Source organism: Streptomyces sp. CoH27 (genome assembly GCF_020181035.1).
Taxonomy (GTDB): Bacteria; Actinomycetota; Actinomycetes; order Streptomycetales; family Streptomycetaceae; genus Streptomyces; species Streptomyces camelliae.
In genome coordinates this window covers 1-57,671 of sequence record NZ_JAIQYY010000029.1, presented here as the reverse complement: position 1 = coordinate 57,671, position 57,671 = coordinate 1, and the positions used below count along the sequence as shown (strand labels likewise).

Here is a 57,671-nt window from a genome sequence, read left to right as displayed (position 1 = left end):
ATACTGCCCGTCGATGATCGCGGTGAGCAGCTGCTCGGCAAGGTCGTCCGAGAGCGACATGGCGGATTCCTCTTCGTTCGGTCACTACATCTGACGTCAGACATCTGATGTCTATGTGCCGGTAACAGTGGCACCCGGCGAAGGGCGCGTCAATACCCCAGGTCGGGACCAGTCGGCTCCGTGAGTGTCTACGCCGTCCTCACCCGAAGCGGCTCGAAGGTCACGACGGTCCGCGGCCCGTCCGCCCAGTGGACGCGCAGCTCCCCGTCCACCCAGGTCAGCTCGGTCACGGCGGCGGCGAGCGGCGGTGCATCGGCATCGGCGCCCAGGCTGGCCAGCGCGACGAGCACCGCGGTCCCCCGGACCCGCGCCGAGAGCCGGGGCATCCGTACCCACGGCTCGTAGGCCGTGCCCTCGGGCGCCCGCACCTGGTCCGCCTCACCCCAGCCGTGCAGTCCCGCCAACTCGGAGCGAAGCATCTGCGTGGCCCACCCGGTGAGGGTGACCCGCGCCCCGTGCGGTGCCCCGACCACCCGGTGGATCCGCAGCTCGTGGCGCCCGCGCGCCACCGTCACGCTCTCGACGCGCAGCCCCGGCACCATCGGCGGCCCGGAAACGAACACCGGCCGGTGCCAGGACGCCGCCCAGCCCCATCCGTCGCCCTGTCCCCCACCCAGCGGATGGATGCGCCGCCGCACGCTCGCGATGCCGCCGACCTCCACGGACAGATGGTTGTCCGCGACATTGGCCCGCGATGTGGGGCCGGTGTGCGTGGAGTACGCCTGGCGGCCGTACAGCGGGTCGTCCTGCGCCGCCGACTCGCCCTCGTGCGGCCGGACATGGTCACTGCCGTGGTTGTGCAGGCGCACGATCCCGTCGGCCCCGGTCGACTGCACGAGCAGCCCGGGTGCAGGCAGCGCGAGAACCCGGTCGGGGCCCTCGCTCGGCGTCGGTTCCTCGGTCGCCGTCCACAGCGGGTCGTTCTCGGGCGCGAGCAGCGCCACGAAGGCCTTCGACGCCCAGTACGGGGACGCGGGGCCGGAGTAGGACTGGAGCGTGGCGATGTGCGGGCCGTGCCACCCCAGGCTGAGAAGGCCGTCGTCCGTCACCGCGCCCCGGTCGAGGAAGTAGCGCAGATTTGCGCTGATCAGGCGGCGTGACGTGCCCGGGGACAAGGGTGTGTGCCCCGTGACGGCCCCCATGCCGACCGCCGCCGACGCCGCGAACCGGTAGGTCAGCGAACGCCCGAAGTGGATCGGCGCCCCGTCGGCGCCGAAGAGGAGCGAGAAGCCCTCCAGATGCTCGCGCAGCCGCGGCCCGAACCGGTCCGACAGCGCCGTGTCGCCCGACAGATGGGCGTGGAGCAGCGGATACAGGTGCAGCGCCCACCCGTTGTAGTGGTCGAAGGCCCGCCCGTCGCCGTCCGCGTACCAGCCGTCGCCCCGGTACCAGGTCTCCATCAGGTCGAGCGCCCGCTCCATGGCCCGCTCCGTCGCCGTGTCGCCGCGGCCGGCCGCCTCCAGGAACGACGCCACCATGAACGGGAAGAGGTACCAGTTGTTCGGCGCGGGGGTGTGCGTGAGGGCGCCGCGCAGCCAGGTCTCGGCCCGGTCCTGTACGTCGCCGTCGAGCCGGTCCCACAGCCACGGCCGGGTCAGGGTGAGGCCGAGCGCCACCGACGCCGACTCGACCATCGGCTGACCCTGCACATGGTGGTCGAGGATCAGCGGCCACGACTCGGCGTCGTCCCGGCCGGGTGTGCGGGTGCCCGCCGCGAGGCCGCTCGCGTAGCGCTCCAGCCAGCCGTGCGGGTCCTTGCCGCCGGCGCCGGCGATACGGAAGCCGGCCGCCAGGAACGTGCGGGCGTAGCCCTCCAGGCCGTCCGAGCGGACGCCGGACCCGGAAGGGCGGCCCGGCAGATCGAGCAGGGCGCCGCCGGGGGTCGCCCAGCGCCAGGCGGCGCCGAGCAGCCCGTCGGCGACGGCCTCCCAGTGGGCACGGGTGTAGCCGGTGTGCGGGCTCGACTCCCGGTTCTCAGCGGGCAGTTCGAAGGGAATGCTCATGCCAGGAACGCCAGCCTCTCGCGTCGTACGGAATGGGCGAAACCGTCGCCCTCGGCCCACCGGGCCACCTCGCCGACGGCCGTGTCGGCGAGCCGCTCCCACTCGTTGCCCTGGGAACCGGCGAGGTGCGGGGTGATCAGAGCGTTCGGGCAGTCCCACAACGGGTGGTCGGCGGGCAGGACTTCGGGGTCCGTCACGTCGAGCACCGCCCGGATGCGGCCCGCGCGCACCACGTCGGTGAGCGCGTCCTGGTCGACGACCGCGCCGCGCGAGGTGTTGATCAGCACGGCTCCCGGCCGCATCGCGTCCAGCAGTTCCCGGCCGACGAGCCCGTGGGTGGCGGGCAGCAGCGGCGTGTGGATGCTCAACAGGTCGCTGCAGCCGAAGAGTTCGGGCAGACCCACCCACTCCACGCCCAGCTCCGCGGCCTCGGCCCCGGTGACGCACGGGTCGTGCAGCAGCACCTCGTGGTCGAAGGAGCGCAGCAGCTCGATGACCCGGCGGCCGATCAGGGAGGCGGAGAGGATGCCCACCGTGCGGCGGTAGTTGCCCACCTCGTGCGGGGTCAGCAGCCAGTCGGCGCGTTCACGGGTCCGCCGGAAGTCGCGGGCCCGCTCCAGCACGTGCTTTCCGTGCAGCAGGATCATGGCGAGCGTGTACTCGGCGACCGGCAGCGCGTTGGCCGCGGCCGCCGACGACACTTCCACACCCCGCTCCCAGCAGGCATCGGTGATGTGCCCGCGCACCGAACCGGCCGCGTGCACCACGGCCCTCAGCCGGGGCGCCGCCGCGAGGACGTCCGCGTCGAGCCGCGGGCACCCCCAGCCGGTGACGAGCAGCTCGACATCGGCGAGTACGGCCTTCGCGCGTACGCTCGTCAGGTCGTCCAGGACCGGCAGCGGCGCCAGGTCGCACACGTCCGCGAGCGCGGCCAGCGACCGCGGGGTGAAGACGGCTGCCGCCGCCGCGGGCGACATGGCCAGCGCCGCGCTGAGCCTGGTCACTTGACCGCCCCCGCCGTCAGGCCGGAGCGCCAGCACCGCTGGAGGAGGGCGAACGCGAGGATGAGCGGGAGGACCGCGAGAAGCGAGCCCATGATCACCACCGGGTAGTACTCGGGTGAGACGGTCGCCTGGCTGTTCCACTGGTACAGACCCAGGCTCACGGGATACAGGTCCTGGTTGGACAGCATCACCATCGGCAGGAAGAAGTTGTTCCAGATCGCCGTCAGCTGGAAGAGGAAGACCGTGACCAGGCCGGGGCCCAGCATGCGCAGCGACACGCGGACGCAGGTCGTCAGCTCGCCGGCGCCGTCGACACGCGCCGCTTCCAGGACCTCGTCGGGCACATAGCCCTGGGCGAAGATGCGGCCCAGGTACACGCCGAACGGGTTGAACAGGACGGGGACGAACACCGACCAGAAAGTGTTCACGACTCCGGTCTGGGAGGCGATGAGGTACAGCGGCAGCGCGAGCACCGTCTGCGGCACCATGACGGCCGCCAGCACGAGGCCGAACAGCTTCTCCTTGTGCCGGAAGCGGTACTTGTCGAAGGCGTACCCGCAGGCGACGCTGATCAGCGCGCCGAGCGCCGCGCCCAGAACGGCATAGCGCAGGCTGTTGGCGTACCAGCGCCCGTACAGTCCGCCGTCCATGGTGAACAGGTTCTTGGTGTTCTGGACGAGGGAGAAGTCCCTGAAGGACAGGATGCTGCTGCTGAACAGGGCGTCGCGGGACTTCGACGCGGCGAGCAGCAGCCACACCACCGGCAGCAGGGTGTACAGGACGGAGATCGCGGCGAGCACGGACCGACGGCTCTGTCGACCAGGCATGGGTGCCTCCCGCGGCTCCTGCGGCTCTCATGGGTGCGAGTCACGGGAATACTGATCGACTGAATGAACCTGGTCAATAGATCACTCAGAAGAAAATAAAACGGTCAAACGCTCATTGCTATACGGAAGTTGAGTCCGAGATCGGCAGCGTGTCCGCCGCCTGTGTCGAACCGCGGATCTTCAGCACCGGCAGCAGCTCCAACCGCCGCACGGGTGCCGTGGCCCCTCCGGGATCCCGCGGGTCGAGCCGGCGCAGCAGCAGTTCCGCGGCCGCACGGCCGACGTCCGCCTTCGGCGGGGACACGGCGGTCAGGGGCGTGCTGCCGAGTGCCGCGACGACGTCGTCGTACGCGATCACGGAGCAGTCCTCCGGAACCCGCACACCGTTGTCGCGCAGCGACTGCACCAGCATCAGAGCGTCCACGTCGCCGTGCAGCACGGCGGCCGTCGCGCCCAGCCCGGCCATCAGCGAGGGCAGCTCGACCGGCGTCTGCGCAGTCGCCGCCCGGTCGGGCACCGCGCCGGGCGAACTGAGCGCCACGGCCCACTTGTCGACGTCCGGGTGGTCCGCCGCGATCTCGGTGAACGCGGCACGGACGGCACGCGCCGTCGGGCTGTCGTCGCGTGCGGCGAGCACGATGCGCCGGTGACCCAGCGCCGTGAGGTGCTCGACGGCGAGATGGACGCCGTACCAGTGGTCCGTACAGACGGTGTCCACGGCGTGCAGCGCGCTGCCGCGCCGCGGCCTGCGCTCCATCACCACCGCGGGCACGTCCAGGCGCGACAGCCAGACGTAGTCCGCCTCCTCCGTGGTGCGGCTGCGCCAGCGGGGAGCGATCAGCAGGCCGCGCGCGCCGTCCGCCAACGCCCGCTCCACAAGCGGCTGTTCGGCGCCCGGGACGGCCGGCGCGATGTGCAGCACGACACGGATCCCGGCCTCTTCGAACACGCTCCGGGCGCCGTGCAGCGCCTCGTACAGGTACGCGTGGCGCTCGGGCACCACGACCGCGACCGGACCGCCGTCGGCCGAGGGCGGCGCGGGTACGGCGGCCCGCTCGGCCTCGGGCAGCACCGGGCGGGCCACGCCGTGGCCGCGGCGCAGCTTGCCCTCGCGGGCCAGTTCCTCCACATCGCGCCGGACGGTCACCACCGACACCGCCAGCTCCGCGGCGAGATCGCTGACCCGGATCGCGCCACGGGACTGCACCGCGGCGAGGATCCGCTGCCGCCTGAGATCGACCGGCTCGCGCATGCTGATGGCCCCCTTGCACCCTGTTGTTCGTTTGAGCGCTTCGCTGAGCACTTCACTGAGCGCTTCGCCGGCAGCATAGCCAGCGGATGCCGGGGCGGAGTCCGTGTCCGTCGGCTTTCCGTTCACATCGCTGGTGAAATCCTTTTCAGGTGCAGGGTACGCTGGTCCCACACACGCTGAAAGGATGCGCACGCTGGTGGTGACGATCCATGACGTGGCGCGAGCCGCCGGGGTTTCCCCCGCGACGGTCTCGCGTGTCTTCAACGGCGGCAAGGTGACGCCGGAGCGCGCCCGGTCCGTCCAGCAGGCCGCCGAGGCCCTCGGCTTCGCTCCCAACAGGGTCGCCCGGTCGCTGCGCAAACAGCGCTCCAGCGTGATCGCGCTGATCATCCCGGACATCGAGAACCCGTTCTTCACGTCGCTCGCCCGCGGGGTGGAGGACGCCGCGCAGCGCACCAGCCTCTCGGTGGTCCTGTGCAATTCCGACGAGGACACCGACAAGGAGCGCCGCTACCTTGAGGTCGCCCTCGGCGAGCAGATGGCCGGCGTGATCGTGGCGGCGGCCTCGCAGGACGAGACGGACCTGAAACCGCTGCTCGCCCGGGGCGTGCCCGTGGTCGCCGTGGACCGCCGGCCGCACGAGGCTGAGGTGGACGCGGTGCAGGTGGACAACCAGCACGGCGGCGAGGCGGCCACCCGTCACCTGCTGGCGGCGGGCTACCGCCGGATCGCCTGCATCACCGGCCCGCAGGGCGCGTCCACCTCCGAGGAACGCCTGGCCGGGTACCGCGCGGCGCTGCGTTCCGCACCCGCTGCCGCTCCGGCCGGCGATGCCTACGTACGGCACGCCGACTTCCGGGTCGAGGGCGGCCGGGCCGCGATGCGTGAACTGCTGGCGCTGCCCGAGCCGCCGGACGCCGTGTTCGTCGCCAACAACCTCATGACCATCGGCGTCCTGGAGGCGCTCCGCGAGGTCGGGCGCACGCCGCCGGCCATCGGTGTGCTGTCCTTCGGAGACGTGCCGTGGGCGTCGCTGGTACGCCCCTCCCTGACCACCGTGGAACTGCCTTCGTACGAGTTGGGCCGTTCGGCGGCCGACCTGCTGCTGCAGCGCATCGAGGGCAAGCCGTCGCCGCTGCAGACGGTGGTGCTGCGCACCAAGCTGCAGGTGCGGGAGAGCACCGCCGGGCCGTGAGCCGGAGCGGCACGCACAGCGCGCGAGGGGGCGCGGTACCGGTCGAGTGGCCGGCACCGCGCCCCTTTTCACGGGCCGGGACTACTTCAGCCCGGATGTCTTGATCGACTCCACGATCTGCCGCTGGAACACGAAGAACAGCGCCAGCATGGGCAGTGCCGCGACCGTGGCCGCCGCCAGGATGTAGTTCCAGTTGGAGGTGTACTGGTTCTGGAAGGAGGCGATGCCGAGCTGGACCACCGTCAGCGACTGGTCGTTGGTGGCGACCAGCGGCCAGACGAAGGCGTTCCAGTTGGCGAGGAAGAAGAAGATCGCCAGGGCGGAGAGGATGGGGCGGGACATCGGCAGGACGATGTTCCAGTACACCCGCCAGTGGCCGCAGCCGTCGACGATCGCCGCCTCCTCCAGTTCCCTGGGCAGTCCCAGGTAGAACTGGCGCAGCAGGAAGATGCCGAAGGCGTTGAAGACGGCCGGGATGATCAGGCCGGCGTAGCTGTTGAGCAGGCCCAGCTCGCGGGCGACCAGGAACAGCGGGATCAGCACGACGGGGGCCGTGACCAGCAGGGTCGCGAAGATCGCGCCGAACAGCTTCCCACGGCCCGGGAAACGCAGCCGCGCGAGCGCGTAGGCGGCCATGGAGTGGAAGAACAGGGCCGCCACGGTGATCACCGCGGAGATGAAGAAGCTGTTCCAGAGGTAGCGGGCGAAGGGGACCTCGGTGAAGACGTAGACGAAGTTGTCGAAGGTGAAGTCCTTCGGGATCAGGTTTCCGTCGGTGACGGTGGCCCGGGTCTTGAAGGACGACGTGACCATCCACAGCACGGGGAAGATGCTGATCAGTGACAGGACGACGGCCAGGGCCGTGAGTCCCCCGCGCTGGGAGAGGGGCCGTCGCCGGCCCGCCCGGGTCGTCAGGGCGTCACTCGCCATCGTCGAACCTCCCGCCTCTCGTGAACTTGAAGATCACGGCGGAGATCACGACCATGATCAGCACCAGGAACGAACCCATGGCCGACGCGTAGCCGAACTCGCCGAATCCGAAGGCCTGCTGGTAGATGTAGAAGATCGCCAGCGACGTGCCGTTGGCGGGGCCGCCGTTGGTCAGGACGAAGATCAGGTCGAGCCCGCCGGTGATGGCGGCGACCGTCGACATCAGCAGGACGAAGAAGCTGGTCGGGCGCAGCAGCGGCCAGGTGATGGTGCGGAAGGTGGTCCACGGGCCCGCGCCGTCCAGCTTCGCGGCCTCGTAGAACTCCTTGGGGATCTCCTGGAGCCCCGCCAGGAAGATGATCATGTAGTAGCCCATCATCACCCAGACCATGATGGCGATGACACAGCCGAGGGCCAGGGAGGGGCTGCCGAGCCAGGACTTGCCGTCGAAACCCGCGGCCCGCATGGCCCGGTTGACCGCCCCTGTCTGGTCGTCGAGCAGGAACTTCCACAGCACGCCGACCACCACGAGGCTGATCACGTACGGCAGGAAGAGCGCGGTGCGGTAGACGCCGATGCCCGGCAGCTTCTGCTTCACCAGCAGGCCGAGGCCGAGGCTCACGCAGAACAGGACGGGCACGAGGATCACCACGTACTCGCCGGTGATCTTCATCGAGTCCCAGAACAGCGGGTCGTGCATCATCCGCCGGTAGTTGCCGAGCCCGATCCACTGGTACGAGCCGAAGCCGCTGACCTGGAAGAAGCTCAGGCCGATGGAGAGCACCATCGGGATGGCGACGAAGACGAGGAGACCGAGCACGTCGGGGGCGAGGAAGAGGCCCGCGGCCAGCCATTCGCGGTGCTTGCGGCTGAGTCTCGGTGTGCTCGCGGAGGCGGGTGTCCCGGCCGGGGCGGCGGTCCGCCGGCTCTGTGGTGCGGCGACGCTGCTCATATCAGGCTCGCCCCCTTGTAGCTCTTGGTGTAGGCAGCGATGGACTGTGCGGCTCGCTCCGCCTCGCCGGCCACGCCGCGGCCGGCGAGCATGGTGCGCTGGATGGCGTCGGAGATCGCCTTGTAGACGACCGGGGGGTAGCGCGGCTCGGCGCGTCCGCCGGGGAAGATCTCGTCCTTGAACTTCTTCATGATCTCGGAGTCGTAGCCGCCCTTGGCCGCGCCCCGCTCCAGGGCGCTGGCGCGCGGCGCCACGTCGGACTTGGCGCCCACGCACCAGTCGACCATCCGGTTGATCGAGTCGTCCTTCATGGACCCGAGCGCCCAGACGCAGAACTCGGCCGCGGCTTCCGGGTTGCGGCCCTGGGCGTTGGCGCAGAAGGACCAGCCGCCGAGGGTGGTGACGTACGTGCCGCCCGCCGGGACGGGCAGCTTGAAGACGCCGTAGCGGTACTCGGGGGCGAACGCCTTGAAGCTGGAGACGTTCCAGACGCCCTGCTGCCACATCGCGACGTTGCCGCCCTTGAAGCCACCGATCACATCGTCAGCGGCGGGCACGGTGCGCGGGGCGATGCCGTGGCGTACGGCGTCCTGCCACAGCCCGAAGGCCTGGCGGGTGGCCTTGGAGTCGAAGACGACCTTGCCCTGGTGGTCCATGACATCGCCGCCGCCCTGCCACATCCACGGGTACCAGGTGAAGTTCTGGTAGTAACCGGGCTGGGTCTCGAAGACCAGGCCCGCCCTGGACTTGGTGCGCAGCTTGTCACCGATGTCGAGCATCTGGTCCCAGGTGGTGGGGATGTCGGCCTCGGACAGGCCGGCCTTCTCCCACACGTCCTGCGCGTAGAACATGGCCAGCGGCTCGATCTCCATGGGGAGGGCGTAGACCTTGCCGTCGACCTTCCGGCTGTCGAGCGCGGAGCCGTAGTCGTCGATGGCGGCCTTGTCCATGTGCGGGGTGAGGTCGGCGAGGACGCCGCCGTTGTAGTACCGCAGGAAGTCGCCGGGCGAGAGCAGGAAGATGTCCGGTCCCTCGCCGGTGGCGAAGGCGGACGGGAGCTTGAAGCCGTTGAGGTACGTGGGCTGCGGCAGGTAGACGAGGTCGATCTGCGCCTTGTGGGTGGCGTTCCACTTCGCGACCATGTCCACGAACCACTTGGACTGCGCGTTGATCGCCGGGTCGGGTGAACGCTGGGGGCCGTAGAAGTTCCAGAACTGGAGGTTGCCGCCCTTGGCCTGGGCCGTGCCGCAGCCGGTGAGCAGAGGCGTGGCGGCGAGGGCCGCGCCGGCGCCGGCCGCCGCGGTGAGAAGACGCCGGCGTGACGTCGTGGCCGGGGGCCCGGCTTCGTTGCCGTGCTGGAGCATGCGTGCGCTCCTGTCCGAGTGGGATGGGTCCGTATGAGGAAAGGGGGGTGGCGGATGAGGTGCGGGCCTGGCGGTCAGTCGACTTCGAGGGTCAGCAGGTCCGGCGTGGCGGGACGGGAGGCGGAGCTGGGGGCGTCCAGGTAGAACAGCGAGGTGCTGGCGATGTCGTCGCTGGTGTGCCGGTAGCGGTGCGGCAGACCGTTGCCCTGGCCGGGGCCGATGCCGAGGCTCTGCACGGTGACGCGCAGGTCCTGGGCGAAGCGGACGGGGTCGAGGATGTGCCAGCGGTACATCCCGAACCGCTGCTGGCTGCGGTAGAGCCCGTCGGGGCGCAGGATCTGGTTCAGGCCCAGGTAGGGCGTGGTGTAGGCGGTGTAACCCTGCCCGGGGACGTCGAAGTTCCAGGCGCCGCCGAAGTAGTCCTCGGTGCCGGTGCCGCAGATCGTCGGGAACTCGTCGTCCCCGTCGAGGGAGAACTTCAGCTCGCCCTCGCCCCACCAGCCCGGGCTGTTGACGCCCCAGGCGAGGTAGGTGCCCACATAGCTGCCGGCGCCGGTGACCCCGTCGAGCAGGGTGTGCACCTTGCCGTAGGGCACCGGGTGGCTGCGCCGCCACTGGGCGTGGAAGTAGGAGGCGTCGTCGGCGACCTCGTCCAGCTCGTAGTCGACCTGGTAGTAGAGGGTGACCTTCTCCGCGGTCAGGTTCTCCAGGGTGATGCAGGCCCGGCGGCGGAACGGCATGGGCCAGTAAGCGTTGAAGCCGCCGTTGGGGTTGGCGGCCACCGGCACGGACGACACCTGGCTGAAGGTGTTCCAGCCGTTGCAGAAGAAGTCGCCGAGCGGGACCTCGACGGCCGGGGCCTCCTCCCCTTCCCAGTACATCCGGAGCAGGGTGCCGCGCCAGGCCGTGTGCGGGTCGGTGGTGCACCACAGGTGGCGCACGGTGCCCGGCCCCTCGATGTCGGCGAGTACCGCGGTCTCCCCCGCGGCGATGTCGATGCTCGGGGAGATCTTCCAGCCCGGTCCCAGCCTGCTCGCGGCGACCGCTCCGGTGCCCTCGGTGGCCCGGCCGCCGCCACCCTTGGCGCCGGTGAAGTTCTCGGCGCTGATGGAACGGCTCACGGCACGCGTCCTGCGGGAGATGCCGTCGAGTCCAAAAGTCGTCATCGTGTCTGTGCCCTCGGAAGGTGGATGCGGGGCGCGCCCGACGCGGGCCACGCACCCTGTGAAATCCATTTCAGCGAAACGCAGGACGGGTCCCTGGGGGTGTCAAGGGGTGAGACTGGAGTGAGCACGCTCAGCCCTGCTGTATCCGGCTTGCACCGTTTGGGCAGGCCTTTCCCGGCCACAACACGCGAGTATGCACAGACCCTTGACGCTGAAATCGATTTCTGCCAGCGTGCTCGTCATGCCTCGCAACGCAGTCATCGGTGTGGACATCGGCACATCGAGCAGCAAAGGCGTTCTCGTCGGTCTCGACGGCGCTCTGATCCGCTCGGCCGTGCGCGAGCACACCACGAACAGGCCGGGCCCCGGCCGCTTCGAAATGGACGCCGCCGTGTGGTGGCGCGAGTTCACCGAACTCACCCGTGAGCTGACCGGCCGGGACGACTCCACCGTGCTCGCCGTCGGGGTCAGCGGCATGGGCCCCTGCGTCCTGCTCACCGACGAGCACGACACGCCGGTGCGCCCGGCCATCCTCTACGGCGTCGACACCCGCTCGGTCCAGCAGATCCGCCGCATCGAGGAACGGCTCGGCGCCGACGAGATCATCCGCAGGGGCGGCTCCGCGCTCACCACGCAGGCCGCCGGGCCGAAGATCGCCTGGGTCGCCGAACAGGAGCCCGAGCTGTACGCCCGCGCCCGCCGCCTCTACATGCCCAGCTCCTGGCTGGTCCGCAAACTCACCGGCGCCTATGTGCTGGACCACCACTCGGCCAGCCAGTGCACCCCGCTGTACGACACCCTCGCGGGCCGGTGGTACGACCCCTGGGCCGCCGAGGTCGCGCCCGGCATCGACCTGCCGCCGCTGCGCTGGCCCGGCGAGGCCGCCGGCACCGTCACCGCCGAGGCCGCCGCCGCGACAGGGCTCACGGCCGGGATCCCCGTCACCACAGGCACCGTCGACGCCTGGGCCGAGGCCCTCAGTGTGGGCGCGCAGCACACCGGTGATCTGATGCTCATGTACGGCACGACCATGTTCCTGATCCACACCGTGCCCGAGCCGCTCACCAGCCCGTCCTTGTGGGGCACGGTCGGCGCCCTGCCCGGCACCCGCAACCTGGCGGGCGGCATGGCCACCACGGGGGCGGTCACCAACTGGCTGCGCGACCTGTTCGCCGGCGGTGACCACGCCGAACTGACCCGTCTGGCCGCCGAGTCGGGGCCCGGCGCCGGAGGGCTGCTGATGCTGCCGTACTTCTCCGGCGAACGTACTCCGATCATGGACCCGGACGCCCGTGGGGTGATCGCCGGGCTCACGCTGTCCCACACCCGCGGCGACCTCTACCGGGCGGCGCTGGAGGCCACCGGGTTCGGGGTCCGCCACAACATCGAGGTCATCGAGGAGGCGGGCGGCGACATCCGCCGCGTGGTCGCCGTCGGCGGGGGCACCCAGGGCGCCCTGTGGACGCAGATCGTCTCCGACATCACCGGCCTCCCCCAGGAGATGCGCACCATCACCATCGGCGCCGGCTACGGCGGCGCGCTGCTCGCGGCACAGCTCGTCGGGGACGCCGACATCGACGACTGGAACCCGGTGCGCGAGACGGTGACGCCCCGGGGAGAGCTCAGACCCCGTTACGACGAGCTGTACGGCCTCTACCGGCGGCTGTACCGGGAGACGTCGGCGACCGTGCATGCGCTGGCGCCGCTTCAGGAGCGCTGAGCTCGGCCTCGACCAGGCCAAGAGGCTCCGCTCCTTGAACCCCGCCAGGGGGCTCCGCCCCCTGGCCCCCGACCTATGCCCACCACCACCCGAAACGGTCGGCTGGAAGGTGGCTGTCATACGCACACCCCAACGGAGATCGCATGACCGCGTACACCCTGCCCGTGCCGAGCCGCCCGGCTGCCGCCGAGCCGCGCACCGTCTACACCGTGGCCAGCGGCGACCTGCGCCCCGCCGCCAACGTCACGTGCTGGCCGACCCAGGAGAAGCTGGAGAACGACCTCACCGCGGCCCTGGCAGACCTCGGCTGGCAGGTCCGCCGCGGCCACACCTTCGACGCGGCCAAGGGACACGGCTTCCTCGACAGCCAGCGCGCCGGCATCGAGGTGTTCAAGGACCTGCCAAGGGAGGCGCCGCTGATCGTCGTCGAAGGTGTCTGGCAGTACAGCCACCATGTGCTGGCCGGACTGCGCGACCACCGGGGCCCGATCCTGGTCGTCGCCAACTGGAGCGGTGAATTCCCCGGCCTGGTCGGCCTGTTGAACCTGGCCGGCAGCCTCACCAAGGCCGGCAGCGACTACTCCGTGCTGTGGAGCGCCGACTTCACCGACGACTGGGCCCGCGACGGCCTGCGCACCTGGCTGGAGACCGGCACCCTCACCCACGACACCAGCCACGTCCGGCCGTTGCCGCCCCTGCCCGACGACCCCGAGACCGAACTCGGCGCGGCCCTGGCCCGGCAGCTGCGCGAGGAGAAGGCGATCATCGGCGTCTTCGACGAGGGCTGCATGGGCATGTACAACGCCATCATCGACGACGAGTTGCTCAATCCCCTCGGCATCTACAAGGAACGCCTGTCGCAGAGCGCCCTGGTCGCCGAGATGAACCGGGTCCCGGACGAGGAGGCGCAGGCGGTCCGGGCCTGGCTCGACCACGCCGGCATGACCTTCCACACCGGTACCGACGAGGCCACCGAACTCACCGACGCCCAGCTGCTCAGCCAGTTCAAGATGTACATAGCCGCGCTGCGCATCGCCGACGACTTCGGGCTCGACGCGGTCGGCATCCAGTACCAGCAAGGCCTGAAGGACACCGTCCCGGCGAGCGACCTCGCCGAGGGACTGCTCAACAACGTCCAGCGTCCGCCGGTGTCCAGCCGCGACGGCGCCCGCGAACTGTACGCGGGCACGCCGCTGCCGCACTTCAACGAGGTGGACGAGGGTGTCGCCGTGGACTCCCTGGTCACCAACCGGATCTGGACCGCGATGGGCCTCGACCCGGCGACCACCCTGCACGACATCCGCTGGGGCGAGGAGTACGACGGCCGGTTCGTCTGGGTCTTCGAGATCTCCGGCTCGGTGCCCGCCTCCCACAACGGCGGCTACCACAAGTCGTACAGCATGCGGCAGCCCCCGATGTACTTCCCGCTCGGCGGCGGCACGCTCAGCGGGGTGTCCAAGCCGGGCGAGATCGTCTGGTCGCGGGTGTTCCTGATGGACAGCCGGCTGCATGTCGACCTCGGCCGGGCCACCGCGATCGAGCTGCCCGAGGAGGAGACCCGGCGCCGGCTGGAAGCCACCACCCCGCAGTGGCCGATCATGCACGCGGTGCTGCACGGTGTCGGCCGCGACCAGTTCATGGCCCGCCACCGGGCCAACCACCTCAACGTGGCCTACGCCCCCGACGCGGAGACGGCCGACAAGGCGCTGCGCGCCAAGGCGGCCCTCTTCGCCGAGCTGGGCGTCGAGGTGCACCTGTGCGGAGACGTGGCGCTGTAACGGTGGTACGGCCCCGTCGGTGGTGCACATGAACAGGCGGAACCAGCAAACGCCCCCACGATTGCGAGGAGTTCAGCATGGACGGTGCACGACGATCCACACCCCCGCCGACGGGGCCGGCGGCCCGAGCCGCCGTCAGGTGCTCGCCGCCGGTGTGGGCATGGCGGCGGCAGCCGGGTCACTCGCCGGCGCACCGCCGGCGGCGGCCGCCACCTCCCAGGCCACCGCCATCACCGGGATGAAGATCAGAAACCTCACGGACCCCGACGAGACGGGTCGGTTCGCCGCGCCGTGGACGGATCTGGGCATCCCCGCCACCTGTCCCGACGGCACCATGCTGTTCGTCTGCGGCGACACCTTCGACGGAGCGGGTGTCGGCGCCTCGGACTGGCGGGCCCCGGTCGGCCTGCGCGCACGGCACCCCGATCCGGACCACCTCGTCATCGACGACAGCGTGGGCGGCTCCCACGCCGTCGGCCTGGTCCCGGAAAGTCACCAGAACAACACGACCGCCATCCCGTCGGACGTCTTCACCATCGGTGACACGATGTACATGCACCTGATGCGCGGCGTCCTCTACCAGACCGACCACTCCGACTTCTGGCGCTCCACGGACAACGGCGAGACGTGGGAGTACCTGTGTCTGTGGCCGGGAAGCCAGTACGGCGGCCAGTTCCAGCAGAAGACGTACGCGGTGGCCGACGACGGCTACTGCTATGTCCTGTCGACCGCGTTCAACCGGGACATCGACTCCGACCTGCTGCTGCACCGCGTCCGGCAGGACCAGGTCGGCAACCCGGCGGCGTACGAGCCATGGGGCTACGCGGACGGCGCCTGGGCGTGGGGCAACTACCCGACCACGATCACCGCCCGCCGCCGCTGGGGCGAGATCTGCTTCCGCGCGATGGGCGGGAAGTACGCTCTGACCTGGCTGAACATGGATCCCCTGGGTATCCGGGCACAGGTCCTCGCGCTTCCGACCAGCAACCTGTTCACCACCCCGGAACAGACGATCATCGTCCCCACCACTCCCGGCAACGAGTCCGGCAACGCGGTGGCCAGCCCCTACGGCGGCTTCATCGTCCCCGGGTCCACGTTCGCCGACTTCGACATCAATGTCAGCCAGTGGTACGACGACCAGGACTACCGGGTGATGCAGTACCGCATCAGCGGTCTGGCCGTCTGATCACCTGCTGCGGTACCGGAACGCCCCGGCGCGGCCCATGAGCCGGTCCGCGCGGGGCGGGAGCGGGGCAGGCCGTGGGGGACACGGTCGGCGAAGTCGGGGGCCTGGAGGCGTATCCCGTGAGCGGCGAGGAGGGTGAACAGGTCGGCGAGGGCGCGCGGTTCGGTGCCGCGCAGCTCGTGGCCCTCAGCGACGGCGACCGCGGCCGCGGTCAACAGGGCGACGCGAAGGTGGCCTTGGGGCGTGGTGCCGGTGACCGGCGCCTCGGCGCGGATGCTGCTCGGTGGTCGCGGCTCGCGGTCTGCTTTGCACGCCCCTTGAGGTGGACCGGCTCCGCAGATCAGCGCGAGCGGTGCCGCCCTCGCCGCCGCCGGGCCGAGTCCGCCCGGAGCGGCATGTCGGGCCCGCCCCGCACGTCAGGGCAGGGCTCCGTGAGGTCGTGCTCACCGGCCGTTCGGCGCCGCTCAGTCGACCGGGTTCAGCACGCCCGCCACGTCAGGGTGACGGTCACCTCATGCGGATGGAGTACAGCCGACGCGGATGCTGATGTGCACCGTTCTCATGGCGATTCGCCCGCCGTCGGGCGGAGACGTACTTCGGCACCGGCGGTCGCGACGGCAGCGGTGATGGCCACGATGCCGAGAACAAGGGGCAGCCGCACGTCCGTTGCGGTCAGGGAGCCGGCCAGCGCGGTCCCCGCTGATCCGGACGTGATCTTCAAAGCCGCGACCCAGATGAAGACCTGGCCACGTGCACCCGCCGGCGCGTACTCGGTGCGAGCTGCCAGGGTGGAGGCGAAGAAGAACGCGTTGAGGATGCCCGTGCACGCGTACGCCGCCACCGACACCGGGAAGCCGGGACTCACGGTGACCGTGACGAGGCCCGCGACAACTCCGAGGGCCAGGCGGCGCATCAGCCGATCCGGACTCCCCGTGAGCGGAAAGACCATGACGGCTATGGAGCCGGTGAGGTTACCCAGGCCGTAGGCGGCGGTCAGCACGGCTGCGGCCGCCGGCGCGACGCCGAGGATCTTCGTCAGGTGCACGGCCGTGATCGGCAGCGCGGCGACGCTGAGTGCGACGATCATCGTCAGGTAGACGGTGCGTCGGAGATGACCGGTACGGGCCATCAGCGCGAGAGTCGGCCCCGGCTTCAGGATTGCGGCCCTGTCACCGCCGTGCGCCGGCGGGGCGAACGGCAGAAGCAGCACGCAGCCCGCCGCCACACCCACCCCGGCGGCGAGCGCGAGCGCCGCCGCCGCGGGCGAGACCCAGCCGGACAGGGCGGCCACGAGGGACGGGCCGACAGTGCCGCCGATGCCGTACGTGGCCACGTCCCAGCCCTGCGCGCGCCGCTGGGTGCGCAGCTCCGTTCCGACGATGGCGGGGAGCCGGCTGCTGATGCCGCCGGTCAGCAGGGGGCCGCAGGTGCCGGCCGCGGCCAGCAGCAGTGCGGTCACCAGCGCGGGTACACGGGTGAACGTCAGTACACCCGCCGACAGCGCGCCGGCGTACAACAGGCATGCGATCGCGATGACCTTGCGCCCGTCGTGCGCGAGGTCCAGCGGGCGGGCGACGACGGGGCCGAGCAGGTGCGGCGCCGTGATGCACGCACCGAGCGCACCCGCGAGCGTGCCGGAACCGCCCGACGAGGTGACCAGCAGGACGACGGCGACGACCGCTCCCCCGTCGGCGGTGCGGGCCAGGGCGGCGGCGACGACGTAGCGCGCCAGACCGCCCTTGCGGGCGCGGGGGCCGGACGGCACGCCGGCCGCACCGGCCTCGTTCGCTCCGGCCGCGATGCGCTGATGGTGCTGATGGTTCCCGGCGCGCGTGCTCACGCGGTGAGTCCGAGGTGGTGCAGCGCGGTGACGACGTCCTGTCGTGCGGCCTCGTCCAGCCCGCGCAGGGGACGCGGCAGGTTGGGCTCGCTCGTCAGGCCGAGGTGGGACGCGGCGGCCGACATCACGCGCAGGCTGCCGTAGCGGCGGAACAGCGCCCACAGCGGTTCGAGGTCGGCGGACAGGTGCGACGCCCGGCCGGCGTCACCGCTCTGCGCGGCGCGGGTGAGGGCGAGGGCGGCCTGCGGGAACGTACCGCCGATGACCGAGTACCAGGCGTCGCACCCGGCGTTCAGCCCGCGGGCCGCCGTCCAGTCGCCGCTCACGCCGATGGTCACGGTGTCCGGGATCAGCGCCCGCAGCGCGTCGACGCGGGCCTCGGCCTGTGCCGGGTCGTCGGGCACGCCCGGGATCTTGATCGAGCCGATGTTCGGCAACTGGGCGATCCGGCCGTGCAGTTCGTCGCTGAAGTGCACATGTGTGGTACCCGGGTTGTCGTACACGCACAGCGGTACGGACAGCTCGCGGGTGACGTCCTCGTACAGGCCGAACACCTCTTCCTCGGTGAGCGCCTGATACGTCATCGGGGCGAGCAGCACTCCGGAGGCTCCGGCCTGCTGCGCGTCCTCGGCCAGCGCCAGGACGTGCGAGGTGCGCAGCGCGCCGATGCCGACGATGACGGGGACGCCCTCGGCCGCCTCGACCGCGATCTTCGCGGCGTGGGCGCGCTGTTCCCGGGTGAGGTAGGCGTAGCCGCCGGTGGAACCGAGCGCGCCGATGGAGTCCACGCCGGCGGCCGCCAGCCGGGCGACGAGCGCGGCGTACGCCGTGTCGTCGATGCCGTCCTCGTCGGTGGGCGTGAGCGGGAAGGCACTGAGGCCACGGAACATGAGGGCTCCTTCAAGGGGGGAACAGGTCGCGGTCATCCGTTCGCGCTGCGCAAGTCCGCCACGACTGCGGCGAGTTCGGCGGCGAATGCCTCGGCCTGCGGCCGGGTGAGGGTGGAACTGGTGATCCGGATGGCGCCCTGGTGCGTGGCCGGATCACGGACGAAGAGGGCGCCGGGGCGTACCGCCCATCCCCGCTGTGCCAGAGCGTCGACCACCGACCGGCCGTCGACGTCGAGCTCGACCCATACGTTCAGCCCGTCGGGCCGGCAGGGGACCTCGATGCCCTGCGCGTGCAGCCGCGCGACGAGCAGGCTGCTGCGGTGTGCGTAGGCTTCGCGGGCCCGTTCGTGCAGTTCGTGCACGGCGGGATCGAGGAGCAGTTCGTGGGCGATGTGCTGGAGCAGGTGGCTGACCCACGTGGTGCCGGCGCTCAGTCGGGCCTCCAGGCGCGCGGTGGTCTCCGTGTCGGCGGCGACGAGGGCGAGGCGCAGGTCCGGGCCGAGGAACTTGGACACCGAGCGCACCAGTGCCCAACGGGCGCTGGTCGCGGGAGTGATCCGGTGGTACGGCCGCGCGGACACCGCCGAGAAGTGGTCGTCCTCGATCACCAGGACCTGAGGGTGGCCGGCCAGGATGTCCCGAAGGTCGGCCGCGCGCTCCGCGGTGAGGCTCGCACCGGTCGGGTTGTGGGCGCGTGGCGTGCAGACGACCGCGCGGGCGCCCTGTTCCAGGGCGGCTCGCAGGGCGTCGGGGCGCATGCCGGCGCCGTCGACCTCGACCGGGGCCGACCGGTAGCCGTTCAGCCGCAGCGTGCCGATGCTCGCCAGGAAGCAGGGGTCCTCGACCGCCACCGTATCGCCGCGGGCGAGGTGGGCGTTCAGGAGACGTTCGGTGGCGTCGACCGCCCCGTGCGTCACCAGTGTCCGGAACGGCTGCTCGATGTCCTCGGCGAAGTCGGCACAGGCCCACTCGGCCAGCCCCGCGTCGACGGCGGGCATGCCGTACAGGGGCTGGCTGTAGCGCCCGCGGCGCGCGGCGCCCAGGAGGTCGGGCAGCAGTTCCGGATCGGGGTTGCCGCTGGCCAGGTCGATCAGGGTGCCGCCGACTCCGACGCCTTCACGGGCGAGCTGCGGTACGGCCGCGATCACCGTGCCACCGCGGCCTCGGGTCTCGGCCACCCCGGCCTCGACGAGCCGCCGGTACGCCAGGGCGACCGTGTTCCGGTTGACGCCCAGCTCGGCGGCGAGGGCCCGCACCGGTGGCAGCACCGCCCGCGGCGCGAGCTCACCCGAAGCGACCAGGTCCCGCACACTGCCTGCGATGTCACCCGCTGTCGTACCACTGATGCGCATGGAATCACCTCCGGGGTCGACCCTAACACTTTGTCCTATGCCAAAGTCGAGAGGTGTGGTTGTGCCTGAAGCGCCGGAGGGGCTTCGGCGGGTCTGTCGCGTGCGGGAGAGTGCCGCCCGGAGCGTGAGCGTTCGGGCCCAGCGGTCCAGAAACAGTTGTCAGCTGGGCCTCAGCAGCTGGTCGGCCGGCGCGAAGCGGTGTTCCTGCGGCTGCAGCACTTCGTAGAGGTGGCCGAAGTACTCCGTCTGCGCCGTCCCCGTGAGCACCGCCAGCAGGAAGGCGAGGCATCCCATGTCGTGATGCTCCCACAGCGGGCCGCGCCCCTCGTTGTAGAGGACCGTCCACTCGTCCGGGTGCTGACCGGGCCGTACCAGCCAGTACAGGAACGCCCCCGTGCCCTCCTCGAACGCCCACGGCAGAACCCGCGCGCCCGGCTCCACCAGCTGGGCGGGCTTCTCCTCGCCCATGTCCCACAACCCCGCCAGGATCTCGGCGCGTTCCGCGGTCTGCGCGTGCAGGTCGCAGGTGTCGTAGGCGGACTCCGGGACGAGCAGCCAGACCGTCTCGTCGAAAAGTCCGTCGCCGTACCTCTCGACAAGCTGCTTGTAGTCGGCCGGGAGGGCCGTGGCGAGGGCGCGCTCGGCCTTCGCCCAGTCCACCGGGGGTGGCGGGCCGGCCGGAGGCGGGCAGAGGTGGACGAGGTCGTCGAGGTCTGTCACGGCACAGACGCTACTCAAAGCAGCCGCCTGCGGTTCGGCGGGGGTGTCGCTGACGAGGGCGATGTCCGCTGACAAGGTCGGGGCGCCGGGCCTGAGATGATGGCGGCAGCCCGCGCCCTGGTGTCTGCTGAACGGTCTGTACGAGGGGCGGGGGTCCGGCTGGAGGCGTGGGTCAAGCGGTCTGACATGTCCCGCGGCGCGCGTCCGGTCGCTCATGGTGCCGTGGAGCGAACGTTCTCCGGCCGCCGTTCCAGATCGGTCAGGCGCACCTTCCCTCTGATGTATCACCGGCGGGTGCAAGAAGTACGCTGCCGGATCGAGGCTCTCCAGCAGTCTTCGGCGAGCCTCACGCTGTTCCCGGAGTACATCCCGCAGAACCCGCACGAGTGTTCGGGCGTCCAGATCGCGGCCCTTCGACGCCCGCTTCGAGAACATCTTGACCGACGGCCGGCGGCTCTTCTTCGTACCTACGACCGCTGTTACGCCGTGACGCATCGAGTGAACTGGCCGGCCGTAGCTCTTTACGGGTAAGCACCCGAAGAACGCCGGGCGTTCGTGGCTTCTGTCGGAAATCCGGCAGGAGAGCTGAGCAACCCCGCACCACCTGGAGGTCATTCGCGCTCGGGTGCCGTATGTCGTCACACGGAAGTCCGGGCCGTGTCGAACGACAGGCACAGCAGGAGCGCCGCTGCGGGACCGTGGGTGAGGGACAGGCGGTAGCTGGGGGGCACATAGAGGACCTCGATCGTGTGCAGCCACAGGGTGGTGTCGGGCGCCGGGGACGGCTGTGGTGGATGGAGGCGGGCGAGGAGGCTGCCGTGCAGGACGATCAGCAGGATGCTGCCGGGGGCGTCGAAGGCCCAGGACGTCGGGGCTTCGGTGGCCGCGGCGGGCAGGCCCAAATAGGCAGCGTTCACCGGGGTGTTCAGGGCCGTCGCGAACACCGACCGCATGTGCTCCGCCTCGGGCCCGGCCGGGACGAACCGGCCGAGGGACGCCGCGGCGCGGGCCGGGCCGCGCAGGGCCCTGAGGAGGGACGGGGGCGGGGGCGGGGGCCACACCAGGGCGGGGCATCGGTCGCGATGGACGGACAACGACAGCAGCACGTGGTGGACGAAGGGACACAGTGAGGGACAGTCCCGGCACACCGGCTGTAATCCGTCTACGTCACTGCCCATAGGACTCCTTCATGGATGCGGTGTCATGCGGTGTCACACGACCGCACGGCCGGGACTCGGGTTCCCGGCGGACGGGGAAACATTCCTCGGCGCAGCAGGCTACGTCTGCGGGGCACGCCACCTCGAAGTCTTTTCCCGTTTGTCGGAGGTATTTGGCACCAGCCCACCGCCCACGACGTGACGAATGTCCGGTGTTGGCATGGTGCGTACCCACCTCGTTTTCCTGCCTGGCAGTTTGGTGAACCACTGCGACGGTCGGCGCGAAAGGGCTTACACGCGACAGTGTTGGTGCACCCGAAAAGAACCCACCCCCCTCGGAGTTGAGCCCCCATGTATGCGCGAATCCATCTGTGCTCGCTTCTCCTCGCCGCCGCGGCGTTCGCCGCCCCGGTCCTCCACCTCACCGGCGGTGAAGGCCCTCGGGTCGCGGCGGTGGCCCGGCTCGCCGTTCCCACGCAGGACAGCGGCTGGGGTGGCTGAATTCCACCGCAGAACTCTCTCTCGATCGGCCGGAAAACACCAGCGGAAGTGGAGCTCAATCATGAGTACGGCACTCGGAGCGAACACGCGTGAGATCGCTCAGCAGATAGCCGGAATCTTTCGGGAAGTGCTGGGCGCGGACCGCGATCCGGACACAGGAAGCGAGTTTTTGGCCATTGGCGGTGATTCCCTCACCGCGGCACGCGCGGTGTCCCTGATCAGCGCGCGGTTCGAGGTGCGGGTCACGGTCCGCGACCTCTTCCGGGCCAAGAGCGCCGACGCGCTGGCGACGGTGGTGCACCACCGCCGCGCCGGCTGACCGAAGCATCCCCAGCACCCCACCCGGCCGGTATCCACCGAACGACCGAAAGGCGGCGACATGGCAGCGCAGATCTACCGAGTGGTCCTGAACGACGAGGAGCAGTACTCCATCTGGCCGGCCGACCGGGATCTCCCGGGCGGCTGGTACGAGGAGGGCACCTCGGGCACGAAGGAGGAGTGCCTCGCGCACATCGAGCGAGTGTGGACGGACATGCGGCCACTGAGCCTGCGCCGGATACGGGAGACCACGCAGGCATGACGACCTCCAGCGAACTGACCGACGCCAAACGGGAACTGCTCGCCCGCCGGTTGCGCGGCCGGGCCGTTCCCGCGCCCGCGGGCGGGCCGGGCTGGTCCGGCATCCCCCGCCGTACGGCGGGCACGCCGGCCCCGCTCGCGCCCGTCCAGCACAACCTCTGGGTCGCCGACCGGCTGCTCTCCGACAACTCGGTCTTCAGCGTCCACCGCGTGCTGCGGCTGACCGGCCCGCTGGACCGGACGGCCGTACGCCACGCCCTGGACCGTCTGGTCGAGCGGCACGAGGCGCTGCGCACGACCTTCCAGGACACCCGGCCGCCGGCCCAGACTCCGCAGCCGCCCGCACCGGCACCGCTGCGGATCGTCGACCTCGGGCATCTGCCGCCCGCCGCCCGCCGCAACGCGGCCGTCCGGCTCGCCGAGGAAGAACTCGCCCAGCCCTTCGACCTGGCCCGGGGGCCGGTGTTCCGGGCCCTGCTCGCCGTCCTGGACGACACCACCCACCTGCTGGTGCTGAACCTGCACCACTGCGTCGCCGACGAGTGGTCCTGCGGTGTGCTCGCCCGCGAGTTCGGCGCGCTGTACGCCGCCTGCCGGGAGGGCGGCACGACCGAGCTGCCCGCCCTGCCGGTGACGTACGCCGACTACTCGGCCTGGCAGTCCGAGCGGCTCTCCGGCGAGCTGCTCGACCGTCAACTCGCTTACTGGCGTACGGCATTGGCGGACACTCCGCCGGTCCTGGAGCTGCCCGCCGACCGGGTGCGGCCGCCCGTCCCCTCCTACCGGGGGCACAGCGCCCGCAGACAGCTGCCGCCCGAGACCAGCTCGGCCCTGCGCGCGTACGCCGCCGGCCACCACGTCACCCTCTTCACCGCGCTGCTCTCCCTGTACGGCGCCTTCCTGCACCGGTGGAGCGGCGGCCAGGAACGGTTCGCCGTGGCCACCCCGGTCTCGGGACGGGTCTCGGCCGACACCGAACCGCTGATCGGGATGCTCGCCAACACCCTGCCCATCCCCCTCGACCACAGCGGGACGCCGGACTTCGCGACCCTCCTGAAGCGGGCCAACACCGCCGTCCTGGGCGCCCTGGAGCACCAGGACGTCACCTTCGAGCAGCTCGTGACGGACTCCGGCCTGCCCCGGGACGGCTCGCGCAACCCGCTGGCCCAGGTGATGTTCCAGTGCATCGAGGCCCGCGAGCACGTCTGGGAGCTGCCGGGCGTCACCGTGGAGCGCGAGCGGCTGCGCGGTGGCTCCGCCAAGGTCGATCTGACCCTGGCCGCGGTCAATCTGGGCGAGACCGTGCAGCTCGACCTCATCGGCGAGAGCACCCTGTTCGAGCCCGGCACCGTGGAGCGCATGCTCGACTGCCTGGTGGAGGTGGTCGCCCAGGCCGTGGCCGCCCCGGGCACCCCCGTGCGGGCCGTACGGCTGCTCACCGCCGGGCAGGAACGCGCCGCCCAGGACTGGAACCGTACGGAGGTCGCACGGCCGCACGGTCGCACGCTGGTGGACCTGTTCGCCGACACCGTCGCCGCCCACCCCGACGCGACCGCCGTCATCAGCGGCACGACCGCGCTCAGCTACCGCGAGCTGAAGGCCGCCGCCGACCGCGTCGCCGGCCGGCTGCGGCAGGCCGGCGCCCGCCCCGGCGATCTGGTGGGCCTGCATCTGAGCCGCGGCGCGCATCTGCTGCCCGCCCTCCTCGGCGTGCTGTCGGCCGGCTGCGCCTATCTGCCGCTGCCCACGGACCATCCGCGCGAGCGGCTGACCGCCATGCTCCACGACGCTGGAGCCGCCCTCGTCCTCACCGAACCGGGTCACCCCGACCTCGCCTCCGGCCTGCCCACGGTGGACGTGCGGGCCGACGGCGAGCCGACGGGCGCCGGCCGGCCGCTCGGCACACCGCGGCCCTGCCCCGCCGACCTCGCCTACGTCCTGTACACCTCCGGCTCCACCGGCCGCCCCAAGGGCGTCGAGGTCGAGCACGGCGGACTGCTCAACCTGCTGCTCGACCAGCGCGACCGGCTCGGTGCCGGGCCCGGGGACGTGTGGCTCGGGCTGACCGCGCTGTCCTTCGACATCGCCGCGGTCGAGCTGTATCTCCCGCTGATCACCGGCGGACGGCTGGTGCTCGCCCCGGACGGCACCGGGCGGGACGGAGCGGCCGCGGCCGGGCTGGTCCGCGCGCACGGGGTGACCCATGCGCAGGCCACCCCGTCCGGCTGGCGTGTGCTGCTGGCCGCCGGGGCCGCGCTGCCGCAGCTCGCGGTGGCGCTGACGGCCGGCGAGCCGCTGCCGCCGGCGCTGGCCCGGGAGATCCGCGGCAAGGCCCGCCGGCTGCTGAACGGATACGGGCCGACCGAGACGACGGTGTTCGCCACCATCGACGAACTCACCGGCGACGACGACGAGATCACCATCGGGCGGCCCCTCGACAACTACACCGCCCACATCCTCGACACCGGCCTGCGCCCGGTCCCGGTCGGGGTGCCCGGAGAGCTGTACATCGGCGGCGCCGGAGTCGGCCGCGGCTATCTGCGCCGGCCCGCGCTGACGGCCGAGCGGTTCGTGCCCGACCCGTTCGGGCCGCCCGGCGCCCGGCTGTACCGCACCGGCGACCTCGCCGCCCGCCGGGCGGACGGCCGGATCCGCTTCCTCGGCCGGAACGACCACCAGGTCAAGATCCGCGGCCATCGCATCGAACTCGGCGAGATCGAGGCCCGGTTGGCCGAGCACCCCGGTGTCGCACAGGCCGTGGTCGCGCCGCAGGAGACCCCGTCCGGCACCCGGCTGGTCGGCTACGTCGTCGGTACGGCGGCCGAGGGCGAGCTGCGCCGGCATCTGACCGCCGTACTGCCCGCCGCCATGGTGCCCGCCGTCTTCGTCCGGCTGGAGAGCATGCCGCTGTCGGCGAACGGCAAGGCGGACCGTGCCCGGCTGCCCGCCCCCGATCCCGGCGCCGCCGCCCCGGCCGCGTCCGCGCCGCTCGCCGACGGAGCCCAGCGCGCCCTGGCCGCCGTATGGACCGAGCTGCTCGGCGTCCCGGTGACCGGCCCGCAGGACAACTTCTTCGTGCTCGGCGGTGACTCGGTCAGCGCGGTGTTCCTGGCGTCGAAGGCCCGCGAGGCCGGCTACGCGCTCACCACCCGGCAGGTCTTCGACCACCAGACCCTGGCCGAACTCGCTGCCGTCGCCGAGCCGTTGGAGCCCGCACCGGGCGCCGTACGGCCCACCCCACGGGACTTCCCGCTCGCCGGCCTGGACCAGGAGGCACTGGACCGGATCCTCGCGGACGCACCGCCCGGCGGGATCCAGGACATCTACCCGCTCACCCCGCTCCAGGCCGGGATGCTGTTCCAGAGCGTCCACGACCCCGACGGCAGCGCCTACTTCAACCAGTACCGCGTCGACATCGACGGCGACCTCGACCCCGACGTCCTGCGGTCCGCGTGGCAACACGTCGTCGACCGGCACGACGCGCTGCGCTGCTCCTTCCGCTGGGAGGGCGTCCCGCGTCCGCTCCAGGTCGTCCACCGCACGGCGCCCGTCGACTTCCAGGTCCTGGACTGGACCGGCACTCCCGCGAGCGAGCTGCCCGGCCGCCTCGATGCGCTGCTGGCCGCGGAACGCCGGCGCGGCTTCGACCTGTTCCGCACCCCGCCGCACCGCTTCCAGCTGATCCGCACCGGCCCCGCCGCCCACCACCTCGTCTGGCACAGCCACCACATCCTCGCCGACGGCTGGAGCGTCGGCCCGCTGCTGAACGAGGTCTTCGCCACCGCCACCGCCCTGCGCCGCGACGGCCGCCCGCCGCGGGACCTGCCCGAACCGGTCCCGCACCGCACCTACGTGGAGTGGCTGGAGCGCCAGGATCCGGGCGCGGCCGAGCGCTACTGGCGCGACCAGCTGGCGGGGGTGAGCGAACCCACCCCGGTCCCGGTCGTGCGCCGCCCCGCGGAGGGCACCGCAGGCGGCGAGGCCCGCAGCGTCGAACTCACCCTGGACAGTGCCGTGGTGGAGCGGCTGAACCGGCTCGCCCGGGAGCGGCGCTGCACTCTCGGCACCCTGGTGCAGGGCGCGTGGGCGCTGCTGCTCGGCCGCTGGAGCCGCCGCGACGACGTGGTGTTCGGACTGACGGTCTCCGGCCGGTCCGCCGACCTGCCGGGGATCGAGCGGACCGTCGGCCTGCTGATCAACACCCTGCCCGTGCGCGTCCGCTGGGACGAGGACGAGACGCTCGGCGACTGGCTGGGCCGGCTCGCCGGGCAGCTCGCCGCGCTCCGGGACGTCGAGCACTGCGCCCTCTCCGACATCCACTCCTGGTCACACGTCCCGCGTGATCAGCGGCTGTTCGACAGCGTCCTGGTCTTCCAGAACCTCGCGCTCGCCGACCGCGCCGACCTCGGCGGGCTCGCCGTCCGCATGGGGCCCGTTCGGCAGAGCAGCGGCTTGCCGCTGATGCTCAGCGCCCGGTTCGCCGCGAGCGGCGCCGTACTGGAACTCGTCCACGAGGACGACCACGTCGACACCGCGGACGCCGAACGGCTGCTGGCCTCGCTCGGGCATCTGCTCACCACGTTCGCCGACCGGCCCGCGGCCCGGCTGCGCGAGCTGGCCGCGCTGCCCGAGGACGCCCACGATCTGATCGTCCGGCGGTGGAACGCCACCGAGCGGGAGTTCCCGCACGCCACCACCGTGCCCGCGATGATCACCGCTCAGGCCGCCCGTACCCCGGACGCGGTCGCCGTCGTCTCCCGCGGGCAGCGGCTGTCTTACGCCGAACTGGACGCGCATGCAAGGGCGTTGGCCCACCGGCTGCGGCAAGAAGGGGTGCGGCCCGGGGACCGGGTCGCGCTGCGGGCCGACCGGTCCGCCGATCTGCTCGTCGCCGTGCTCGCCGTATGGCGGGCCGGGGCCGCCTATGTGCCGCTGGACCCCGAGTACCCGGACGAACGGGCCGCCTACGTCCTGTCCGACTCCGGTGCCACCGTCCTGCTCGCCTCCCCCGCACCGCCCACCGCGCTCGCCGCCGCCTGCCGCACGGTCCTGCGCATCGAGGAGTCGGCCGGGGAAGCACCCGACGGCGATCCGGTCACCCCGCTGCCCGCCGATCTCGCCTACGTCCTGTACACCTCCGGCTCCACCGGCCGGCCCAAGGGTGTCGAGGTCGCGCACGGCTCGCTGGCGCGGCTCGTCGCGGCCATGGCCGACGTCCTGCGCGCCGCGCCGGACGACGTGTGGCTCGGGCTGACCGCGCTGTCCTTCGACATCTCCACGGTCGAGCTGTTCGTGCCGCTGACCACCGGCGGCCGGGTCGTCGTCGTACCGGAGGAGGACCGCTGGGACGGCGGTGCCCAGCGGGCGCTGATCCGGGCGCACGGGGTGTCGCATGTGCAGGCCACCCCGTCCGGCTGGCGGCTGCTGCTGGCCGCCGGGTTCGGCGAGGACGACGGCGTGCGCTGCGCCCTGACCGGCGGCGAGGCGCTGCCCGAACCGCTGGCCGCCGAACTCACCGCGCCGCTCCCCCGGCTGGTCAACGTGTACGGTCCGACCGAGGCGACCGTGTGGGCCACCTTCGACGAACTCACCGGCCACGACGGCGAGATCACCATCGGCCGGCCCCTGCCCAACTACACCGCGCACGTCCTGGACGACGGCATGCGCCCGCTGCCCATCGGCGCGCCGGGCGAGCTGTACCTGGGCGGCGCCGGGGTGGCCCGGGGCTACCACGACCGGCCGGGGCTGACGGCCGAGCGGTTCGTGCCCGACCCGTTCGGGCCGCCCGGCGCCCGGCTGTACCGCACCGGCGACCTCGCCGCCCGCCGGGCGGACGGCCGGATCCGCTTCCTCGGCCGGAACGACCACCAGGTCAAGATCCGCGGCCATCGCATCGAACTCGGCGAGATCGAGGAGGCGCTGACCCGGCACCCGCACGTGGCCATGGCCGCCGTGGCGGTCCACCGGGACGGCAGCGGCGAGCCGTTCCTCACCGGGTACGTCTGCGGTGCCGGCCCGGACCCGGCGGACCTGCGTGACTTCCTGCGCGGCGAACTGCCCCGCGCCATGGTTCCGGCCCGGTTCGTCGTGCTGGAGCGCATGCCGCTCAGCCCGGCCGGGAAGATCGACCGCGGGGCGCTGCCGGACCCCGGCGCCGCCGCCCCCGAGACGGACCGGCACATCGCACCCCGCACCCCTGCCGAGCGGGCCCTCGCAGAGATCTGGCAGGAGGTGCTCGGGGTCGCCGAGGTCGGCGTGAGCGACGACTTCTTCGCACTCGGCGGCAATTCCGTCAAGGCGGTCCTGATCACCGCCCGCGCCCGGGAGCGGGGCCTCGCCCTGACCACCAGGCGGCTCTTCGCCCACCCCACCGTCGAGGCACTGGCCGCCACGCCCACCGAGGTCACCGCCCCGGAATCCGGCACCGAGCCGTTCGCCCTCGCCGGCCTCACCCCGGCCGAGCTGGACGTGCTCCTCGGCACCGTCGGGCGCGCGGACACCGAGGACGTGCTGCCGCTCTCCCCGCTCCAGACCGGCCTGCTCCTGCACACCCTGGCGGAGACCGCCGACTATGTGCGCACTTTCGCGGTGGACCTCGACGGCGCCTTCGACCAGGACGCCTTCGAGGAGGCGTGGCGGTATCTCGTCGACCGGTACGCGATCCTGCGCTCCACGTTCCGCTGGGCGGACGTACCGCACCCGGTGCAGGTCGTACGGCGCCGCGCGGCACCGGAGTTCACCCGCGTCGACCTGACCGGGCTGCCCGGCGAGGAGCGCGCGGCGCGGCTCGCTGAGCTGACCGAGGACGAGCGGCGTACCGTGTTCGACCTGGCCGAGGCGCCGCCCGCGCGGTTCCTGCTGGTGCGGCTGGCCGAGGACCGGCACCGGTTCGTGTGGACCACGCACCACATCGTGTTCGACGGGTGGAGCCTGCACGCCCTGTTCGCGGAGGCCTTCACCGCCTATCGGCACCGCGCGGACATCGGGCGGCTCCCGGACGCGCCCCCGCCGCCCCCGTACCGGGACTATCTGCGCTGGCTTCAGCGGCAGGGCGCGGACGGCGGTACCGCGCGTGCCCTGGAGCGGTGGCGGACCGAGCTGGCCGGCTTCACCCGGCCCACCCCGCTGCCCGGCAGCCGGCCCACCGGCCGGCCCGCCGCCGTGCACACCGAACGACAGGCGCTGCCCGCGGGCCTCCTCACCGCCCTGGACCGCACCGCCCGCCGGCACCGCGTCACCGTCGGCACACTCGTGCATACCGCGTGGGCGCTGCTGCTCGCCAGCACCAGCGGCGAGCGGGACGTGCTGTTCGGCACGACCCTCTCCGGCCGGTTCGGGGACGTCCCCGGCATCGAGTCGATGGTGGGGCTGCTGATGAACACGCTGCCGCTGCGTCTCGACGTCGACCCGGACACCCCGCCCGCCGCCCTGCTGCGCTCGGTGCACCAGCGGCTGGCCGGCCTGGCCGGACGCGAGCACGTGTCCCTGGGCGAGGTGCAGCGCGCGGCCGAAGTGCCGGGCGGGAAGCGGCTGTTCGACTCGCTCGTCGTCTTCACCGACGTCGGTACCGGCAGCCTCCCCAAGGGCGTACGGCCGGTCCCGGAGAGCGAGGTCCGCGACACCGGCTACCCGCTGGTCCTGGAGGCCGTGCGCACCGACCGGCTCGTCCTGGAGCTCGGCTGCGACCGCTCCCGCTACGACGAGCCGACCGCCCGCCGGCTGCTCGCCCAGACGGTACGGCTGCTGACCGCGCTCACCGAGGACCACGACCGGGCGGCCGGGCTGCCCATGCTGTCCGAGGAGGAGTACGGCCTGGTCGTCCGTGACTGGAATGCCACCGGGGCCGGCTTCCCCGCCGAGCGCACCCTGCACTCCCTCATCGAGGAGCAGGCCGCGCGCACCCCGGACGCCCTCGCCGTCCGCTGCGGCGCGGAGGGCCTGACCTACGCCGAGCTGAACAGCCGGGCCAACCGGGTCGCGCACCGGCTGCGCCGCATGGGCGTCGGCGCCGGGTCGCTGGTGGCCCTGTGCACCGAGCGCTCCCTGGAGCACGTGATCGGCGTCGTCGCCATCCTCAAGGCGAGCGCCGCCTTCGTACCCGTCGACCCCGAACACCCGGCCCGGCGGCAGGCGTACATCCTCGCCGACGCCCGCGCCCAGGCGGTGCTCACCCAGCGTCGGCTGGTGGAGTCGCTGCCGGACGGCGCGGAGACGGCCGTACCGGTCCTCGCGCTGGACGACCCGGCCGTGTGGCAGGACGAGCCGGACCACGACCCGGCGCCGGTGGCACTGCCCGCCGATCTGTGTTCGCTGTACTACACCTCCGGCTCCACCGGCCGCCCCAAGGGCGTGGCCTCCACGCACGAGGGCTGGGTCAACCGGATGTGGTGGATGCAGCGGCGGCACGGGCTGCAGCCCGGTGACGCGGTGCTGCACAAGACGACGCTCACCTTCGACGACGCCGCAGTGGAGATCCTGTGGCCGCTGATCACCGGTGGCCAGGTGGTGCTGCTGGCGCCGGGTGCGCACCGCGACGCCCATGAGATCGCCGACGCGGTGATCCGCCACGGGGTGGTGCACGTGCAGTTCGTGCCCAGCGTCCTGGAGGTGTTCCTGGATGTGCTCACCCCGGAGCGGGCGGCGGCCATGACCCGGCTGCGTTCGGTCCTGACCAGCGGTGAGGCGCTGCGGCCCGTCCTGGTCCGCAGGTTCCGGGAGCTGTTCGGGGACCGGGTGAGCCTGGACAACACCTGGGGCGCCACCGAGGTGTCGATCGACTCCACCTTCCATGTGTGTACGCAGGCGGATGTCGCCGCCGAGGACGGGGCCGTCAGTCTGGGCCGCCCGTTCGACAACAACACCGTGTACGTCCTCGACGCGGACATGTCTCCGGTGCCCGTCGGGATCAGCGGGGAGCTGTTCATCGGTGGTCTCGGCCTGGCCCGCGGCTACCACGGCCGGCCCGGACTGACCGCCGAGCGGTTCGTGCCCGACCCGTTCGGGCCGCCCGGCGCCCGGCTGTACCGGACCGGGGATCTGGGCCGGTGGCGGGCGGACGGCACGCTGGAGTTCGGCGGGCGCACCGACCACCAGGTGAAGATCGGCGGTGTCCGCGTCGAACTCGGTGAGATCGAGGACGCGTTGCGCCGCGCCCCGGGTGTGAAGGACGCCGTGGTCGACGTCCGGGCACTGGACGGCGTAAAGATCCTCGTCGGCTACACCACGGGCGGCACCGCCCCCGAGCAGCTGCGGGCCGCGCTGCGGGCCGAGTTGCCCGACGCCATGGTGCCGAACGCCTTCGTCGCCCTGGACGCCGTACCGCTGAACGCCAACGGCAAGGTGGACCGCGCGGCCCTGCCGGACCCCGAGCCGGACGCGGGGGCGGCGGCACAGTCGTACGTCGCCCCGCGCACCGCGACCGAGGAGACGCTGGCCGGTATCTGGGCGCGGGTGCTGCGGGTGCGGCGGGTGGGCGTGCACGACGACTTCCGGGTCATGGGCGGTGATTCGATCCTGCTGATCCACACCGTCGCCCGGGCACGGGAGGCGGGCCTGCCCGTCACCCCGCGCATGGTGTTCGAGCATCCCACGATCGCCGGTCTGGCCGCGGCGATCGACGCGGCGGCCGCCCGGGGCCGCGCGGTGGTGGTCCACGCCGAGCAGGGCCGGGTCACCGGCGAGGTGCCGCTGGGGCCGATCCAGGCGCAGTACGCCGAGCTGGGGCCCCGCGACCGCTTCAACCAGTCGCTGCTGCTCGCCGTCGACGCGACGGTGGCGGCCGGCCCGCTGCGGGCGGCGCTGTCGGCGCTGGCCGGCCACCACGACGCCCTCCGGCTGCGCTGGACGCGGGAGGCGGACGGGTGGCGGCAGTACCTGGCCGAGGCGGAGGACGCCGACCTGCTCACCGTCGTCGACGCGGCGGAGGAGGCGGCCGCGGTAGAGGCGGCGCACGCCGGGCTCGACCTGGCCCACGGGCCGCTGCTGCGGGCCGTGCTGCTGCGGCCGGCCCGGCGCCTGCTGCTGGTCGTGCACCATGTCGCCGTCGACACCGTCTCCTGGAACATCCTGGTGGAGGACCTCAACACCCTGGTCGCCGGCGGCGCGCTGCCCGCCAAGACCACCTCCGTGCAGTACTGGGCGCGGCGGCTCGCGGAGCACGCGGCGAGCACGGAGTTCCGCCCGGAGGCGGAGTACTGGGCGCTGCCCCGGCCCGCCGCAGCGCCGCTGCCGCTGGACCGGGCCGACGGCGAGAACACCGAGGGCCGCTCCCGGACCGTGCGGGTCGTCCTCCCGGCCGCCGTCACCGAGGCGCTGCTGCGCCGGGCGCCCGCCGCCCATGGAGCGGAACCGGACCATCTGATGCTGGCCGCGCTCGCCCGCACCCTCACCGAGTGGACCGGGGGCGACACCGCCGCGTTCGACGTCGAACGGCACGGCCGCGAGGCCCTGTTCGACGAGGTCGACCTCTCCCGCACGGTGGGCTGGTTCACCGGCGTACGGCCCGTCGTGGTCACCCTGCCCGACCCGGACGACACGGCCGCCTGTGTCGCGGCCGTCCGCGAACACCTGCGGGCCGCGCCGGCCGGAAGCGTCGGTGACGGACTCGCCCGGCACCTGCGCCCCGGCACCCGGGACACCCTCGCCGGCCGGCCGCGGCCGCAGGTCTGCTTCAACTACCATGGCCGCCGCGACGGCACCGGCACCGTGGCGGGCGCGTTCCGGCCGCTGCCGCAGGCCTTGGGCGAACCGGTCGACCCCGAGCAGCGGCGCTCGCACCTCGTCGAGATCGACTCGGCGGTCCTCGAAGGGCAGCTGCACCTGGTGTGGCGCTACGCCGCCGACCACTTCGACGCCGCCACCGTCGAGGACCTGGCCGAGCGGTATCTGCGCCGGCTGACCGCCCTGGTGGAGCACAGCGCCACGCCGGGCGCGGTACGGCGGCCCGCCGAGCCGTTCGTGGAGCGGCTGTTCGCCGGGACACCGGCCCCGCTGCTGCCGATGCTGCGGCACCGGGTGCCCGGCGTGGGCATCGCGGTCATCGCCGACGGCGAGCTGCGCGGCGCCTGGGGCTTCGGCACCCTCGGGACCGAGAACCCCACCCCGGTGGACGCGCGGACCCTGTTCCAGGTCGGCTCCATCAGCAAGCACGTCACCGCGCTGGCCGTCCTGCGCCTGGTCCAGGAGGGCCGCCTGGACCTCGACACGGACGTCAACCGGCTGCTCACCACCTGGCGGTTGCCCGGCGAGGGCGGCGTGACCCTGCGCCACCTGCTCAGCCACACCTCCGGTCTGGGTGAGCAGGCCTACCACGGCTACCGCGGCGACGAGCGGATGCCGGCGCTGCGCGAGGTGCTCGACGGCCGCCCGCCTGCGGTGACGCCCGCTGTACGTCCGGAACGCCCGCCGGGCTCCGGGTACCAGTACTCCAGCAGCAACTACGCCGTCGTACAGCAGGTGCTGGAGGACGTCACCGGGCAGCCGTTCGGGCCGCTGCTGCGCTCCCTGGTGCTGGAGCCGCTCGGCATGTCGGACAGCGACTTCGCGCCGGACGCGCCGTACCGCTACGACGGCCCGGTGGCCGTCAACCACCGCCTCGACGGCACCGCCTACCCCGAGGGCTGGCATCTGTACCCGGAGTCCGCCGCGGGCGGCCTGTGGTCCACGCCCGCGGATGTGGCCCGGGTCGCGATCGAGATCCAGCGGGCGGTGGCCGGCGGGCCTGCGGCCTTCCTCACCGCCGAGTCGGCGGCCGAGATGCTGCGGCCGGTGCCGGGCACCCCGGGCGGCCTCGGCACGATCGGCAAACCGTACGGCGAGCGGCGCTGGTTCGGCCACACCGGCGGTGTGCCCGGTTTCCGCTCGCTCACCTGGGCGGACCCGGACCGCGGCCTCGGCCTGGTGGTCACGTCCAACTCCGATGCCGGAGAGGACTTCCTGCGAGAACTGCTGCACGAACTGGGCGTCGGACTGGAGGACGCGCGATGGTGACCTTGGACGAGGCGTTCCGCCGCTGGGCGGAGCGCACTCCGGACGCGGTGGCGGTGGAGAGCGCGGACACCGTGCTCACGTACCGGGAACTGGACGCGCGGGCGGGGCGGTTGGCCCGCCGGTTGCGCCGGCACGGGGTACGGCCCGGGGAACTGGTCGGCGTCGCCGCCCGCCCCTCGCCGCGGTTCGTGGTGACGATGCTCGCGGTGATCAGGGCCGGGGCCGCCTATGTGCCGCTGGACCTGTCGTATCCGGCGGACCGGCTCGCGCACATGCGCCGCGACAGCGGCATCCGGCTGCTGATCGCCGGCTCGGCCGAGGAACTGGAGGAGCTGGAGGAACTGACGGACGGGCTCGCCGGCTGCGAGGTGCTCACACCGGACCTCCTCCCCGATGATCCCGAAGACGTACTGACGAGTGTGCCGGCCGCGCCGGACAGCCTGGCGTACGCCATCTACACCTCGGGCTCGACCGGGCTGCCCAAGGCGGTGCTGGTCGAACACCGCAATGTGCTGGCCTTCGCTCTCGGGCAGGACTTCGTCGGACTCGGGCCGGGCCGGGCGATGCTGCGGACCAGTTCCTTCTCGTTCGACGCGTCCGTGCTGGAGACGTGGGGCGTGCTGCTGCGCGGCGCCCGGCTGGTGTTCCCGCCCGAGGACATGTTCGGCTCGGAGGAACTGACGCAGGTGCTCACCGCCCACCGGGTGACCGACCTGTGGCTGTCGGTCGGCCTGTTCCACCAGCTCGTGGACGAGGACCCGGCCGCCCTGGCCGGGCTGCGCACCGTCGTCACCGGCGGCGACATCGTCTCCCCGCAGCGGGTGCGCCGCGCCCTGGCCGCCAACCCGGGGCTGACCGTGGCGCACGTCTACGGGCCGACCGAGACCACCGTGATCTGCTCCCGGCACTTCGTGTCCGACCCGGAGAGCGTGGAGAGCCCGCTGCCGCTGGGCACCCCCATCCCCAGCGTCCGCTTCCACGTCGTCGGCGAGCAGGGCGAGGTCCTGCCGCCCGGGGAGACGGGCGAGCTGTGGATCGCCGGGGAGACGGTGGCCCGCGGCTACCACGACCGGCCCGAACTGACCGCCGAGCGCTTCGTCACCGAGCCCGGCACCGAGGACGGGCGGGCCTACCGGAGCGGGGACCTGGCCCGGATGCGCCCCGACGGGGTGGTCGAGTTCCTCGGCCGGGCCGACCGGCAGGTGAAGGTGCGCGGCTTCCGCGTCGAACCCGGTGAGATCGAGACGGCCCTGCTCGACGTGCCCGGTGTGCGCGCCTGCCTGGTCGTCGCCCGCCCCGCGCCCCCCGGCGACAAGCGGATCGTCGCCTACGTCGTCCCCCGGCCCGGCGCGCGTGTCCCGGCGGCCGAGGCGCACCGGCTGCTCGCCGGCCGGCTGCCCCGGCACATGCTGCCCGCCGAGTACATGGCGGTTGAGGCGCTGCCCCTGGACGCCAACGGCAAACCGGACCGGCACCGGCTGCCCGACCCCGTGTGGGGCAGCGGCACGCACACCGTCCTTGCCGTCCCCGCGCCCCCGGCCGTTCCGTTCGAGAGGATCTGACCGAGCATGTCCACCTCCCCCGACCCCACTGGGGTCCAGGTTCCGCTGAGCCGCGACCAGGAACGGACCTGGTTCGTGGACCAGATCAGCAGCCACCCCTCGGACTATCTGATCCCGCTCAGGCTGCGGCTGACCGGCCCGCTCGACGTGGCCGCGCTGCGCCGGGCGCTGACCGGGCTGGTGGCCCGCCACGAGGTGCTGCGCACCTGCGTCGTCGCCCGTGGTGAGACGCCCGCCGGGCTGGTCCGGCCGCCGGAGGACTTCGTGCTGCGCGAGGCCGACGCGGCCGGCACCGCCGTCCTCGACGCCCTGCTGGCGCAGGAGGCGACCGCGCCGATCGACCTCGCCACCGAACTGCCCCTGCGCGCCCTGCTGGTACGCAGCGCACCCGAGGACCACACCCTTGCCCTGACGGTTCATCATGTCGCGGCCGACGACTGGTCCCTGGCCGTGCTCTACGACGAACTCGCCGTGGACTACGCGGCGTTGGTGGCAGGAAAGCCGTCCCCGCTCGAAGCGCCCGTCGAGCAGTACCGTACGGTGGCCGCCGCGCTGGACGCCCGCGCCGACGCCGAGGCCGTACCGGCGGGCCTGGAGCACTGGCGGAAGGTCTTCGACGACTTCACCCCGTTCGAGATCCCGGGCGACCGGCCCCGCCCGCCCGTGCGCGCCGGGCGCGGCGCCGGACGTACCGCCTTCGTGCTGCCGCCCGCCGTGGCCGGCCGGCTCGGCGCGCTCGGCCGGTCCCACGGCGCGACCCCGCCGATGCTGCTCACCGCGGCCTGCCAGGCCGTCCTGTACCGCTACACCGGCCGGACCGACGTCACCACCGGCACCACCTACGCCCGCCGCGACGACCCCGCCACCGAGCGGCTGATCGGCGTCCTGATCAACATGCTGCCTCTGCGCGGCGACCTCGCCCCCAGGCTGACATTCCGTCAACTCCTTGAGCAGATCCGGGATGTGGCGCTGGACGCCTACGACCACGCGGAGGTCCCCTTCGACCGGCTGGTCGGCGAGCTCGCCCCCGAACGCGACCCGTCGCGCACGCCCCTCTTCCAGATCCTGGTCAACTTCCGCAGCGGCCGCCGCCGCGCTCCCGAGCTGCCCGGTCTTGAGGTGACCGAGCTGCCGATGCCGTACGAGGGCGCCAAGTACGACCTGTGCGTCAGCTTCGAGCAGGTGCCGGACGGGCTGTGGTGCGGGATCAACTGGGACACCGATCTGTACGACGAGAGCACGGTCGACCGGCTGGCCGACTGGCTGGAGCGGCTGCTGCGGCACGTCGCCGAGGACCCCGACCGTCGGATCGACGACATTCCGCTGCTCACCGAGGACGAACAGAGCGCGCTGCGGGCCCTGTCGCTCCGCCCGGCCACCGAGGTCCCGGACGCCTGCCTGCACGAGCTCGTCGCCGCGCAGGCCGCCCGCACCCCGCACGCTGTGGCCCTGGTCGACGAGGCCGGTGCGACCGTCACGTACGCCCGGCTGGAAGCGGCCGCGAACGCGGTGGCCCGGCAGCTGGCCGGGCACGGTGTCGGCCCGGACGTGCCGGTGGGCCTGCTGGTCGACCGGTCGGTCCGGATGGTCGTCGGCCTGCTGGGCATCCTCAAGGCGGGCGGCGCCTACCTGCCGATCGAGACCGGCACCCCCGCCGCCCGCGTCGCCACCCTGCTCGCCGACTCCCGGGCGCCGGTGTGCCTGGTCGAGACCCATCTGGTAGACACCGTCGCCGAGACCGGCGTCATCCCTCTGACGGTGGATCAGGACGCCACGGCCGAGCCGCTTCCGGCGCCGGCGCACCCCGACCAGCTGTGCGCGGTGTACTACACCTCCGGCTCCACCGGCCGTCCCAAGGGCGTGACCTGCACCCATCGCGGCTGGGTGAACCGCATGCAATGGATGCAGCGCCGGCACGGCCTCAAGGCCGGTGAGACCGTGCTGCACAAGACGACCCTGCCGTTCGACGACGCGGCGGTGGAGATCCTGTGGCCACTGATGACCGGCGGCACCGTCGCCCTGCTGCCGCCCGGCCTGCACCGCGACCCGCGCGCCATCGCCGACGCCGCTGTCCGCCACCGCGCGGTGCACGTGCAGTTCGTGCCCAGCGTCCTCGACCTCTTCCTGGAGGAGCTGACCGCCGAGGACGTCACCGCCCTGCGCGGGCACCTGCGCAGTGTGCTGTCCAGCGGCGAGGCGCTGCGTCCGGCCCTGGTGCGCCGCTTCCGCGAGGCGTTCGGCGAGGCGGTGAGCCTGGACAACACCTGGGGCGCCACGGAGGTGTCCATCGACTCCACCTACCGCGTCTGCGGTCCGGAGGACGCCGAGGGCACCGGCGCGGTCAGCCTCGGCCGGCCCATGGACAACAACGAGGTCCTCGTCCTCGACCACCGGCTGCAGCCGCTGCCGCCCGGTGTCCCCGGCGAACTGTGCATCGCCGGTACCGGCCTGGCCCGCGGCTACCTCGGTGACCCCGCCAAGACCGCCGCCGCCTTCATCCCGCACCCCTACCGGGCCGGCGAACGCCTCTACCGCACCGGCGACCGCGGGCGGATGCGCGCCGACGGCACCTTCGCGTATCTGGAGCGGCTGGACCGCCAGGTCAAGGTGCGCGGGGTGCGGGTCGAACTCGGCGAGGTGGAGGCCGCGTTGCGGGAGCATCCGGCGGTCGCCGACGCGGCGGTGGTGGCCCGCCGCGCCCCCTCCGGCGACCTGCGGCTGGCCGCGTACGTCGCCTTCGGGGGCGTCGCGGTCACGGTACGGCAGCTGCGCGAGCACCTGCTGGCCCGGCTGCCCGGATACGCCGTACCGTCGACCGTCACCGTCCTGCCCGCCCTGCCCCGCTCGGCCAGCGGCAAGCTCAGCCCGGCCGCGCTGCCCGAACCGGACCCGGCCGACTGGGACGACACGGACCACGTCGAGCCCCGCGACGAGACCGAACGGGTCATCGCCGGCATCTGGGCCGAGGCCCTCGGCGTGCCCCGGGTGGGTGTCCTGGACGACTTCTTCGCGCTCGGCGGTCACTCGCTGCTCGCCACCCGTGCCGTCAACCGGATGCGCCGCGCGTTCGACACCCACCTCCCGCTCAGCGTGATCTTCGAGTGCCCGACCGTCGCCGCCACGGCGGAGCGGATGCACGAGCTGATCCTCGCCGAGATCGAGGCCATGCCCGAGGAGGAGGCCCACCGCCTGCTCGCCGGGCCGGCCACCGCCCCCAGCACCGCGCACCCCGAGCGAGGTATCACGCGATGAAGGCACCCCTGCCCCTGCTGCACGAAGCGTTCCTGGCCCATGCGGCCCGCACCCCCGACGCACCGGCCCTCGTCCACGCCGACGGCACCGTCACCTACGCCGAACTGGAACGTCGCTCGGCCGAGTTGGCGCACCGGCTGCTGGGTGCCGGGATCGGCCGGGACGACCTGGTCGGCGTCTGTGTCCGCCGTGGTCCGGCGCTCGCGGTCGCCCTGCTCGCGGTGATGCGGGCCGGCGGCGCCTGGGTGCCGCTCGACCCCGCCTATCCCCAGGACCGGCTGGAGTACATGCTGCGCGACTCCGGCGCCGGGCTGGTGATCGCCGACGGCGCGTCGGCCGGGCGGCTGCCGTCCGGAACCCGCCTGCTCGACCCCGAGGCACCGGCGGAGGCCATTCCCTGCGGGGAACTCCCGCACCGGGGCCGCACCGATCTCGCCTACGTCATCTACACCTCCGGCTCCACCGGCCGCCCCAAGGGCGTGCTCGTCGAACACGGCACCGTCGCCGCCACGGTGGCCGGCATGCGCGACGAGTGGGGGGTCACCGCGGCCGACCGGGTCCTGCAGTTCGCGCCGTCCAGCTTCGACGCCTCCGTGTGCGAGACCGGCATCGCGCTGACGGCGGGCGCCGCCCTCGTCCTCGCCGGCCCGGACAGTGTCGTACCCGGACCCGGCCTGGTGCGGCTGCTGGCCGGCCGCGAGGTCAGCGTCGCCGTGCTGCCGCCCTCCGTGGCCGCCGCCCTGCCCGACGCCGAACTGCCCGCGCTGCGCACCCTGGTGTGCGCGGGAGAGGCGCTGCCCGCCGAGGTGGCCGCCCGCTGGGGCCGCGGCCGGCGGATGATCAACGCCTACGGGCCGACCGAGACCTCCATCTGCGCCACCTCCGGTGACGTCCTCGGCACCGGCACGCCCGACATCGGGCTGCCGATCCCCGGGGTGCGCCTGGCCCTGCTGGACGCCGACGGGCTGCCGGTGCCGGACGGCGAGGTCGGGGAGCTCGTCGTCGCCGGGGCCGGGGTGACCCGCGGCTACCACGGCCGTCCCGGCCTGACCGCCGAGCGGTTCGTCCCCGCCGAGGGCGGCGGGCGCGCCTACCGCACCGGCGACCTCGCCCGCCGGCTGCCCAACGGCCGCTACGCCTACGCCGGCCGCGCCGACCATCAGATCAAGGTCCGCGGCTTCCGTATCGAGCCCGGCGAGATCGCCGAGGTTCTGCGCGCCCATCCGGCGGTGACGGACGCGGTGGTCGTCCTGCGCGACGGGATCCTCGTCGGCTATGCCGCCGCCCCCGCCGGCACCGCCGTACCGGAGCTGCGCGACTGGTGTGCGCGGACGCTGCCCGCGCACATGGTGCCGTCCGCCGTCGTCGTCCTGCCGGCGCTGCCCCTCACCCCGAGCGGCAAGGTGGACCGCGAGGCGCTGCCCCGGCCCGACCGGGCCAGCGCGGGCCTGGACGCCGACCGTGCCGAGGCCGGGACGCCCACCGAGCGGGCGCTGGTCGGCTTCATGTCCGATCTGCTCGGCGGCGCCGCCGTCGGAGCCCGGGACGACTTCTTCCGGCTGGGCGGTCACTCCTTGCTGGTGGGCCGGCTCGCCGCCCGGATCCGCGACGAGCTCGGCGCCGAGGTGCCGCTGCCGGAGATCTACCGCAGCCCGACGGCCGAGGCGATCGGGGCGCTCGTGGACGGCACCGCCGTACCGGCCGACGACTCGGCCCCCGCACCGCCCCCGCTGCGGCCGGCCGACCGCACCCGGCCGCTGCCCCTGTCGTACCCCCAGGAACGCATCTGGTACCTGGAACAGCTCTCACCGCAGAACCCCGCCTACCGCGTCCAGGCCGCCCTGCACCTGACCGGAGAGCTGGACCTGGCCGCCCTGCGCGCGGCCCTGGGCGAACTGCTGCGCCGCCACGAGATCTTCCGCACCGCCTTCCGCGAGATCGACGGTGTGCCCGCGCAGGTTCCCGTGGCCATGGACGACATCGAGTTCGACGTGCCGCTGGTCGACCTGTCAGGTCTGCCGGAAAGCGAACGCGAGGCGGCCTGGCGGGAATTGACCGAGCGGGAGAAGGCCCGGCCGTTCTCCCTGGACAGGCCGCCGCTGGTGCGCTGGGTGGTGGCGCGCACGGCTCCCGACGCGCACCGGCTGCTGCACCTGGAGCACCATCTGGTGCACGACGGCTGGTCGTTCGCCGTGTTCGTCGACGAACTGACCACTCTGTACGAGGCGTTCGCCGACGCCCGTGAACTGCCGGACGAGCCGCGGTTCCAGTTCGCCGATCTCGCCGCCTGGCAGCGCGACTGGCTCGACGGGCCCGTGCTGCGGCGCTGCCTCGACCACTGGACCGACGCCCTGGCCGGCGCGCCCGCCGCGCTGGAGCTGCCCACCGACCGGCCCCGCCCGCCGGAGTTCACCTTCCGCGGCGACGTCGTACGGCTCGTCCTCACCCCCGAGGAGTACGCCGCCCTGCGCTCCCGGGCCCGGGAGCACGGTGTCACCCTGTACTCCGTCATGCTGACCGGGTTCACCGCCCTGCTGTCCCGGTACACCGGCCAGGACGACTTCGTGGTCGGTGTGGGCACCGCCAACCGGCGGCTGGCGGAGGCCGAGCGGCTGATCGGGATGATGGTGAACACCGTCCCGCTGCGCGCCCGCCTCGACGGCGACCCGACCTTCCGGCAGCTGCTCGACCGGGTGCACCGGACCGCCGTGACCGCCTACGCCTGGCAGGACGTGCCGCTCCAGCGGCTGGTCAAGGAGCTCGCGCCGGTCCGCGACCTGTCCCGCAACCCGCTGTTCTCCGCGATGTTCAGCTTCCACGACTCCGCCGTGCCCGACCTGGACTTCGGCGGGCTGCGCGGCGAGGTGGTCGTGGAGCACAACGGCTCCGCCAAGGCCGACCTCAACGTGGTGGTCATCCCGCGCGCCGAGCAGCGGGTGGGCCTCGCGCCGAGCGCCGAGGACGAGTCGATCACCATCCTGTGGGAGTACGCCACCGACCTGTTCGACGCGGCCACGATGCGGCGGATGACCAAGGCCTACCGCGACCTGCTGCGCGCGGCCCTGCGCGACCCCGACGTCCCGGTGTCACGGCTGCCGCTGACGGGCGCGGAGCCCGTCGAGCCCGTCACGGCCGGAATGCTGGGCCCCACCGTCCTGGACCTGGTGGAACGTCACATCGCCGCGCGCCCGGACGCCGTGGCGGTCCGGACGCCCACCGGATCCGTCGGCTACGGCGAACTCGGCGCCCGTGCCTACCGGTTGACGTCGGTCCTGGCCGCCAAGGGCGCCGGCCCCGAGCGGCCGGTGGCGCTGCGCCTGGCCCGGGGCGCCGACCTGGTGGCGGCGGTGCTCGCGGCAGCGCGGGCCGGGGTGCCGTGCCGGGTGCTGGGATCCGCGGATGAGGCGGGGCCGGACGAGATCGTGCTGACCGGCTCCGCACTGGGCGAGCGGGGCGCGGTCCGGGCGGACCGCGGCGGCCGCGGCGACGTCGTGGCCCTGACCGACGGCGGTGAGGTGACCTGCGCGGCCCTCTCCTGCGCACTCGGCGCGCTCGACTCGCTCGGGATGCGGGCGGACCGTGTGCTGCAGGCCGCCTCGCCGTCCGGACCACTGTTCCCGGTCGAGCTGTGGACCACCCTGGCGCGCGGCGGCACCCTCGTACTGCCGGACCGGCCCACGGACACGACCGCCGCGCTGGCCGCCCTGCTCGCCGGGCTCGACGAGCCGCTGTCCGCGCTGCTGCTGCCCGACGGCATGGCCAACGCCCTGCTGGCCCACCACCGTCCCGCGCTCGCCCACGGCACCGAGGCCCTGCTCGTCCTCGGGCCGGACGCGGACCCGGTGGCGCTGCGGGAGGCGGCCGGAGCGGTACGGACGGCCGTCGGGTTCGGCACGCCCGGTCTGCCCCTGGCCCTGTGCCGCGCGTACCGGGCCCCGGCCGAGGAGGATGCCGAGGTGCTGGTGGCGGTCGGTGCGCCGGCTCCCGGCGTCGTCGCCGCCGTCGTGGACGGGCACGGCCAGGTGCTGCCACCCGGCATCCCCGGCGAGCTGCGCCTCGCGCCCGCCGAGTCGGGACCGCCCCGGCCCACCGGATTCCGGGCCCGGCGCACTGCGGGCGGGGCGTACGAGGTGCTCGGGACGGCCGGTGCCTGGCCGACCGTGGCCGGCTTCCGGGTCGCGCCGTACGAGACCCGCGCCCGGCTGACCGCCCACGGCAAGATCGCCGAGGCGGCCGTGCTGCCCGCCGGCGGCGAACTGCACGCCTACCTCGTGCCGTCCGCCGGAGCCGGGGCGCCGGACACGGAGGAACTCGTGGAGTTCCTCGCCGAGCGGCTGCCCGATTACCAGATCCCGGCCCGGTTCATCACGCTGTCCGCGCTTCCCTTCGACCCGGCCGGGCACCCCGCCCCGCGCCTGCTCACCACCCCGTGACGGCCCCACCGGCTCCGCGCCGCATCACCCCTGAGGAAGCCATGCCACTCAACACGTCCACAGCCCTCGCCGGGACGGCGGTCCACGTCCGGGGCACCTACCGCAGCATCGCCCACCACGGAGAGATCCTCCAGGGCGTGTTCGAGACCGGCGGGCGGCTGCGCCGCGGACTGATCACCCTGCCCTGCCCGCTGTACAGCTCGCAGGCCGTCTTCGAACCGTCCACGACGACCGACGAGGTCACGGTGCGGGAGCGGTGGCGCACCAAGGCCGGCCGCGCCGCCGAGCTGGCCCTGCGCACCCTGGGCGGCCCCTATACCGGCGGGCTGCTTCGGGTGACCAGCGACATCCCGCTCGGCCGTGGCTTCGGTTCGTCCACAGCCGATGTCCTGGCCGCGATCGGCGCCGTGTTCCGGGCCGCCGGCCGGGACCCCGGTCCCGCGCAGAGCGCCGCCCTCGCGGTGGCCGCCGAGACCGCCTCCGACGCGCTGATGTACCCGCACCGGGCGGTGCTCTTCGCCCACCGGCAGGGCGAGAGCCTGGAGGATCTGGGCGGCGGGCTGATGCCGCTGGCCGTGCTCGGCTTCGGCACCAGCCGGGACGGCGCGGGGGTCGACACCCTGGAGCTGCCGCCCGCCCGCTACACCGTGTGGGAGATCGAGGCGTTCCGCCCGCTGCTCGGCATGGCCCGCCGTGCGGTGCGCACCGGTGACGTGGCTCTGCTGGGACGGGTCGCCACCGCCAGTGCCCGGCTCAACCAGCGGCACCTGCCCGTTCCGGGCCTGGACGAACTCCTGTGTGTCGCCGAGGAGGTGGGCGCGGCGGGCCTCCAGGTCGCCCACAGCGGCGATGTCGCCGGACTGCTCTTCGACCCGCACCGGCCGGACGCCGAAGCGCGGACCGACAAGGCCCGCAGCCGGCTCGCCGCCCTCGGCATCGAGGACACCTGGCACTTCACCATCGACGGATGAGGAGGGGGACCATGCCTTCGCTGTCTTTGCCCACGCCCAGCGCCTCCATCGTGGAGGCCACCGAACTGCCGCGGCTCGTGCGCCTCGGCCCCAACCTGTGCGGGGCCGCCTTCACACTGATGAAGCTGCTGCCGGCCCGGTTCATGCTCGACCGCGCCGAGCAGCGCGGCGAACTGGGGCCGGGCACCACCGTCCTGGAGACCTCGTCCGGCACCTTCGCGCTGGGTCTGGCGATGGTGTGCCGGCTGCGCGGCTACCCACTGGTGATCGTCGGGGACCCGGCCATCGACCCGGTGCTGCGCCGCCGGCTGCGGGAGCTGGGCACCCAGGTCGAGATCTGTCACGAGCCCAGTCCCGAGGGCGGTTTCCAGCAGGCCCGCCTCGACCGGCTGGAGCAACTGCGCGCCCAGTACCCGCGCCACTATGTGCCGGGGCAGTACCACAACCCCGACAATCCCAACGCCTACGCGGTGGTCGCGGAGCAGATCGCCGAGGCCGTCGGCCCGGTGGACTGTCTCGTCGGTCCGGTCGGCTCCGGCGGCTCGACCGGCGGTACGGCGTCGTTCCTGCGGCTGCTCGCGCCGGGCCTGCGCCTGATCGGCGTGGACACCTCGCCCAGCACGATCTTCGGCCAGCCCGACGGGCCGCGCGCGGTGCGCGGCCTCGGCAACAGCCTCGTCCCGCCCAACGTCCGCCACACCGCCTACGACGAGGTGCACTGGGCGAGCGCCGCCGAGGTGTTCCGCGCCACCCGTGACCTGCACGCGCGGCACGCCCTGTACATGGGACCGACCAGCGGCGCCGCCTTCCTGGTCGCCCGCTGGTACGCCGAACGCCACCCCGACGAGCAGGTGGTGGCGCTGCTGCCGGACGAGGGCCACCGCTACCAGGACTCGGTGTACCAGGACGACTGGCTGCGCGAGCAGGGGGTCCTCGACCAGGAGGTCTGCACCGAGCCGCGTACGGTCGGCTGCCCCGACGACGCCCTCGGCGGCTGGGCGCGGATGGCGTGGGGCCGCCGCAGCCTCGACGAAGTCCTCCGGCCCGCCGCGCCCGCTACCCCGAGGGAGACCCCATGACGCCACCCACCCTGGTGCTGGTGGAGAGCAACACCACCGGCACCGGCCGGCTGTTCGCCCGCCGGGCCCGTGAACTGGGCGCGCTGCCCGTCCTGTTGGCCGAGGACCCGGACCGCTACGCCTACGCGCGCGAGGACGACATCCCGGTGGTGCGGACGGACACCGGCAGCCTGAACGCCGTCGTCGCCGCGGTGCGCGCGCTGCCCGGCGCGGCCCCGGCCGGCCTGACCACCAGCTCGGACTACTTCGTGCCCGTCGCCGCCGCCGCGGCGCACGCCCTGCGCCTGCCCGGTCCCGACCCGCAGGCCGTGCGACGGGTCCGGCACAAGGGCAGCCAGCGCGCCGATCTCGTCGCGAGCGGTGTGCCGGTGGCCGCCCATGCCCTGGTGTCCGGTCCGGAGGAGGCCCTGTCCGCGGTGGACCGGATCGGTCTGCCGGTGGTGCTCAAGCCCACGGACGGCTCGGGCAGCATGGGCGTCCGGCTGTGCACGACCCGGCAGGAGGCGGCCGAGCACGCGGCACGGCTGCTGGCGCGCACCCACAACGAGCGCGGCATGCCGGTGGCCCGGGACTTCCTCGTCGAACAGTACGTGGCCGGGCCGGAGTTCTCGGTGGAGGTGTTCGGGCAGCGGGCGGTGGCCGTGGTCGCCAAGCACCTGGGCGCGGCCCCGCACTTCGTGGAGATCGGGCACGACGTCCCCGCGCCCGTCCCGGCGGCCGAGGCCGACGCGCTCGCCGCCACCGCCGTGCAAGCCGTGAAGGCGCTCGGTCTCGGCTTCGGCGCCGCCCATGTGGAGCTGCGGCTGGGCCCGGACGGGCCCGTGCTGATCGAGGTCAACGCCCGGCTGGCGGGCGGCATGATCCCCGAACTGATCCGAGCGGCCACCGGAGTCGATCTTGTACGGGCGCAGGTGACGGCGGCGCTCGGCCGCCCGGTCGACCTGGAACCCCGTAGCTCCCACCATTCCTCGCTGCGCTTCCTGGTCGTCGACGCCCCGTCGGAACTCGGCGTCCTCCCGGACACCGGGGGCCTGCCCCACGTCACCGGCACCACGCTCACCGGCCGCCTCGGGGTCCGGCTCGTCCCGCACCACGACTACCGCGACCGTGTCGCGCACGTCACGGCCACCGCCCCGACCGCCGAGGACGCGACCCGCGCCGCCGAGACCGCCCTGGCCCGGCTGCGCACCGCGCTGCGGCCCCACCCCGACGAGGAGACCACCGTATGACCGCCACCGGCCGGCTGACCACGTCGGTCGCCCCCGCCGCCGCAGAGATCCTCTTCGAACGGCACCTGCGCGCCCCCGAAGACCCGGTGGCCGCCGAACTGCGGCCCACCAGCCAGGTCGACCGCGCGCACGTCGTGATGCTCACCGAACAGGGCATCGTGGGCCGCGAGACGGCCGCCCGGCTGCTCGCCGGCATCGAGGAGCTACGCGCCACCGGTTTCGCGCCGCTGCGCCGCCGCCCGGCTCCGCGCGGCCGCTATCTCGCCTACGAGGGCTACCTGGTCGAGCAGTTGGGCGCGGAGACCGGCGGAGTGCTGCACAGCGGACGCTCCCGCAACGACCTCAACGCGACCGTCCTGCGCCTGCAACTGCGCGGCCCCTACGACCGGTTGCTCACCGAGTGCGATGCCCTCGGCAGCGCTCTGACCGCCCAGGCCCGCCGATGGCACACCACCGTGATGCCCGCCTACACCCACCACCAGCCGGCCGTGCCCATCACCTACGGCCACTACCTCGCCGGAGTCGCGGCCGCGCTCGTACGCGACCTCGACCAACTGGAGCACGCCGGACGGGAGCTGGACGAGAACCCGCTCGGCGCGGGCGCGGTCGGCGGCACCTCGCTGCCGATCGATCCGTACCGGACCACCGAACTCCTGGGTTTCACCGCCCCGTTGCCCAACTCCCTGCACGCGGTCGCCTCCCGCGACCTGGTGCTGCGGCTGCTCGCCGGCTGCACCGTGCTGGGTGTCCTGCTCACCCGGGTCGCCCACGACCTGCAGTCGTGGACCAGCGCCGAGAACGGCCTGCTGCACCTGCCCGACGATCTCGTCGGCAGCAGCTCGATGATGCCGCAGAAACGCAACCCGTTCCTGCTGGAGAACATCCAGGGGAAGGCCGTCGCCGCACTCGGCGCGCTGACCGCCGCCACGGCGGCCATGTCCACCGCCCGCTTCACCAACGCCATCGCGGTCGGCACCGAGGCCACCGGGCACATCTGGCCGGCCCTGGAGGCCACCACCGACGCCGTGGTCCTGCTCCGGCTCATCGTCGAGGGCGCCGAGCCCCGCGCCGAGCGCATGCTGCGGCGGGCGACCGACGGCCAGACCAGCGCCACCGCGCTCGCCGAACGCCTGGTCGTCGCGGGCGTACCGTTCCGCACCGCCCATCATGACGTCGGTGACATCAGCCGCGAGGCCGCGGAGACCGGCCGCCCCTTCGAGGAGGTCGCCGCCGAGCGGCTGACCGGTCACCCGGCCCGGCTCCTCGCCGGCCTCGACCCCGCCTCCGTCGCGGCGTCCGCCACGGCCGGCGGCGGCCCCGGCCCGGCCGCCGTACTCGCCGCCGCCGACGACGCCACGGCCCGCCTCGCAGCCCTGCGCGCCGCGGCCGGCGCGCGCCGCGACCGCTGGTCGGCCGCCGAAAAGACCCTGACCACCGCCGTCACGACCCTGATCTCCGGGAGCGCCGCATGAACCACGTCGTCGAACTGCGCAGCGACACCTTCACATTGCCCACGCCCCGTATGCTCCGGGCCGCCGCCGAGGCCCGTCTCGGCGACGACGTCTACGGCGAGGATCCGACCGTCACCGAACTCGAAGAGCTGTCGGCCAAGCTGCTCGGCAAGGAGGCGGCCTGTCTGATGCCCAGCGGCACCATGGCCAACCTCGCGGCCCTGCTGACCCACAGTCCGCGCGGCGGCAAGGCCATCGTCGGCGCCGAGTCCGACATCTACGTGTACGAGGCGGGCGGCGCCGCGGTGCTCGGCGGTGTCGTGTACGAACCGATCCCGACCGCGGCCGACGGCACCCTGCCGCTGGACGCCGTCGTCGAGGCCTGTGAAGTCGACGCCGACGACCCGCAGTTCGCGCTGCCGTCGGTCCTGAGCATCGAGACACCGCAGAACCGCAGGGGCGGCATCCCGCTCCCGCCCGCCTACCTGGCCGAGGCCGCGGCGGTGGCCCGCGCCCAGGGGATCGCCCTGCACCTGGACGGCGCCCGCATCTTCAACGCGGCCCTCGCTCTGGGTGTGCCGGCCGCCGACCTCGCCGCGCATGCCGACACCGTCCAGTTCTGCCTGTCCAAGGGGCTGTCCGCGCCGATCGGGTCGATGCTGGTGGGCGACGCCCGGTCCGTCGCCACGGCCCGCCGCATCCGCAAGATGCTCGGCGGCGGCATGCGGCAGGCCGGCATGGTCGCCGCCTGCGGGATCGTCGCGCTGAACGAGATGGTCGACCGTCTCGCCGACGACCACGCGCACGCCGCCCGGCTCGCGGCGGGGCTGGCCGAACTCCCGGGTCTGCGGCTCGATCCGGAGCCGCCGCGCACCAACATGGTCTTCTTCTCGGTCGACCGGGACGCCACCGCCCACACCACCGCCTCGCTCATCGACGCCGCCCACGCGCGGGGTGTGCGCATGGCCGAACTGGGCCGGGACCGCATCCGCGCGGTCACCCACTCCGGTGTCACGGCCGATGACGTCGACCGCGCCGTCACGGTCCTCGCCGAGGTGCTGTCCACCGCGCCCGCGGCCGGGCGGTGAGCGTGGCCCGGTCCGTCACCGCGCCGCGTCCGGCGTCCCTGCTCGCCCACCGGGGTTTCCGGCTGTTCTGGGCGGCGGACACGGTCAGTCAGTTCGGCACCTATGTCGGCAACACCGTCCTTCCGCTGGTGGCCGCGACGACGCTGGCGGCGACACCGCTGGAGATGGGGGTGCTGGGCGCCGCGGAGACGGCCGGGTATCTGCTCATCGGTCTCCCGGCCGGTGTCTGGGTCGCCCGCACCCGGCAGCGCCTGCTGATGCGCCGGACCGCCGTGGCCCGGGCACTGCTGCTGGCCACGGTCCCGGCGGCCTGGTGGCTCGGCGTGCTGACCACGGTCCACCTCATCGTCGTGGCCCTGCTGGCGGGGGTCTGCGCGGTCCTGTTCGACATCGCCCACCAGTCCCATCTGCCCGCCCTCGTCGCCCGCGGCCGGCTCCTCGAAGGCAACGCCCGGCTCCAGTCCAGCCAGTCCCTGGCGCAGATCACCGGTCCGGGCATCGGCGGCACCCTGACCCAGCTCACCGGGGCAGCGGCCCCCGTCCTCGGCACGGCGGGCGGCTATGTTCTGGCCGCCGCCCTGCTGCGCCGGGTGCGCGAGCCCGACCCGCTCCCGCCGGAGGAGGCTTCGCGGGGCTCCGTGGCCGGCCAGGTGAGCGAGGGCCTCGGCTACGTGGCCCGCACCGCGGCGCTGCGGGCCATCACCTGCTGCACGGCCACCGCCAACCTCTTCAGCGGGGTCCTCGGCGCGGTCAACGTCCTCTTCCTGACCCGCACCCTGGGCCTGTCCGAAGCGGCCGTGGGTCTGCTGCTGAGCGTGCTCGGCCTGGGCGGTGTCCTCGCCGCCGCCACGGCCGGCCGGCTGATCCGCGCCGTCGGACAGGCGCGGGCCGTATGGCTGGTCCCGCTCACCACCTTCCCCGCGCTGCTCCTGGTCCCGCTCGCGGGGCCGGGCGCCCGCCTGACCCCGGCCGTACTCGGCCTGTTCGTGACCGGCTACGGCACCGTCGTCTACAACATCGCCCAGGTCAGCTACCGGCAGGCCGTCTGCCCCGAGCACATGCTCGCCCGGGTCAACGCCACCGTCCGTTTCGTGGCCTTCGGCGCCCTCACCCTCGGCACGCTGACGGGCGGGGTGCTGGGTGAACTCCTGGGCAGCCGGGGCACGTTGTGGATCGCGGCGACGGGCAGCTGCCTGGCCGTGCTGTGGGTGCTGTGCTCACCCCTGCGGAATCTGCGGGACTTCGAACGCGCCGAGGCGTGAGGGGCTCATCCCCCGGGCAGGCGCAGCACCATGTCGTGCACGCGGGGCTCCGGCGGCTCGGGCAGCCCGGCCGTGTCGTCCAGGCCCCAGTATGCGAGCGAGCGGCCGACGAGGATACCGGCCTGGAATCGGCTCTCGGCTCCGAGCAGCCGCATGATGTCGGCGATATGCCGCCGGGTGGTGCGCAGGGACATGCCAACCCTGCGCGCGATCGTCTCGTCCTTGAGGCCGGCGGCCAGCAGCCGCACGATCGTCTGGTCGACCTCCTTCGCGACCTTCTCCAGGTGCGACGGGGCCGCAGGGTGGAACGGCGTGGCATGCGCCCAGACGTGTTCGAAGAGCTGGTGGAGAAAGGCGACGACGGAGGCCTCGCGGATGGCGACGGCGCCGTTGACGTCGTCGCGCAGCGGGATGAAGGCGAGTCTGTGACCATCGAAGATGATCATCCGGCCCACGAGGTCGTGGACGGTACGGTACTCCGCGCCGAGGGCGGCGGCCTGGGCGACGTACACCTGGCTGGGGCCGTTGAAGCGGGAGGTGTGGTGGTACACCGTGCGCATCCGCACGCCTCTGGACAGCAGGGCGTGGTCGCGGGCCATGGCCTCCTCCAGCGCCTCCGGCTGGCGGTTCCCGCCGGGCTGCATGGTGACCATCTCCTCGCGGCACTCGGCGGCGGCGCGGTTCAGCGCGGCCCGTACCTCTTCGAGGCTGGGGATGACCTCCAGCGTGCAGCTCTCACCGCCGCGGGCGCGTAAGAAACGGTTCCGCAGCAGGTCGAAGTCGTGCAGCAGACGGTCGAGTTGGGCCTGTTCACGCCGGATGGTCTCGTGCAGGGGCCGGGTGCGCAGGACCGCGGCCGCGTCCGGATCGACCGCCCAGGCCACCGCCTCGTCCTCCGGGTCGACGCGGACCACCCGCAGCCGCACCAGCCGTTTGAAGGCGGTCGCCGCCTGCTCCCGGCTGATGCCGAGGTCTCGGGCGGCTCTGCCGAGATCGGCACGTCTGTTGTCCAGAATCCATCCATAGAGCTCGATCGCGTACTCGTCGAGCAAGGGCTCGTCGAATGTGTCCGCACTCATGGTGCTCCGTAAGTTGCTCGACGGCCCGCAGGGCCGGGTGTGCCTGATGGTGCTTTCGTCCCCCCGAGTTGTCAGGTCAAACTATCCAATCTCCGTGGCTCCCTCCAGTGCCCTGTCTGTCGTTTCCTTGACAGGAGAGTAAATTCTGTCTTTACGGATAATTCGGCCACAAAGTCCCTGAATAGGAGGCAACAGGGGCTGGAGCATGGCCTGTTCGGGCAAGGCGCGCCAGCACCGTTCGATCGAAACCTGCACCAGGAAATGTGGCGCAATTCCGCTGTGAATTTTTCGCCGACGGCCTGCCGGATTCGACCGCGACTCGGCGGATCGCGTCACAGGCATTGACGATCGGGGCGGGATTTCTATCATCCTGAGGATCCGAAGCGCCGAGCGCTGTTCGGTATTCCGGACATGTGATGACGGAAAGGTGAAACACCCCCACCCGTCGAAGGAGCTCACTCATCCCCATCCGCTCACTGATACGGCCCCGGCAGCGCACACTGCTCGCGACCGGAGCGGCCACCGCGCTCAGCGTCGGCGTGCTCACCGGCGCGGCACCCGCCGCCCCGGCGGCCACCTCGCTGCCGTGCGACCTCTACGCCGCCGGCGGCACCCCCTGCGTGGCGGCACACAGCGCTGAGATTGATCATGGTCGGCCAACACAGTGATCGGGTGCCACGCAGGGGTTCCCCGGGAAGATCGTTGATCACTAGTGAGGGACGGCTACCGTCCGCCGGGTGCCGGTGGAATTTTTAACTGATGCGCAGGCTGAGGCGTACGGGAAGTTCGCCGAGGAGCCCACGCGTCCGGAGCTGGAACGCTTCTTCTTCCTGGACGACGTCGACCGTGATCTGATCGCGCTGCGGCGTACGAAACCGGGCGCGCAGGGCTTCGACGGCGCGGACACCTCCATCGACGCCGTAGGAGACAAGGCCCACGGCCTTGTTGTTCCACTCGGCGTAGACGCGGTCGAGGGCGTTCTTCAACACGCCGGGGAAGGAGTGGTTGCACTCGGGAGTGACGAGTACGTAGCCGTCGTAGGTGGCGACGGTCGTGGCCCACTGCTGGGTGTCGGAGTGGGTGTAGCGGCCCATGGCGGGCGGGAAGGGTTCGTCGATCTGCGGCAGGGCGACCTCGGCGAGGTCGATCAGGTCGCAGTCGGCGTCGCCGCGCTTTGGGGCCTGCTCCAGGACCCACTGTGCGACGCGTTCGCGGCACGTCCGGTGTGGGTGCTGCCGAGAATGGTCGCGACCTTCGTCATCGTGTCTCCGGCCGGTGGAAGAAGCGGTCGGCTCCCCGCCCTGGGCGCGGATCGGTCCCACGGTCACGCGTGATCAACCGCTTGCCGAGGACAACGCCGACGTCGGCCCGCGGACGGGGAACCGGATGGCAGGGGTTCACTGGCCGGTGGCCGAGGTTCGGTGGGTGAGGAAGGAGTCGAGATGGGTGAAGACCGTCTCGGGCTTTTCGCGGATGGGCAGGTGTCCTGCGCCGGGGATGAGTTCGAATCGCGCGTGGGGGAACCCTGCGGCGTATGCGCGACCGAAGTCGGGGGTGACGACTGCGTCGTCGGCGCCCCAGATCACCAGTACCGGGCAAGTGACGGTGGAAAGGCGGGGCAGCATGTCGGCGTCTGCCATGGCAGGCCCTGCGTAGGCGCGCATGGCGGCCATCGCCTGTGCGGACGGTCCGCCCTGCGGCGCCGGAGCCGGTGGACCGGCGGGCACGGTGATCTGCTGGCCGGGTATGACGGGGCCGATGGCGTCCATGAGGACGAGCCGGGAGATCCGGCCCTCGCAGTCGTCCAGGACGGTCTGGGTGGCTACCCAGCCGCCGAAGGACGTGCCGATCACCGTCACGTCGTTCAGCCCGAGGTGGCCGAGAAGTTCCAGGTAGGCAGCGGCGAGTGCGGGCACACAGTCCAGGTCGTCGGGCCGTACGGTGGCGTCCCAGCCCGGATGGGTGGGCGCGACCACCCTGCGATCCGGTGCCAGGTGGTCGATCAGGGGCGAGATGCTGGAGGGGCCGGGGCCGCCGTGCAGGACGAGGACCGGGCTGCCGCTGGTGCCGGCCTCGCGCACTTCGAGGTCGAGGCCGGGCCGCACCGGAATAGTGCGCTGATGGGGTGCGGTCATGAGGTGCTCCTGGATGCGGGGGTTCAGTGACTGAGGGCGCAGCGGCCGTGAGAGCGGGCCTCACTGGGCTGCCGGGTCGGAGGTGAAGAAGGCGGCCATCTGCTCCAGGCCGCGCTCGCCGAACATGGTGTCCAGGTTGGCGGCGGACTCGGCGGCGGACGCCTCGCTGCGCGGGAAGAGTGCCTCCTCGTACGCTGCCAGGGCGGCTTCGGTGTCGCCGGGGTGGGCGGCGATGGTCAGGGCGAGTTCGGCGCCGTCGAGCATGGCGAGGTTGGCGCCCTCCCCGGCGAAGGGGGACATCAGGTGGGCGGCGTCACCGAGCAGCGTCACGCCCGGGACGCGGTCCCAGCGGTGTCCGAGGGGCAGGGCGTGGATACGGCGCGGTGTGATCGTGTCCGCGTCGGCGACCAGGGCGCGCAGGCCCTCGTCCCAGCCCTCGAAGTGGGCGAGAACCGCGGCCTTGGCGGCAGCGTGGTCGGTGAAGTCGACCGTGTCCAGCCAGCCTTCGTCGGCCTTGAGCGCCGTGTAGACGTGGAGACTGCCGTCGCTCTCCCGGTGCGCGAGGACACCGCGTTCGCCCCCCAGGGCGATGAAGAACCCGCCGCCGATGACCGCGGCGCTGCGCGGGTGGCGGGTGTCGGCGTCGAACAGGTCGGTCTCAACGATGGAGATGCCGGTGTAGGCGGGCCAGGCGTCGGAGACCAGCGGCCGGATCCGGGACCAGGCGCCGTCCGCGCCGATCAGGAGATCGGTGGTGATGGCCGAGCCGTCGGCGAACGTCACCTCGTGGCGCCCGTCGCCCACCGCCCGGGCGCCGGTGACCTTCCGGCCCCAGTGGATCGTGCCGTCGGGCAGGGAGCCGAGCAGCAGGTCACGCAGGTCGCCGCGGTCCGCCTCCGGCCGGCCGCCGGTGCCGTCGTCCTCCTCGGCCACGTGCACCGTGCCGTCGGGGCCGAGGAGACGCATGGCCTGACCTCCCTGGTGCACGATCTTGAGGAAGTCGTCGTGGAGGCCGGCGGCGTGCAGGGCCTTCTGCCCGTTCTCCTCATGGATGTCGAGCATCCCGCCCTGCGTACGGGCCGCCGCCGACACCTCCAGTTCGAAGATCGCCGACTCGATGCCGTTGACGTGCAGGACACGGGCGGCGGTCAGGCCGCCGAGACCTGCACCGACGATCGCGATCGGGAAATGGCTGGTGCTCATGGGGCCTCCGAAAGCAGTAGGGGAACACCTCTGTCCGCTCTGTCCGCCGAGCTGGTCCCGCCGACACCGCCAAGCTCCTGAGGAAGGCCGGCGTACACGTGATCGGCAGGCAATAGCTCGGTCACACACAAGACCGTAGCGAACATGTTCGTTGCGAACAAGTTCGGTACGGGCTGTGTGTCAGCGGCAGGCGGCGAGAGAACTGCGTTCAACCAAGCCGCAGCCGCCGGCAGGGCGGGCGAGCCCGCCCGGAACTCAGCCTCCTGTGCCCGGAACGGGCGTGTGCGTGATGCCGTTGACGAGGACGTCGAAGCTCCAGCGGATCCTGTCCGGCACCGAGCCGCCGATCAGGGCGGGCATGTGCGCGGTGATCGCCGGATGCGTGGCGGCGTCCACGGCGTGAAGTGCACGTACCGTGGCGTTCCAGTCGTCCTCGGAAGCGGGATCGTGCTCACGTGTCGCGTGCTCGGCAGCGGTGGCCGTCGCGTCCTGGAGCAGTTTGTCCACCCCCCAGGCGACTTGCTCGCGACCGGCGCCGCTTTCTGAGAGGAGATCGAGGATGCGCTCCACCAGGCGCAGGTAGTTCTCCCCGCTCGGGCGGGCGACGAGCGCGGCCCGCGCCAGCTGCGGGTGCTCGAACAGCACCTGGGTGTACGACGTCATGACGGCACGAAGCTGCTCGCGCCAGTCCTCACCGCCGTCCCGCCCGGTCAGGTCGACCTCGCCGAGCAGGGAATCCAGAACAGCTGCGTGCAGCTCGGCGGTGTTGGCGATATAGACGTACAGCGACGCCGGGCCGGTATCCAGCTCCTGCGCCAGGCGGCGCATCGTGACCTTCCCCAGCCCCTCCGCCCGCATGATCCGCACGGCGGTGTCCACAATCCAGCGCCGGGACAGGGCGGGCTTCGCCGGCCGCTCCCGGCGGCTGATCGGCTCTCTTCTGGCAGTCATAACTCGATCGTAACGAACATGTTCGCAGTGTGGGATCGCCCGACTCACTCTCGGCCCCCAAGGACGGCGGTTCTCACAAACGACGCGATGCGAGAGTTCTGCGACAGGCCCGGAAGTGATCACGAATCCGCAGGTCACCGTTCGCAGAAGGCCTCTCAAAACCCGGATGTGCTGCGAGACGGTTCTGACAGACTGCCGGGGTGCATCTGACGTCCGATCAAGCCGCAAACACGGTAGAACGAAACGACTGACCGTAGTGTGAAGCCCCGGCCGGCAGTCCGTGCCGCACCGACGCCGGCAAGACCGCGACGAACTACCACACCGCCCGCTTCATCCTCGTCCCCGCGCTCCACGAAGAACTCGATGTCCTCGTGCCCGACGACCGCGGCCCGGGACGGCCGTGGAAGCCGGGCCCGCCCGTGGAGACGGTGCCGGCCGCCGCGGCGGCGAAGCCGATCCGGATCGGGTACGCGCGCTACTCGACCGCCCGGCAGGAATTGCAGAGCCAGCTCGACGCACTCCGGCCGGTCTGCAAGCTGATCTTCTCCGAGAAGATCAGCACGCGCGTGAAGACCCGGCCGAAGTTGGAGGAGGCGCTGAAGCTGGCGGAGGAAGCGCTGAAGCTGGCGTACGACAGCAAGGAGGCCGCCCCGGACCAGGAGGACATCCTCACCATCCGCGAGCTCAAACGCCTGGCCCGCAACGCCGCCGAGCTGATGACCCTGTCCAACCAGCCCCAGACCGCCGGCGTCCAGCTCGAACTCCTCACGGGCCCCCTGACCGGCATCTACGACCCCAGCGCATGGGGGCGATGTTCTTCGCCGTGCAGGCCCTGACCGGGCTGCTGCTGCCCTCCGCCAGCGCCTTCCTGCTCCTGCTGTGCAACGACCGGGGCGTCCACGGCCCCTGGATCAACCCGCGCTGGCTCAACATCCTGGCCACCGTCATCATCTCGGTGCTCCTGATGCTGTCCGGGATCCTCGTCGCGACCACCCTGCTCCCGTCGCTGAACACCGCCCAGGTCGCCATGTGGCTCGACGGGGTTCTGTTCGTCGGACTTCTGGCCGCCGGAGCGTGGCTGCGCATCGTCCGTACCCGCCAACCACCGGCCGTGCCCCGGGCCGAGGAGCTCCCCCGCACCGAACGCGAGAGCTGGCGCATGCCGCCACTCGCCCTGCTCGAACCGGTCGTCTGGTCGCCCGGCCTGAGACTCGCAATGAGCCTGCTGCGCGGCTACCTCGTCATCGCCGCACTGTTGCTGCTGGTCAAGGCGATCCAACTCGGCTGAGCAGACGCACGACAAGCTGGCCACCAAGGACTCCCATGACGGCACTTCCGACCATGGCCTACATCACACCACGGCGGCGTCAAGGACCCGCCAAAAAGTTGCGAGGCTGCGCAAGTGTGGGTCTAGACTCTTAGAGGTTTAAAAGAAGGCACCTCGTTCGGTGAGGCGTCTTCACGGACACAGGCCACTGACCCCACGACGTCGAGAGACGCCCAGGGTCAGGA

Annotated in this window: 39 protein-coding genes and 2 pseudogenes (1 of these 41 running past the window's edge); 21 read left to right on the top strand and 20 right to left on the bottom strand. The window is 72.5% G+C overall.

Annotated features, from left to right (window positions below; genetic code table 11):
- The 5 genes from LE548_RS36820 to LE548_RS36800 all read right to left on the bottom strand — a co-directional run.
- A protein-coding gene (locus LE548_RS36820) for a FadR/GntR family transcriptional regulator (protein WP_225101390.1) crosses the window boundary here: on the bottom strand, nucleotides 1–60 show its start. 639 nt of this gene lie to the left of the window's left edge; 60 of the gene's 699 nt are visible here — the first part of the coding sequence; it begins with the start codon at nucleotides 58–60; its stop codon lies beyond the left edge, outside the window.
- A 128-nt stretch (nucleotides 61–188) separates the two neighbouring features.
- Nucleotides 189–2,063 carry a DUF2264 domain-containing protein gene (locus LE548_RS36815; protein WP_225101389.1) on the bottom strand — a complete coding sequence of 625 codons (1,875 nt, stop codon included), beginning with the start codon at nucleotides 2,061–2,063 and terminating at the stop codon, nucleotides 189–191.
- Nucleotides 2,060–3,040 (bottom strand): hydroxyacid dehydrogenase, encoded by a 981-nt coding sequence (locus LE548_RS36810; protein WP_225101417.1) that lies wholly within the window; start codon nucleotides 3,038–3,040, stop codon nucleotides 2,060–2,062. Before LE548_RS36810 ends, LE548_RS36815 begins: the two co-directional genes overlap by 4 nt.
- 23 nt (nucleotides 3,041–3,063) lie before the next feature.
- The gene (locus LE548_RS36805) at nucleotides 3,064–3,894 is read right to left on the bottom strand and encodes a carbohydrate ABC transporter permease (RefSeq protein ID WP_225101388.1); all 831 of its coding nucleotides are present in this window, start codon (nucleotides 3,892–3,894) and stop codon (nucleotides 3,064–3,066) included.
- A 118-nt stretch (nucleotides 3,895–4,012) separates the two neighbouring features.
- Nucleotides 4,013–5,146, bottom strand: a complete 1,134-nt coding sequence (locus LE548_RS36800; protein WP_225101387.1) for a substrate-binding domain-containing protein — start codon at nucleotides 5,144–5,146, stop codon at nucleotides 4,013–4,015.
- 184 nt (nucleotides 5,147–5,330) lie between these two features.
- On the opposite strand from LE548_RS36800, the gene LE548_RS36795 reads away from it, so the two are divergent.
- On the top strand, nucleotides 5,331–6,341 hold the full coding sequence (locus LE548_RS36795; protein ID WP_225101386.1) for a LacI family DNA-binding transcriptional regulator: 1,011 nt from the start codon (nucleotides 5,331–5,333) through the stop codon (nucleotides 6,339–6,341).
- A gap of 81 nt (nucleotides 6,342–6,422) precedes the next feature.
- Here LE548_RS36795 and LE548_RS36790 read toward each other — a convergent pair whose 3' ends face one another.
- The 4 genes from LE548_RS36790 to LE548_RS36775 form a co-directional block, all read right to left on the bottom strand.
- Complete coding sequence (locus tag LE548_RS36790; RefSeq protein ID WP_225101385.1) at nucleotides 6,423–7,271, bottom strand: carbohydrate ABC transporter permease; 849 nt, start codon at nucleotides 7,269–7,271, stop codon at nucleotides 6,423–6,425.
- Nucleotides 7,261–8,223 carry a carbohydrate ABC transporter permease gene (locus tag LE548_RS36785; protein WP_225101384.1) on the bottom strand — a complete coding sequence of 321 codons (963 nt, stop codon included), beginning with the start codon at nucleotides 8,221–8,223 and terminating at the stop codon, nucleotides 7,261–7,263. The genes LE548_RS36790 and LE548_RS36785 overlap by 11 nt, the downstream gene beginning before the upstream one ends.
- Nucleotides 8,220–9,587, bottom strand: coding sequence for a sugar ABC transporter substrate-binding protein (locus tag LE548_RS36780; protein ID WP_225101383.1), 1,368 nt, complete (start codon nucleotides 9,585–9,587; stop codon nucleotides 8,220–8,222). Before LE548_RS36780 ends, LE548_RS36785 begins: the two co-directional genes overlap by 4 nt.
- A 74-nt stretch (nucleotides 9,588–9,661) precedes the next feature.
- Nucleotides 9,662–10,708 carry a glycoside hydrolase family 172 protein gene (locus LE548_RS36775; protein WP_225101382.1) on the bottom strand — a complete coding sequence of 349 codons (1,047 nt, stop codon included), beginning with the start codon at nucleotides 10,706–10,708 and terminating at the stop codon, nucleotides 9,662–9,664.
- A gap of 286 nt (nucleotides 10,709–10,994) precedes the next feature.
- Between LE548_RS36775 and LE548_RS36770 the strand changes: the two genes are divergently transcribed.
- The 3 genes from LE548_RS36770 (at nucleotide 10,995) to LE548_RS36760 (ending at nucleotide 15,437) form a co-directional block, all read left to right on the top strand.
- Nucleotides 10,995–12,473 carry an FGGY-family carbohydrate kinase gene (locus LE548_RS36770; RefSeq protein WP_225101381.1) on the top strand — a complete coding sequence of 493 codons (1,479 nt, stop codon included), beginning with the start codon at nucleotides 10,995–10,997 and terminating at the stop codon, nucleotides 12,471–12,473.
- 143 nt (nucleotides 12,474–12,616) lie between these two features.
- Nucleotides 12,617–14,251, top strand: coding sequence for a fucose isomerase (locus LE548_RS36765; protein ID WP_225101380.1), 1,635 nt, complete (start codon nucleotides 12,617–12,619; stop codon nucleotides 14,249–14,251).
- A gap of 160 nt (nucleotides 14,252–14,411) precedes the next feature.
- The gene (locus LE548_RS36760; RefSeq protein ID WP_225101379.1) at nucleotides 14,412–15,437 is read left to right on the top strand and encodes a DUF4185 domain-containing protein; all 1,026 of its coding nucleotides are present in this window, start codon (nucleotides 14,412–14,414) and stop codon (nucleotides 15,435–15,437) included.
- On the opposite strand, the gene LE548_RS36755 is transcribed toward LE548_RS36760, so the two are convergent.
- The 6 genes from LE548_RS36755 to LE548_RS36725 all read right to left on the bottom strand — a co-directional run bounded on the left by LE548_RS36755 (nucleotide 15,395) and on the right by LE548_RS36725 (nucleotide 21,345).
- Entirely contained in the window at nucleotides 15,395–15,652 is a 258-nt protein-coding gene (locus LE548_RS36755; protein WP_225101378.1) for a hypothetical protein, read from the bottom strand. The two genes, LE548_RS36760 and LE548_RS36755, sit on opposite strands and share 43 nt — an antisense overlap.
- 344 nt (nucleotides 15,653–15,996) lie before the next feature.
- Complete coding sequence (locus LE548_RS36750) at nucleotides 15,997–17,277, bottom strand: MFS transporter (RefSeq protein WP_225101377.1); 1,281 nt, start codon at nucleotides 17,275–17,277, stop codon at nucleotides 15,997–15,999.
- Nucleotides 17,274–18,167, bottom strand: coding sequence for a dihydrodipicolinate synthase family protein (locus LE548_RS36745; protein ID WP_225101376.1), 894 nt, complete (start codon nucleotides 18,165–18,167; stop codon nucleotides 17,274–17,276). Before LE548_RS36745 ends, LE548_RS36750 begins: the two co-directional genes overlap by 4 nt.
- Nucleotides 18,168–18,199: 32 nt before the next feature.
- Entirely contained in the window at nucleotides 18,200–19,519 is a 1,320-nt protein-coding gene (locus LE548_RS36740; protein ID WP_225101375.1) for an aminotransferase class I/II-fold pyridoxal phosphate-dependent enzyme, read from the bottom strand.
- A gap of 159 nt (nucleotides 19,520–19,678) precedes the next feature.
- Entirely contained in the window at nucleotides 19,679–20,239 is a 561-nt protein-coding gene (locus LE548_RS36735) for a hypothetical protein (RefSeq protein ID WP_225101374.1), read from the bottom strand.
- Nucleotides 20,240–20,877: 638 nt separating this feature from the next.
- Nucleotides 20,878–21,345 carry a hypothetical protein gene (locus LE548_RS36725; RefSeq protein WP_225101373.1) on the bottom strand — a complete coding sequence of 156 codons (468 nt, stop codon included), beginning with the start codon at nucleotides 21,343–21,345 and terminating at the stop codon, nucleotides 20,878–20,880.
- A gap of 402 nt (nucleotides 21,346–21,747) precedes the next feature.
- Between LE548_RS36725 and LE548_RS36720 the strand changes: the two genes are divergently transcribed.
- The 13 genes from LE548_RS36720 to LE548_RS36660 all read left to right on the top strand — a co-directional run bounded on the left by LE548_RS36720 (nucleotide 21,748) and on the right by LE548_RS36660 (nucleotide 50,791).
- On the top strand, nucleotides 21,748–21,897 hold the full coding sequence (locus tag LE548_RS36720; RefSeq protein ID WP_225101372.1) for a hypothetical protein: 150 nt from the start codon (nucleotides 21,748–21,750) through the stop codon (nucleotides 21,895–21,897).
- A gap of 61 nt (nucleotides 21,898–21,958) precedes the next feature.
- Nucleotides 21,959–22,216 carry an acyl carrier protein gene (locus LE548_RS36715; protein ID WP_225101371.1) on the top strand — a complete coding sequence of 86 codons (258 nt, stop codon included), beginning with the start codon at nucleotides 21,959–21,961 and terminating at the stop codon, nucleotides 22,214–22,216.
- A gap of 60 nt (nucleotides 22,217–22,276) precedes the next feature.
- Nucleotides 22,277–22,477, top strand: a complete 201-nt coding sequence (locus tag LE548_RS36710) for an MbtH family NRPS accessory protein (protein ID WP_225101370.1) — start codon at nucleotides 22,277–22,279, stop codon at nucleotides 22,475–22,477.
- Nucleotides 22,474–34,464 carry a non-ribosomal peptide synthetase gene (locus tag LE548_RS36705; protein ID WP_225101369.1) on the top strand — a complete coding sequence of 3,997 codons (11,991 nt, stop codon included), beginning with the start codon at nucleotides 22,474–22,476 and terminating at the stop codon, nucleotides 34,462–34,464. The genes LE548_RS36710 and LE548_RS36705 overlap by 4 nt, the downstream gene beginning before the upstream one ends.
- On the top strand, nucleotides 34,458–36,026 hold the full coding sequence (locus LE548_RS36700) for an amino acid adenylation domain-containing protein (RefSeq protein WP_225101368.1): 1,569 nt from the start codon (nucleotides 34,458–34,460) through the stop codon (nucleotides 36,024–36,026). Before LE548_RS36705 ends, LE548_RS36700 begins: the two co-directional genes overlap by 7 nt.
- Before the next feature lie 6 nt (nucleotides 36,027–36,032).
- Nucleotides 36,033–39,278: a non-ribosomal peptide synthetase gene (locus LE548_RS36695; protein WP_225101367.1), complete on the top strand. Its 3,246-nt coding sequence runs from the start codon at nucleotides 36,033–36,035 to the stop codon at nucleotides 39,276–39,278.
- On the top strand, nucleotides 39,275–43,711 hold the full coding sequence (locus tag LE548_RS36690) for a non-ribosomal peptide synthetase (RefSeq protein WP_225101366.1): 4,437 nt from the start codon (nucleotides 39,275–39,277) through the stop codon (nucleotides 43,709–43,711). Before LE548_RS36695 ends, LE548_RS36690 begins: the two co-directional genes overlap by 4 nt.
- A gap of 41 nt (nucleotides 43,712–43,752) precedes the next feature.
- Nucleotides 43,753–44,682, top strand: a complete 930-nt coding sequence (locus tag LE548_RS36685; RefSeq protein WP_225101365.1) for a GHMP kinase — start codon at nucleotides 43,753–43,755, stop codon at nucleotides 44,680–44,682.
- An 11-nt stretch (nucleotides 44,683–44,693) separates the two neighbouring features.
- Nucleotides 44,694–45,761 (top strand): cysteine synthase family protein, encoded by a 1,068-nt coding sequence (locus LE548_RS36680; protein ID WP_225101364.1) that lies wholly within the window; start codon nucleotides 44,694–44,696, stop codon nucleotides 45,759–45,761.
- Nucleotides 45,758–46,990 carry an ATP-grasp domain-containing protein gene (locus LE548_RS36675; protein ID WP_225101363.1) on the top strand — a complete coding sequence of 411 codons (1,233 nt, stop codon included), beginning with the start codon at nucleotides 45,758–45,760 and terminating at the stop codon, nucleotides 46,988–46,990. The genes LE548_RS36680 and LE548_RS36675 overlap by 4 nt, the downstream gene beginning before the upstream one ends.
- Nucleotides 46,987–48,462: an argininosuccinate lyase gene (gene argH / locus LE548_RS36670; protein WP_225101362.1), complete on the top strand. Its 1,476-nt coding sequence runs from the start codon at nucleotides 46,987–46,989 to the stop codon at nucleotides 48,460–48,462. Before LE548_RS36675 ends, argH begins: the two co-directional genes overlap by 4 nt.
- Nucleotides 48,459–49,529 carry a low-specificity L-threonine aldolase gene (ltaE, locus tag LE548_RS36665; RefSeq protein WP_225101361.1) on the top strand — a complete coding sequence of 357 codons (1,071 nt, stop codon included), beginning with the start codon at nucleotides 48,459–48,461 and terminating at the stop codon, nucleotides 49,527–49,529. Before argH ends, ltaE begins: the two co-directional genes overlap by 4 nt.
- A 2-nt stretch (nucleotides 49,530–49,531) precedes the next feature.
- Entirely contained in the window at nucleotides 49,532–50,791 is a 1,260-nt protein-coding gene (locus LE548_RS36660) for an MFS transporter (RefSeq protein WP_225101360.1), read from the top strand.
- A gap of 5 nt (nucleotides 50,792–50,796) precedes the next feature.
- Here the strand turns inward: LE548_RS36660 and LE548_RS36655 are convergent, their stop codons facing one another.
- Nucleotides 50,797–51,870 (bottom strand): helix-turn-helix transcriptional regulator, encoded by a 1,074-nt coding sequence (locus tag LE548_RS36655; RefSeq protein ID WP_225101359.1) that lies wholly within the window; start codon nucleotides 51,868–51,870, stop codon nucleotides 50,797–50,799.
- A gap of 539 nt (nucleotides 51,871–52,409) precedes the next feature.
- Here LE548_RS36655 and LE548_RS46735 point away from each other — a divergent pair.
- Complete coding sequence (locus LE548_RS46735; protein ID WP_374116221.1) at nucleotides 52,410–52,538, top strand: arabinofuranosidase catalytic domain-containing protein; 129 nt, start codon at nucleotides 52,410–52,412, stop codon at nucleotides 52,536–52,538.
- Nucleotides 52,539–52,607: 69 nt separating this feature from the next.
- Nucleotides 52,608–52,763 (top strand): annotated as a pseudogene (locus tag LE548_RS46730) (DUF4158 domain-containing protein); the annotation flags it as partial.
- 36 nt (nucleotides 52,764–52,799) lie between these two features.
- On the opposite strand, the pseudogene LE548_RS45675 reads toward LE548_RS46730, so the two are convergent.
- The 4 genes and pseudogenes from LE548_RS45675 to LE548_RS36630 form a co-directional block, all read right to left on the bottom strand.
- Nucleotides 52,800–53,192 (bottom strand): annotated as a pseudogene (locus LE548_RS45675) (NADPH-dependent FMN reductase); the annotation flags it as partial.
- A gap of 75 nt (nucleotides 53,193–53,267) precedes the next feature.
- Nucleotides 53,268–54,005, bottom strand: a complete 738-nt coding sequence (locus LE548_RS36640) for an alpha/beta fold hydrolase (protein ID WP_225101358.1) — start codon at nucleotides 54,003–54,005, stop codon at nucleotides 53,268–53,270.
- 60 nt (nucleotides 54,006–54,065) lie between these two features.
- A complete protein-coding gene (locus tag LE548_RS36635; RefSeq protein ID WP_225101357.1) occupies nucleotides 54,066–55,208 on the bottom strand; it encodes an NAD(P)/FAD-dependent oxidoreductase in 1,143 nt (380 codons plus the stop codon).
- A 255-nt stretch (nucleotides 55,209–55,463) separates the two neighbouring features.
- On the bottom strand, nucleotides 55,464–56,159 hold the full coding sequence (locus tag LE548_RS36630; protein WP_225101356.1) for a TetR/AcrR family transcriptional regulator: 696 nt from the start codon (nucleotides 56,157–56,159) through the stop codon (nucleotides 55,464–55,466).
- Between the two features lie 371 nt (nucleotides 56,160–56,530).
- On the opposite strand from LE548_RS36630, the gene LE548_RS36625 reads away from it, so the two are divergent.
- Both LE548_RS36625 and LE548_RS36620 read left to right on the top strand, forming a co-directional pair.
- Nucleotides 56,531–56,995, top strand: a complete 465-nt coding sequence (locus LE548_RS36625; RefSeq protein WP_225101355.1) for a recombinase family protein — start codon at nucleotides 56,531–56,533, stop codon at nucleotides 56,993–56,995.
- The gene (locus tag LE548_RS36620; protein WP_225101354.1) at nucleotides 56,962–57,447 is read left to right on the top strand and encodes a hypothetical protein; all 486 of its coding nucleotides are present in this window, start codon (nucleotides 56,962–56,964) and stop codon (nucleotides 57,445–57,447) included. The genes LE548_RS36625 and LE548_RS36620 overlap by 34 nt, the downstream gene beginning before the upstream one ends.
- The last annotated feature ends 224 nt before the right edge of the window (nucleotides 57,448–57,671 follow it).

Bases quoted from the DNA above. Each gene is read 5' to 3' on its own strand.
- LE548_RS36765 (WP_225101380.1), top strand. From the start codon at position 12,617: ATGACCGCGTACACCCTGCCCGTGCCGAGCCGCCCGGCTGCCGCCGAG.
- LE548_RS36640 (WP_225101358.1), bottom strand. From the start codon at position 54,005: ATGACCGCACCCCATCAGCGCACTATTCCGGTGCGGCCCGGCCTCGAC.
- LE548_RS36620 (WP_225101354.1), top strand. From the start codon at position 56,962: ATGGGGGCGATGTTCTTCGCCGTGCAGGCCCTGACCGGGCTGCTGCTG.
- LE548_RS36630 (WP_225101356.1), bottom strand. From the start codon at position 56,159: ATGACTGCCAGAAGAGAGCCGATCAGCCGCCGGGAGCGGCCGGCGAAG.
- LE548_RS36635 (WP_225101357.1), bottom strand. From the start codon at position 55,208: ATGAGCACCAGCCATTTCCCGATCGCGATCGTCGGTGCAGGTCTCGGC.
- LE548_RS36680 (WP_225101364.1), top strand. From the start codon at position 44,694: ATGCCTTCGCTGTCTTTGCCCACGCCCAGCGCCTCCATCGTGGAGGCC.
- LE548_RS36810 (WP_225101417.1), bottom strand. From the start codon at position 3,040: ATGTCGCCCGCGGCGGCGGCAGCCGTCTTCACCCCGCGGTCGCTGGCC.
- LE548_RS36800 (WP_225101387.1), bottom strand. From the start codon at position 5,146: ATGCGCGAGCCGGTCGATCTCAGGCGGCAGCGGATCCTCGCCGCGGTG.
- LE548_RS36690 (WP_225101366.1), top strand. From the start codon at position 39,275: ATGAAGGCACCCCTGCCCCTGCTGCACGAAGCGTTCCTGGCCCATGCG.
- LE548_RS36745 (WP_225101376.1), bottom strand. From the start codon at position 18,167: ATGTTCCGTGGCCTCAGTGCCTTCCCGCTCACGCCCACCGACGAGGAC.
- LE548_RS36655 (WP_225101359.1), bottom strand. From the start codon at position 51,870: ATGAGTGCGGACACATTCGACGAGCCCTTGCTCGACGAGTACGCGATC.
- LE548_RS36805 (WP_225101388.1), bottom strand. From the start codon at position 3,894: ATGCCTGGTCGACAGAGCCGTCGGTCCGTGCTCGCCGCGATCTCCGTC.
- LE548_RS36760 (WP_225101379.1), top strand. From the start codon at position 14,412: ATGGCGGCGGCAGCCGGGTCACTCGCCGGCGCACCGCCGGCGGCGGCC.
- LE548_RS36815 (WP_225101389.1), bottom strand. From the start codon at position 2,063: ATGAGCATTCCCTTCGAACTGCCCGCTGAGAACCGGGAGTCGAGCCCG.
- LE548_RS36685 (WP_225101365.1), top strand. From the start codon at position 43,753: ATGCCACTCAACACGTCCACAGCCCTCGCCGGGACGGCGGTCCACGTC.
- LE548_RS36710 (WP_225101370.1), top strand. From the start codon at position 22,277: ATGGCAGCGCAGATCTACCGAGTGGTCCTGAACGACGAGGAGCAGTAC.
- LE548_RS36675 (WP_225101363.1), top strand. From the start codon at position 45,758: ATGACGCCACCCACCCTGGTGCTGGTGGAGAGCAACACCACCGGCACC.
- LE548_RS36740 (WP_225101375.1), bottom strand. From the start codon at position 19,519: ATGCGCATCAGTGGTACGACAGCGGGTGACATCGCAGGCAGTGTGCGG.
- argH (WP_225101362.1), top strand. From the start codon at position 46,987: ATGACCGCCACCGGCCGGCTGACCACGTCGGTCGCCCCCGCCGCCGCA.
- ltaE (WP_225101361.1), top strand. From the start codon at position 48,459: ATGAACCACGTCGTCGAACTGCGCAGCGACACCTTCACATTGCCCACG.
- LE548_RS36770 (WP_225101381.1), top strand. From the start codon at position 10,995: ATGCCTCGCAACGCAGTCATCGGTGTGGACATCGGCACATCGAGCAGC.
- LE548_RS36700 (WP_225101368.1), top strand. From the start codon at position 34,458: ATGGTGACCTTGGACGAGGCGTTCCGCCGCTGGGCGGAGCGCACTCCG.
- LE548_RS36780 (WP_225101383.1), bottom strand. From the start codon at position 9,587: ATGCTCCAGCACGGCAACGAAGCCGGGCCCCCGGCCACGACGTCACGC.
- LE548_RS36705 (WP_225101369.1), top strand. From the start codon at position 22,474: ATGACGACCTCCAGCGAACTGACCGACGCCAAACGGGAACTGCTCGCC.
- LE548_RS36795 (WP_225101386.1), top strand. From the start codon at position 5,331: ATGCGCACGCTGGTGGTGACGATCCATGACGTGGCGCGAGCCGCCGGG.
- LE548_RS36785 (WP_225101384.1), bottom strand. From the start codon at position 8,223: ATGAGCAGCGTCGCCGCACCACAGAGCCGGCGGACCGCCGCCCCGGCC.
- LE548_RS36715 (WP_225101371.1), top strand. From the start codon at position 21,959: ATGAGTACGGCACTCGGAGCGAACACGCGTGAGATCGCTCAGCAGATA.
- LE548_RS36790 (WP_225101385.1), bottom strand. From the start codon at position 7,271: ATGGCGAGTGACGCCCTGACGACCCGGGCGGGCCGGCGACGGCCCCTC.
- LE548_RS36695 (WP_225101367.1), top strand. From the start codon at position 36,033: ATGTCCACCTCCCCCGACCCCACTGGGGTCCAGGTTCCGCTGAGCCGC.
- LE548_RS36720 (WP_225101372.1), top strand. From the start codon at position 21,748: ATGTATGCGCGAATCCATCTGTGCTCGCTTCTCCTCGCCGCCGCGGCG.